Origin of the sequence: Parabacteroides sp. AM17-47 (genome assembly GCF_003434625.1) — a bacterium.
GTDB lineage: Bacteria > Bacteroidota > Bacteroidia > Bacteroidales > Tannerellaceae > Parabacteroides > Parabacteroides distasonis.
On sequence record NZ_QTLI01000001.1, the window covers coordinates 173015 to 229686 of the forward strand.

At 44.7% G+C, this 56672-nt stretch carries 67 protein-coding genes (2 of these 67 running past the window's edge); 45 read left to right on the forward strand and 22 right to left on the reverse strand.

Annotation, left to right across the window (positions count from 1 at the left end; all coding sequences use genetic code 11):
• From DW205_RS00795 to DW205_RS00860, 13 genes are all read left to right on the forward strand, one after another.
• Positions 1-490, forward strand: the 3' portion of a protein-coding gene (locus DW205_RS00795; protein ID WP_121963003.1) for a phage portal protein. It extends 980 nt beyond the left edge of the window; only the last 490 of its 1470 coding nucleotides appear in the window; the start codon falls outside the window, past its left edge; its stop codon occupies positions 488-490.
• Entirely contained in the window at positions 487-1377 is an 891-nt protein-coding gene (locus DW205_RS00800; protein ID WP_233523134.1) for a hypothetical protein, read from the forward strand. The genes DW205_RS00795 and DW205_RS00800 overlap by 4 nt, the downstream gene beginning before the upstream one ends.
• Positions 1378-2053: 676 nt before the next feature.
• A complete protein-coding gene (locus DW205_RS00810; protein ID WP_008780357.1) occupies positions 2054-2245 on the forward strand; it encodes a DUF6722 family protein in 192 nt (63 codons plus the stop codon).
• A gap of 222 nt (positions 2246-2467) precedes the next feature.
• Entirely contained in the window at positions 2468-3154 is a 687-nt protein-coding gene (locus DW205_RS00815) for a hypothetical protein (protein WP_008780358.1), read from the forward strand.
• A gap of 20 nt (positions 3155-3174) precedes the next feature.
• Complete coding sequence (locus tag DW205_RS00820; protein ID WP_121963005.1) at positions 3175-3783, forward strand: hypothetical protein; 609 nt, start codon at positions 3175-3177, stop codon at positions 3781-3783.
• 18 nt (positions 3784-3801) lie between these two features.
• A complete protein-coding gene (locus DW205_RS00825) occupies positions 3802-4986 on the forward strand; it encodes a major capsid protein (RefSeq protein ID WP_121963006.1) in 1185 nt (394 codons plus the stop codon).
• 5 nt (positions 4987-4991) lie between these two features.
• A complete protein-coding gene (locus DW205_RS00830) occupies positions 4992-5330 on the forward strand; it encodes a hypothetical protein (RefSeq protein WP_121963007.1) in 339 nt (112 codons plus the stop codon).
• On the forward strand, positions 5324-5623 hold the full coding sequence (locus DW205_RS00835; protein ID WP_121963008.1) for a hypothetical protein: 300 nt from the start codon (positions 5324-5326) through the stop codon (positions 5621-5623). The genes DW205_RS00830 and DW205_RS00835 overlap by 7 nt, the downstream gene beginning before the upstream one ends.
• Before the next feature lie 3 nt (positions 5624-5626).
• On the forward strand, positions 5627-6106 hold the full coding sequence (locus tag DW205_RS00840) for an HK97 gp10 family phage protein (RefSeq protein ID WP_121963009.1): 480 nt from the start codon (positions 5627-5629) through the stop codon (positions 6104-6106).
• A gap of 2 nt (positions 6107-6108) precedes the next feature.
• Complete coding sequence (locus DW205_RS00845) at positions 6109-6495, forward strand: hypothetical protein (protein WP_121963010.1); 387 nt, start codon at positions 6109-6111, stop codon at positions 6493-6495.
• 4 nt (positions 6496-6499) lie between these two features.
• Complete coding sequence (locus DW205_RS00850) at positions 6500-7027, forward strand: hypothetical protein (protein ID WP_057316558.1); 528 nt, start codon at positions 6500-6502, stop codon at positions 7025-7027.
• 66 nt (positions 7028-7093) lie between these two features.
• On the forward strand, positions 7094-7612 hold the full coding sequence (locus tag DW205_RS00855) for a hypothetical protein (protein WP_057316556.1): 519 nt from the start codon (positions 7094-7096) through the stop codon (positions 7610-7612).
• Positions 7591-7860: a hypothetical protein gene (locus DW205_RS00860; protein WP_121963011.1), complete on the forward strand. Its 270-nt coding sequence runs from the start codon at positions 7591-7593 to the stop codon at positions 7858-7860. Before DW205_RS00855 ends, DW205_RS00860 begins: the two co-directional genes overlap by 22 nt.
• Positions 7861-8004: 144 nt before the next feature.
• On the opposite strand, the gene DW205_RS00865 is transcribed toward DW205_RS00860, so the two are convergent.
• The 3 genes from DW205_RS00865 to DW205_RS00875 are packed head-to-tail and all read right to left on the reverse strand — an operon-like array spanning position 8005 to position 9042.
• Positions 8005-8247, reverse strand: coding sequence for a DUF2442 domain-containing protein (locus DW205_RS00865; protein ID WP_121963012.1), 243 nt, complete (start codon positions 8245-8247; stop codon positions 8005-8007).
• 7 nt (positions 8248-8254) lie between these two features.
• Complete coding sequence (locus DW205_RS00870) at positions 8255-8551, reverse strand: helix-turn-helix transcriptional regulator (RefSeq protein WP_121963013.1); 297 nt, start codon at positions 8549-8551, stop codon at positions 8255-8257.
• Positions 8552-8553: 2 nt separating this feature from the next.
• Complete coding sequence (locus DW205_RS00875) at positions 8554-9042, reverse strand: hypothetical protein (RefSeq protein WP_121963014.1); 489 nt, start codon at positions 9040-9042, stop codon at positions 8554-8556.
• Positions 9043-9185: 143 nt separating this feature from the next.
• On the opposite strand from DW205_RS00875, the gene DW205_RS00880 reads away from it, so the two are divergent.
• The 13 genes from DW205_RS00880 to DW205_RS00935 all read left to right on the forward strand — a co-directional run bounded on the left by DW205_RS00880 (position 9186) and on the right by DW205_RS00935 (position 24890).
• Entirely contained in the window at positions 9186-13121 is a 3936-nt protein-coding gene (locus tag DW205_RS00880; protein ID WP_121963044.1) for a phage tail tape measure protein, read from the forward strand.
• On the forward strand, positions 13121-13543 hold the full coding sequence (locus tag DW205_RS00885; protein ID WP_022192583.1) for a hypothetical protein: 423 nt from the start codon (positions 13121-13123) through the stop codon (positions 13541-13543). Before DW205_RS00880 ends, DW205_RS00885 begins: the two co-directional genes overlap by 1 nt.
• Complete coding sequence (locus tag DW205_RS00890; RefSeq protein WP_121963015.1) at positions 13540-14469, forward strand: hypothetical protein; 930 nt, start codon at positions 13540-13542, stop codon at positions 14467-14469. The genes DW205_RS00885 and DW205_RS00890 overlap by 4 nt, the downstream gene beginning before the upstream one ends.
• A complete protein-coding gene (locus DW205_RS00895; RefSeq protein ID WP_057316546.1) occupies positions 14459-15196 on the forward strand; it encodes a hypothetical protein in 738 nt (245 codons plus the stop codon). The genes DW205_RS00890 and DW205_RS00895 overlap by 11 nt, the downstream gene beginning before the upstream one ends.
• 25 nt (positions 15197-15221) lie before the next feature.
• Positions 15222-15983, forward strand: a complete 762-nt coding sequence (locus tag DW205_RS00900) for a hypothetical protein (RefSeq protein ID WP_121963016.1) — start codon at positions 15222-15224, stop codon at positions 15981-15983.
• Between the two features lie 27 nt (positions 15984-16010).
• Positions 16011-17483, forward strand: coding sequence for a hypothetical protein (locus tag DW205_RS00905; protein ID WP_121963017.1), 1473 nt, complete (start codon positions 16011-16013; stop codon positions 17481-17483).
• A 187-nt stretch (positions 17484-17670) separates the two neighbouring features.
• Complete coding sequence (locus DW205_RS22025; protein WP_128617008.1) at positions 17671-17907, forward strand: hypothetical protein; 237 nt, start codon at positions 17671-17673, stop codon at positions 17905-17907.
• Between the two features lie 66 nt (positions 17908-17973).
• Positions 17974-19488, forward strand: coding sequence for a hypothetical protein (locus tag DW205_RS00910; protein WP_121963018.1), 1515 nt, complete (start codon positions 17974-17976; stop codon positions 19486-19488).
• Positions 19489-19545: 57 nt separating this feature from the next.
• Positions 19546-19959 (forward strand): hypothetical protein, encoded by a 414-nt coding sequence (locus tag DW205_RS00915; RefSeq protein ID WP_121963019.1) that lies wholly within the window; start codon positions 19546-19548, stop codon positions 19957-19959.
• 12 nt (positions 19960-19971) lie between these two features.
• Positions 19972-23643: a hypothetical protein gene (locus DW205_RS22200; protein ID WP_199565857.1), complete on the forward strand. Its 3672-nt coding sequence runs from the start codon at positions 19972-19974 to the stop codon at positions 23641-23643.
• Positions 23644-23661: 18 nt separating this feature from the next.
• Positions 23662-24051, forward strand: a complete 390-nt coding sequence (locus DW205_RS00925) for a hypothetical protein (RefSeq protein WP_011966234.1) — start codon at positions 23662-23664, stop codon at positions 24049-24051.
• Positions 24052-24118: 67 nt separating this feature from the next.
• Positions 24119-24466 (forward strand): hypothetical protein, encoded by a 348-nt coding sequence (locus DW205_RS00930; protein ID WP_011966235.1) that lies wholly within the window; start codon positions 24119-24121, stop codon positions 24464-24466.
• Positions 24467-24482: 16 nt separating this feature from the next.
• Positions 24483-24890 (forward strand): structural protein P5, encoded by a 408-nt coding sequence (locus tag DW205_RS00935; protein ID WP_121963020.1) that lies wholly within the window; start codon positions 24483-24485, stop codon positions 24888-24890.
• Positions 24891-25319: 429 nt separating this feature from the next.
• On the opposite strand, the gene DW205_RS00945 is transcribed toward DW205_RS00935, so the two are convergent.
• On the reverse strand, positions 25320-25562 hold the full coding sequence (locus DW205_RS00945) for a hypothetical protein (protein ID WP_121963022.1): 243 nt from the start codon (positions 25560-25562) through the stop codon (positions 25320-25322).
• Between the two features lie 292 nt (positions 25563-25854).
• Between DW205_RS00945 and DW205_RS00950 the strand changes: the two genes are divergently transcribed.
• Genes DW205_RS00950 through DW205_RS00960 form a run of 3 tightly spaced genes read left to right on the forward strand, consistent with a single transcriptional unit; the run spans position 25855 to position 27933 of the window.
• A complete protein-coding gene (locus tag DW205_RS00950; RefSeq protein ID WP_121963023.1) occupies positions 25855-26448 on the forward strand; it encodes a hypothetical protein in 594 nt (197 codons plus the stop codon).
• Positions 26449-26452: 4 nt separating this feature from the next.
• Positions 26453-27424: a DNA-processing protein DprA gene (locus tag DW205_RS00955; protein ID WP_121963024.1), complete on the forward strand. Its 972-nt coding sequence runs from the start codon at positions 26453-26455 to the stop codon at positions 27422-27424.
• 11 nt (positions 27425-27435) lie between these two features.
• Positions 27436-27933: an HAD family hydrolase gene (locus DW205_RS00960; RefSeq protein WP_121963025.1), complete on the forward strand. Its 498-nt coding sequence runs from the start codon at positions 27436-27438 to the stop codon at positions 27931-27933.
• 193 nt (positions 27934-28126) lie between these two features.
• On the opposite strand, the gene DW205_RS22205 is transcribed toward DW205_RS00960, so the two are convergent.
• The 15 genes from DW205_RS22205 to DW205_RS01025 form a co-directional block, all read right to left on the reverse strand.
• The gene (locus tag DW205_RS22205) at positions 28127-28690 is read right to left on the reverse strand and encodes a hypothetical protein (RefSeq protein ID WP_199565858.1); all 564 of its coding nucleotides are present in this window, start codon (positions 28688-28690) and stop codon (positions 28127-28129) included.
• Between the two features lie 115 nt (positions 28691-28805).
• The gene (locus DW205_RS00970; RefSeq protein ID WP_224202493.1) at positions 28806-29051 is read right to left on the reverse strand and encodes a hypothetical protein; all 246 of its coding nucleotides are present in this window, start codon (positions 29049-29051) and stop codon (positions 28806-28808) included.
• 22 nt (positions 29052-29073) lie between these two features.
• Positions 29074-29298, reverse strand: coding sequence for a hypothetical protein (locus DW205_RS00975; RefSeq protein WP_057316523.1), 225 nt, complete (start codon positions 29296-29298; stop codon positions 29074-29076).
• A 2-nt stretch (positions 29299-29300) separates the two neighbouring features.
• Positions 29301-30992 carry a DEAD/DEAH box helicase gene (locus tag DW205_RS00980; protein ID WP_121963026.1) on the reverse strand — a complete coding sequence of 564 codons (1692 nt, stop codon included), beginning with the start codon at positions 30990-30992 and terminating at the stop codon, positions 29301-29303.
• Between the two features lie 21 nt (positions 30993-31013).
• Positions 31014-31661, reverse strand: a complete 648-nt coding sequence (locus DW205_RS00985) for a hypothetical protein (protein ID WP_121963027.1) — start codon at positions 31659-31661, stop codon at positions 31014-31016.
• 6 nt (positions 31662-31667) lie between these two features.
• The gene (locus DW205_RS00990; RefSeq protein ID WP_121963028.1) at positions 31668-32087 is read right to left on the reverse strand and encodes a hypothetical protein; all 420 of its coding nucleotides are present in this window, start codon (positions 32085-32087) and stop codon (positions 31668-31670) included.
• Positions 32088-32092: 5 nt separating this feature from the next.
• On the reverse strand, positions 32093-32260 hold the full coding sequence (locus DW205_RS22075) for a hypothetical protein (protein WP_154398138.1): 168 nt from the start codon (positions 32258-32260) through the stop codon (positions 32093-32095).
• Between the two features lie 4 nt (positions 32261-32264).
• Complete coding sequence (locus DW205_RS00995; RefSeq protein ID WP_121963029.1) at positions 32265-32915, reverse strand: PD-(D/E)XK nuclease-like domain-containing protein; 651 nt, start codon at positions 32913-32915, stop codon at positions 32265-32267.
• Positions 32887-33096 (reverse strand): hypothetical protein, encoded by a 210-nt coding sequence (locus DW205_RS01000; RefSeq protein ID WP_057328718.1) that lies wholly within the window; start codon positions 33094-33096, stop codon positions 32887-32889. Before DW205_RS01000 ends, DW205_RS00995 begins: the two co-directional genes overlap by 29 nt.
• A gap of 1 nt (position 33097) precedes the next feature.
• Positions 33098-34315, reverse strand: coding sequence for a hypothetical protein (locus tag DW205_RS01005; protein WP_121963030.1), 1218 nt, complete (start codon positions 34313-34315; stop codon positions 33098-33100).
• Positions 34316-34348: 33 nt separating this feature from the next.
• A complete protein-coding gene (locus tag DW205_RS01010) occupies positions 34349-35350 on the reverse strand; it encodes a recombinase RecT (protein ID WP_121963031.1) in 1002 nt (333 codons plus the stop codon).
• A gap of 23 nt (positions 35351-35373) precedes the next feature.
• Complete coding sequence (locus tag DW205_RS22080) at positions 35374-35544, reverse strand: hypothetical protein (RefSeq protein ID WP_008780394.1); 171 nt, start codon at positions 35542-35544, stop codon at positions 35374-35376.
• 117 nt (positions 35545-35661) lie between these two features.
• Entirely contained in the window at positions 35662-35919 is a 258-nt protein-coding gene (locus DW205_RS01015) for a hypothetical protein (protein WP_121963032.1), read from the reverse strand.
• Between the two features lie 2 nt (positions 35920-35921).
• Positions 35922-36479: a helix-turn-helix transcriptional regulator gene (locus DW205_RS01020; RefSeq protein WP_057316516.1), complete on the reverse strand. Its 558-nt coding sequence runs from the start codon at positions 36477-36479 to the stop codon at positions 35922-35924.
• Positions 36467-36727 (reverse strand): hypothetical protein, encoded by a 261-nt coding sequence (locus tag DW205_RS01025; RefSeq protein ID WP_008780397.1) that lies wholly within the window; start codon positions 36725-36727, stop codon positions 36467-36469. The genes DW205_RS01020 and DW205_RS01025 overlap by 13 nt, the downstream gene beginning before the upstream one ends.
• Before the next feature lie 140 nt (positions 36728-36867).
• Here DW205_RS01025 and DW205_RS01030 point away from each other — a divergent pair, with 140 nt between their 5' ends.
• From DW205_RS01030 to DW205_RS01050, 5 genes are all read left to right on the forward strand, one after another.
• Entirely contained in the window at positions 36868-37524 is a 657-nt protein-coding gene (locus tag DW205_RS01030; RefSeq protein WP_121963033.1) for a S24 family peptidase, read from the forward strand.
• A gap of 37 nt (positions 37525-37561) precedes the next feature.
• Positions 37562-38557: a DnaB-like helicase C-terminal domain-containing protein gene (locus tag DW205_RS01035; RefSeq protein WP_121963034.1), complete on the forward strand. Its 996-nt coding sequence runs from the start codon at positions 37562-37564 to the stop codon at positions 38555-38557.
• Positions 38558-38743: 186 nt separating this feature from the next.
• Positions 38744-39325 carry a hypothetical protein gene (locus tag DW205_RS01040; RefSeq protein ID WP_121963035.1) on the forward strand — a complete coding sequence of 194 codons (582 nt, stop codon included), beginning with the start codon at positions 38744-38746 and terminating at the stop codon, positions 39323-39325.
• Positions 39326-39341: 16 nt separating this feature from the next.
• Positions 39342-40151, forward strand: a complete 810-nt coding sequence (locus tag DW205_RS01045; RefSeq protein WP_121963036.1) for a hypothetical protein — start codon at positions 39342-39344, stop codon at positions 40149-40151.
• Positions 40152-40196: 45 nt separating this feature from the next.
• Positions 40197-40472, forward strand: a complete 276-nt coding sequence (locus DW205_RS01050; RefSeq protein WP_121963037.1) for a hypothetical protein — start codon at positions 40197-40199, stop codon at positions 40470-40472.
• Positions 40473-40603: 131 nt separating this feature from the next.
• Here the strand turns inward: DW205_RS01050 and DW205_RS01055 are convergent, their stop codons facing one another.
• Entirely contained in the window at positions 40604-41125 is a 522-nt protein-coding gene (locus DW205_RS01055) for a GNAT family N-acetyltransferase (protein WP_005868101.1), read from the reverse strand.
• A 41-nt stretch (positions 41126-41166) separates the two neighbouring features.
• Positions 41167-43365, reverse strand: a complete 2199-nt coding sequence (locus DW205_RS01060) for a tetratricopeptide repeat protein (RefSeq protein ID WP_005868103.1) — start codon at positions 43363-43365, stop codon at positions 41167-41169.
• Between the two features lie 86 nt (positions 43366-43451).
• On the opposite strand from DW205_RS01060, the gene lepA reads away from it, so the two are divergent.
• The gene (gene lepA / locus DW205_RS01065) at positions 43452-45239 is read left to right on the forward strand and encodes a translation elongation factor 4 (RefSeq protein WP_005868105.1); all 1788 of its coding nucleotides are present in this window, start codon (positions 43452-43454) and stop codon (positions 45237-45239) included.
• 96 nt (positions 45240-45335) lie between these two features.
• On the opposite strand, the gene DW205_RS01070 is transcribed toward lepA, so the two are convergent.
• Positions 45336-46175 (reverse strand): S1 RNA-binding domain-containing protein, encoded by an 840-nt coding sequence (locus DW205_RS01070; RefSeq protein WP_005856099.1) that lies wholly within the window; start codon positions 46173-46175, stop codon positions 45336-45338.
• Positions 46176-46370: 195 nt separating this feature from the next.
• Between DW205_RS01070 and DW205_RS01075 the strand changes: the two genes are divergently transcribed.
• The 10 genes in view from DW205_RS01075 to DW205_RS01120 are tightly spaced (at most 22 nt apart) and all read left to right on the forward strand, a layout consistent with a single transcriptional unit that may run on beyond the window.
• On the forward strand, positions 46371-47183 hold the full coding sequence (locus tag DW205_RS01075; RefSeq protein WP_008778266.1) for a polysaccharide biosynthesis/export family protein: 813 nt from the start codon (positions 46371-46373) through the stop codon (positions 47181-47183).
• Positions 47184-47193: 10 nt separating this feature from the next.
• Positions 47194-48816: a GNVR domain-containing protein gene (locus DW205_RS01080; RefSeq protein ID WP_005868107.1), complete on the forward strand. Its 1623-nt coding sequence runs from the start codon at positions 47194-47196 to the stop codon at positions 48814-48816.
• Positions 48816-49745 carry a hypothetical protein gene (locus DW205_RS01085; protein ID WP_005868109.1) on the forward strand — a complete coding sequence of 310 codons (930 nt, stop codon included), beginning with the start codon at positions 48816-48818 and terminating at the stop codon, positions 49743-49745. The genes DW205_RS01080 and DW205_RS01085 overlap by 1 nt, the downstream gene beginning before the upstream one ends.
• Before the next feature lie 22 nt (positions 49746-49767).
• Entirely contained in the window at positions 49768-50790 is a 1023-nt protein-coding gene (gene pseB, locus DW205_RS01090) for a UDP-N-acetylglucosamine 4,6-dehydratase (inverting) (protein ID WP_005868112.1), read from the forward strand.
• Positions 50787-51947 (forward strand): UDP-4-amino-4,6-dideoxy-N-acetyl-beta-L-altrosamine transaminase, encoded by a 1161-nt coding sequence (gene pseC / locus DW205_RS01095; RefSeq protein WP_005868114.1) that lies wholly within the window; start codon positions 50787-50789, stop codon positions 51945-51947. Before pseB ends, pseC begins: the two co-directional genes overlap by 4 nt.
• Before the next feature lie 14 nt (positions 51948-51961).
• On the forward strand, positions 51962-52969 hold the full coding sequence (locus DW205_RS01100) for a glycosyltransferase family 2 protein (protein ID WP_005868116.1): 1008 nt from the start codon (positions 51962-51964) through the stop codon (positions 52967-52969).
• A 13-nt stretch (positions 52970-52982) separates the two neighbouring features.
• Positions 52983-53675, forward strand: a complete 693-nt coding sequence (pseF, locus tag DW205_RS01105) for a pseudaminic acid cytidylyltransferase (protein WP_005868117.1) — start codon at positions 52983-52985, stop codon at positions 53673-53675.
• A 1-nt stretch (position 53676) separates the two neighbouring features.
• On the forward strand, positions 53677-55137 hold the full coding sequence (locus DW205_RS01110; protein WP_005868118.1) for a bifunctional UDP-2,4-diacetamido-2,4,6-trideoxy-beta-L-altropyranose hydrolase/GNAT family N-acetyltransferase: 1461 nt from the start codon (positions 53677-53679) through the stop codon (positions 55135-55137).
• Positions 55127-56188, forward strand: coding sequence for a pseudaminic acid synthase (gene pseI / locus DW205_RS01115; protein WP_008778267.1), 1062 nt, complete (start codon positions 55127-55129; stop codon positions 56186-56188). Before DW205_RS01110 ends, pseI begins: the two co-directional genes overlap by 11 nt.
• Positions 56189-56210: 22 nt before the next feature.
• Positions 56211-56672, forward strand: the 5' end (the start) of a protein-coding gene (locus tag DW205_RS01120) for a sialidase family protein (protein ID WP_005868120.1). 594 nt of this gene lie beyond the right edge of the window; only the first 462 of its 1056 coding nucleotides appear in the window; its start codon is at positions 56211-56213; its stop codon lies beyond the right edge, outside the window.

Genomic DNA, 56672 nt, shown 5'->3' on the forward strand with positions numbered 1-56672 from the left:
GCCATCTGTAGATAAAGAATTGGAAGAAACGAAAAACGAACAATTTGCTGGTACATCTACGCCGGATCTTTCTTTTGATAACTTGAAAGGCATTGGCAACCTGTCCGGTGTCGCTCGTAAATTCATGCTGATGGATGCAACTATCAAGGCGAGTGAGAACATGGAAACATTCGGTCCGGTGGTTCAGCGTTGCGTGTCGGTCGTGTTGGCTGGGATATGCAATATTACCAACATCAAGTACCGTCCTCAATTGGTGAACAACCTGATCGATGTGGAATTTGGTTCCATTTTGCCGGAAGATTTGGCTGAAACCTTGCAAACACTCTCTGTTGCCAATGGAGGCAAACCGATTAACGCTCAGCGCACGGTTACGGCTCATTCTCCGCTAACAGAAGACTTGGACGAAGAAATGAAGCTGATGGAGGAAGAGGAAGATACAGCAGCGCAACGCAATAATATGATCGGCTTAACAATGGGATATGGAGAATGAAAGAACTATCATTTCATGAGCGACAATTCCTGCAATGTCTGTTCCGGCAACAAGGTAGCATAAAGTATTCGTTTGACGAGTTTGTCCGTAGGGTAGGACCTCTTCTGGCTAAATGGTCGGATCATGGCGGTGACCGTGTATGGATAGGCAACGCTACCATAGAGAAGCAAATCGAACGTCTGTTGGATGACCTGCATACGCAGCTCGTAAGCAATATATCCAATACAGTTACCGATGTATGGAATTTAGGCAATAGGAAAGCGGATGAACTGGTAACAGGTTATATCAAGGATATGGCCATATCCAGTACGTTGAAGGATAAGATGTTTTCCAGAAGTGCAGATGCGCTGAATACCCTGTTGAAACGTAAGGATGAATTTGGTAAAACCATATCCTCCCGTGTCTGGGATATAACGGACGGAGCTATGGATAATCTGGAGTATTATCTTTCTTCGGGTTTGTCTTCCGGCCGTCCGGCTGCGTTGATCAGCCAAGATATACGGCAATTACTAAACGAACCCAACCGTCGTTTCCGCCGTGTAAGGGACGCGAATGGCAAATTGGTCCCATCCCAGCCGATGAAAGATTATCATCCGGGGCAGGGTATTTATCGTTCATCTTATAAAAACGCCCTTCGACTAGCAGCAACGAAAACAAACGAGGCTTTTCGAACTGCCGATTATGAACGTTGGCAGAATATGGACTTCGTGACCGGTATAGAAGTGGAACGTTCGCCGACGAATCACGGTCCGTGTCCCGTGTGTGACGCCAAGGCTGGCCAATATCCGAAGGATTTCAAGTTTACAGGATGGCACCCGTTTTGTATTTGTATAGCTACGCCGATTATGATGGAGCATGAGGAGTTCGCTGAATGGTTGCTTCATTAAAGAAAATGAGGGCAACGGGGATTCTGTAGTAAAGTGGCAGTTTACAGAATACACCCGATGCCCTCTAAATTTCCTACTGACGTAACTGCCACGTAACGTCTTTCTGAGATAATATATAAATCAGAAAAACTTTTTCCTGTGGCAGTTGATGACACCTTCTATACTTTCGCTCTTTGCATTTGTAATTTTGCACTTAGCTTCTCAGCTTCCTTTTGCATATTTTCGGAAGCGTGCTTGATGTAGTATAGCATTCCTTCGGTTCTTCCAATTTCTCGACCAGTATTGAATGCGGCTTGTAGTTCTGGAGTGGAGTATTTACCCATTTCGGAGGGTTGGGCCGTTGGTTGTTGGGTACTATTATTTCCCGACAAACAATTCTTCGATGGATTACGCATATCTTTTTTAGAATGTTTGTTTTGATAGAAAATAAAAACGGTTTCACCTTTCCCGTTGCGTTACACCATCGAGGCAGTGGGGTCATTAAACCTTCACACGGGGGTATGAAACCGTTATATATGCTAAACCTACGAATATAAAATATCCGTAGTAATTAAATTTGGTAGCATATCTACCTCGATGTATGTAACGCACCACAAAGATGAGCACTAATTCTGAATCCCACAAGAAAAAATAGAAATACCTTTGCTTTTTCATCTTGTTGTGCTATTTTTGCGTTATGTGGAAAGAGAAATTAGGAAACTATTTGATTGATGTCTCGAAATATATCTTTACAGGTGTAGTGGTAGCGTCTTTATTCAAGGATATGGAAGATAATAAGTGGCTGATTTATGGCCTAGGCTTTACGTCTTCTATTTTAGCCTTAATAGCAGGATTGGTATTAACGAATAAGAAAAAGGAGGATAAGTAATGGGAGCTATAATTGGATTCGCCGTGATAGGCATACCTTGTGCCGCATTTTTGATCTATTGCCTTACGCCTTCTGGCAAACAATGGCTTAGATCCAATCACATGATTTGACAAGATAGATTCTTATAGGAATAATTGAAATGAAGCCTGCCGGTTGTCCGGTGGGCTTTTTTTATACCCGGAATTTTCTTTCTCTCCCTTATATTTTAAACAGAAAACTCTTATGACAATTTTAGATTTAATCAAAGCGGCATGTAAGACAAAAGGCGTGCCGGAGAAGTATGCGGAACGTATTCAAAAGACGTTCAAGATTGAGAAAGCCGAGGGGATGGAGGCTTTCGTGGACCTGTTCAAGGATAATATTCTTCCGGCAATCCAAGAAGCGGAGAATGAAGCTAAGACTACGGCTGAAACGGCCGCTGTCGCCGCTTATGAAGCCAAGCATGGGTTGAAGGATGGTAAACCGGTAGAAGATCCGGATAAGAACAAGAAAACGGAAGAAGAGCTGTTGAAGGATCTTAGCCCGGAACTGAAAGCTTATCTGGAAAGTATGAGGAAGAGCGTCGATGATATGGCTAAGAAGGTGGGCGATTCCATTACCAACTCGGCAAACGAGGCTAAGAAAGAAACAGTCCGTAAGCAGTTGAAAGATGCTGGTCTTCCGGATAACTGGCTGGGACGTGTGGACTTGGCTTCGGAAACCTCTATCGAGGATCAAATCAAGGCGCTTTCCGAAGAGTTTACCGGAATCCAGCAAAAGGCGATCGATGATGCCGTGGCCCGTGGTGATTACGCTCCCGGTTCCGTGAATCTTCCGGAGCGTTCCGAGGCGGATTGGGCGAAGCTGATGGATCAGGATGCCGACAAGAGCGCAAATAATCCCGGTGTGGTGAACCTGGGTATTGAATAATCCAAGAAAAGTGTAACGTTATGTACAGAAAAAGAGAAAGAGAATTCCAGTATCCTCCCGGAATTGAAAAGATTATTGAGGATGTGATCGGCGGTGGGACGATTGACCGCCGGAATTTGCGGAACGCTTTGTTCAATGGCAAGTCGTTGGACGAACTGCCTCCGATCGTGATCGTGGTGAAAGATCCGGAAACGGGATTGTATCATGTGTTGAAAACAGCGTTGGTTTCAGAAGCGGCCGCTGCCGATGCGATAGCGTATAAGGTAACCAAGAATCATCTGTTTGGTGTGGGTGACTTCGTGACGATTGGTGGAGCTTTGACAGGCGCGTCCGATAAGATCACGGCTATTGATAAGAGTAATGCGGAGTTTGATACGATCACGTTGGAAGCGACTATCGGTGCTGCCGCAAAAGGTCAGGTATTGGTTCAGGCTAAAGACAAACAGGCTGCGAAAGCCGCCAAGTTGCCTTATGATGGCGAATTGGTTGTCACGATGAATAAAGTCGACTTGACTGTAGCCAACCAGCAGTCCGGGTTATTGGTAAGAGGTACGGTAAACGAATCCTGTATGCCGTTCCCGGTAGATAAGGACTTGAAGGTATTAATGTCGTTTATCCGTTTTGTGTAATCCATTAAAATCAGATATATGGAAAGAAGTTTAATTAAGCAAGTGAATAAAAAGAACATGGCGGCCCGTTTGAATACCCGTCATGTGAAACCGGTTGTCTTCCCGAACTTCTTCGGGGTGAAAAGAAAGACCTCGTTGAAGTGGGAGACTCTGACCGGTGAGAAAGGCGCTCCGGTAATGGCAGACGTGATCTCTTTCGACGCTTCCGCACCGCAGAAGACCCGTGAGGTGATCAGCAAGCTGTCCGGCGATATCCCGAAGACAGCCGTCAAGCGTGGCATGAACGAGAGCGATTACAACGAGTATAAGCAATTGGAACGTGATGCGCAAGGTGACGCGGACCAGTTGGCATTGTTGAATCTGGCTTTCAAGGATCAGGATTTCGTGTATAACTCCGTTCGTGCCCGTTTCGAATGGTGGTGTATGCAGCTCATGAGCCGTGCGGGTTTCCATTTGTCGGCAAAGAACAATGGCGGTGTCGTTACGGCTGAGTTTGTCGGTTGCGGTATGCCGAAGAAGAACCAGCATAAATCTACTACGGACTGGAGTAACGCTACAACGGCCAATGGATTGCAGGATATTGAGGATACGGTTGTGGCCGCTTCTGCCGAAGGGGTGACGATCCGTTACGTTGTAATGCATGTGGCTGATTTCTCTTTGCTAAAGAAACAGAAATCCACGTTCGACACGTTAAAGGCATGGGTTAATTCGTCCTCCAAGATATTGGTGACAAAGAATCTCATCAACGAGTATCTGGCCGAGCAGGAGATCCCGGTGAAGATCATTACCGTGAACCCGGCTGTCCGTATCGAGGATAGTGCCCATCGTCGTAAGACGATCAATCCTTGGGAGCGTAAGCGTGTATGCTTCTTGGAGGATTTGAAGGTGGGTGACATTCAGCATGGGCCGATCGCCGCCGAGTCTTCCGCTACCTTGCAGAAAATCGCTCTCATGGTTAAGCAGGATTGGATCTTGGTAACCAAATGGTCTGAGCTGGAACCGTTCAAGGAATGGACGAAAGCGGAAGCGAACGCTATTCCTGTCGTGAATGATCCGGATGCCATGTTCATCATGAAAGTGGATGGGAAGGATTGGAACGCTTCCGAGGATACCGAGGGTACGGATGATATCCCGGCGACATTCTTGGGTGAAACCGTCGAACCGGAGGATCAAACGATTCAGGATACTGAAAACGGAGAATAACAATTATGGCTAAGACGATTCGAGATACGATACTCGCTTATCCCGGTCTGGCTGACTGTGAAGATTTTTTGGATAACGTCGTTTTGCCGGGACGCGGTTTTGAAGGTACAGAAGATAGTAAGACGATCGATATCCGAAAACAAAAGCTGGTGGCCGCCGACCTTTATTCCATGGTCGGCGGTCTGCCGGACTTCACGGAAAACAAGCTCTCTATCACGTATCCCCGTGCATGGTATGACGCTACGGCGAAACGACTATACCGGGAGGGAGGAGAACCTGAGAAAGCGGAATTGATAGGCAATAAGATCGAGGTACCCAAAGGAAGGGCGAGAAACAGATGGTAAAGCGATATTCACATACTGCGATAGTGACGATTCAATCCTGTCAATTGGTCAAAGGGGAATGGGTTGCCGGTAAACTGACGGAAATAGAGGTCACTGGGCAATACTACCCGTCCAATAGTGGACAGCAGTTGAAGTGGAACGTCGATGGAAGAGAGTTCATCGTGCATGGTGAGTTTTCGACCAAAGCCCGTCCTGTGGAAAACGCGAAGCATATCCGGATTGACAGTATCGCTCTCGATGTGGATATCATTAGCTGGGAACCGTTTCAGACTCACTCTGTAATCTATGTGTAGTTTATGGCAAGGAAAGGTGTTTTGATTCCAATGTGGAGTGATAGGGAAGTAGGGCGTTGGTTCGATTACTATGTGGATCGGGCGGAAGAGCGGATATACAAGTTATTGCAACGTGCCGGGGAAGAGTTCGTGAAGATCGCTCGAAAAAAAGGGAACTATCAGGATCATACCGGTAACCTCCGTAGCTCAATCGGTTATGTGATCGTTAAGGATGGCGATATATTGACCGAGAACTATGAGCAATCCACGGAAGGAACGGATAAACAGACCGGTATCAGGGAAGCGAAACGTTTGGTTTCCGAGCTGATCCCTCTTTATAAAAGGGGCTGGGTATTGATTGGTGTAGCCGCTATGCCTTATGCCAAGTATGTGGAAGCAATCGAAAATCTGGATGTTATCTCTGTCGCCACGGAACATGCCGAGGATTGGATCAAGAAACAGAGTCGAACGTTATTTGATAAACTCGCTGAGAAAGGATATTGAACATGGCAGATCAGTTTGATATAGTGGATATCGTATATAATGCGGTTGAGCCGGCGAGTACGAGCTTTATCCTGTATAAGGATCAATCCGGCGATGGCGAGAAAAGAAATCATATCACGATCCGCTCTCTGGCCTTGAATGGGAAAGATTATGTCAACAAGGGATCGATAAATATCAATATCTTCGTCAAGAGACCCTCGAAAGGCGTATCGGATCGACAGTTGATGATAGAGACCGTACGAGGCGTGAGGTTCGTGTTGCGGGATATCAAGCCGCCGTTGGGGATGTATTGGAAATCTCGGATCGTCTGGTCTGAGCCTATGGGCGAGGCCAAGGATGGCTTCGATTGTACGAATATTAGATTAGAGGTTATAACAGAATTAGATTAGTGATATGGAAAGAAGTTTAGCGCTGGATGTGGCGTATTTAGGAGTTGCGGAACCCGGGGATGGCGTGGCCGGTACCGAGTTCACCCAATGCGTTGACGTGGATACGGTGACGTTCAATTTCTCGGACGCCAAGGAGCTTAGTTTTACGTCCATGGGACATGAGGATCCTTGGGCGGTGGTGAGTCGGAAAGGAGATCCTTCCAGTATAGAGTTCACTATCCCTTCTCCCACGAGCGACGAGATGAAAATGTTTTGCGGGGGAACCGTTTCCGGTGATAAATGGGAGGCTCCCTTGTCTACGCCCTCGATATTGAAGACGATCAGGCTACAGAGCCTACCGTACCAAGGTAAGTTCACGGAATATGTCTTTGTCAAGTGCTCTGTGTTCGGGAAGATCAGCCAAGCCCCGGATAAGGAGAATTGCGATCTCTTATTGGTAAAGGCCACGATCATGACACCGGTATCTGCGGCTGGCAAACAAGCGTCCCCGTATAGCAGGGCGGTGAAGGCCGTATCGGAAGACACGGAATGATGTTTTTTGTTTAGGTTGTCTAGAGCCTCGGTTTTTGCCGGGGCTCTTATATTTTAGAGGAAAATCATGAGCGTAAAGCGAGCACTACAGATTGAGAGCGACGTGGTGACAAGTCGGTCAGTCGTGATTCCTTTCGAGTTCAAGCCGGAGACGATCCCGGCGGGTAAGAACGTTGGTGATAGTATCGTTATCACCCCGATCACGGTAAGGACCGGGTTTAGGATACGGCCGTTACTCTTGCGGATTGACAAGGCGGACAAGGATGCTATCGTGGCTCATAAGGATGTTACGTTTGATAGTGTACTGTCGGAGTTGATGGCGAAATATGACGAGTTGATCTTTGAGATCGTATGTTTGGGTATCCATAACAAGAAAGGGGACATGCCCGCTTGGTTCCGGGAGGTACTGAAGGATAATTGTACATGGGAAGACCTGTATATCCTTTTGAACGCTATTCTCTTTCGTCTGGGTTGTAACCCTTTTTCTCGTACTATCATAGCTTTGGAAGCTGTGAGCCCGTTAAGCGAAGAGGAGATAATAGCCCTTCAAGAAAACAACGAGACTTGGGTAGGTCGGAGCCGGTGACGCAAAGTAGCTTCATGTTCCTTGTACTATGTAACGAGGCGTTCGGGTATACGCATGAGCGGACATTGGACAGCGATCTGGCGCTTGTCATGTCCATGCTACGGGAACATGGTTACTTGGTGAACGACCGGAACAAATCACTGCTCATGGACGATGATGAATCCGGGGATAATCATGGCGAGTGGGTCGAGGTAATCGATTTCGATACGGGAAAAAAGAAAAGGGTTCGAAGAATGAGCCCGGTATGATATATATTACTTTGCGTAGAGAACGTTTGTCATAGTGATTTTGGTTGTAAAAAAACCGACGAACCGTGAGGCTGGTCGGTTTTTGTTCTCTGTAAATGTGTCAAGATCTTCAGAGTGTCTGCTCGATAACCAGAGCGGTGTCTTCTAGCGAAAAGTAATTGGGTAACGCTCCGGATGGATTATGCTGTCAATCTCAAGATCCACATCAATTGCGTCCCAACGCAACGAATCCTCGTCCGGCATGGTCACGTCCAATACATCCGATACTTTTGCATTTCTGAACCAAGGGTATCTGTCATACGATAGATAATATTCCTTCCCTCCTACGAAAAGGAGGATACCGCGTGCATTAATCATTGTTACTCCCACAGGGGGTGTTCCATTCATTTTTTTATTATATCGAGGCCGGACAAGCTGCATGAGAATATTCGTTGATATCTATAAGATGGATATTCAAAACATCTTCAATATCAAAAAGAGTGCTGGTTGTAAAGTTGTGGTCTCCTCTTAACCATTTGGATATCTCAGAGGGACGTTTACACATTTTCTCGGCAAATTCCTTTTGGGATAGACCTTTCCTTTTGATACCTTCTGCAATTTTTACAGCAAGCATCATACGTCTTTCCATGTTCTTGGCTCTTTTCTTATCTATATTGCTAAGTACAGTGTCTAAAATAGATGTGTTATTCATATTTATTCCTCCTTCAATTTTAAATTACCTAAGAAAAATCCATTATCGTTGAGATGTATATCTTTGTTTTTAATAGCTTTTGATATGATTTTGGATATTTGAATCACCATTTCAGCTTCTTTTTTTAAGGCGGGACTTTCTTGATAAGCTCTAATGTTTTTGGGCTTATATCCTCCACCTCCAACAATGATAGCAACGTTAGCAAATCGAATACAATAGATTCTTAATTTTTTATCAGGACTATCAAATAGGGCGCAGACACCATCACCGGGTTTCCCTTCGTTTAGCTTGAAAAAATGTTCGGCTGCCCCAGTTTTTGTAGCCATAATTTTCAATTTAGATACGATATCTTCTATTTCGGTTGGGTATTCAGAATAGTTGTTCTGAAGAAATTGTTCAAAAACGCTCTGATCCTCTTGATTGAGAATGACAGAATATATTTGAGTCTTCTTTCCTGACAGTTGCTTTATTTTGACAATCTCAAGTTCCACGATGAATTTTTTTCTTTTTACAAAAGAACGAAGAAAAAGCGACAAGGCAAAAGAAAATGTCGAAAAAGATAACTTATAAGTGAATTTTTAACGGTTGACAGTCTCACATGAAAGGCTATCCTATATTTTACCATAAACGCATTATGGGAATCAGAAATAGAGAGGGCAGTCTGTACATGGCTACCGGGATCGACAACTCCGGCTTGTACGAAGGAAAACGCGAGGCTATGGGAATTATCAAGACTCTGGCAAGCGATATCACCTCTTTTGATATATTTGGCGGTATCGGTATCAGTGCGGCGACGGCGTTTGCGCAAGCGGCCAAGAGCTCGTATGAGTTTGAGAAGGAATTTCGCAAGAACATGCTGGAAGTGGCGACCATTTCCACTCAAGTAACGGATGATATGACCGGTTTCATGAATCAGGTCATGTCCATAACCCAAGAGATACCGATCAAGGCTCCGGAGGCCGCCAAGGCGTTATATAGCATTGTTTCCGCCGGACATGACGGGGCGGATGGCATGAAGATCCTAGAAGTTTCGGCTAAAGCTGCCGTGGGAGGGCTTACGGAAACCGAGACGGCAGCTGATGCTATTACAACGATCCTGAATGCTTATAAGATGTCTGCGGAGGAAGCCGGTACGGTCTCGGACCAGCTTTTTACAACCGTCCGGTTGGGTAAGACTACATTTGGCGAATTGGGAGCCTCCATAGCCCAAGTTGCTCCTATTGCGGCTGCGTATGGGATTAGTATCGACCAAGTGTTGGGTGCTGTCGCTTCATTGACCAAGCAAGGAACGCCGACGGCGCAGGCTATGACACAGATCCGTGCCGCTATCCAAGGAACCGCCGGAGAACTTGGAGACGCCGCTTTCCAAGGTCGTACTTTCCAAGAGGCATTACAATTGATTTATGAGAAGGCTGGTGGTTCCGCTTCCAAGATGAAGGAAATGCTTGGCACGGATGAAGGCCTGGCCGCTACACTGGCTTTGACTGGAAAGAATGCAAAGGCGGCAGCAAATGATTTGGGAGAGTTGCAGGGCTCCTTGGGTGCGACAGAGGCTGCGTTTGAGAAGATGGCTGACGCCGCCGATAATCAGCTCACGTTGTTGGCGAATAATGTACAGGCTTATTTGCGCCCAATGGGAGAGAGGATATTGAAAGAGGTGTCAGATATCGCCAAGGCGTTTAATGAGGCTTTTGAGAACAATGATATCGAGGGGACGATATCGAGGGTTGAGGCATTGGTGAAAAATGCGGCGGGAGCGTTTCTTTCTTATAAAACAGCTATTTTGTTGGTTCAAGTGGCGCAACGATCTTATATCAAGACATCAGCTTTGAGCAGACTGGCGACGATTCAGCATACGACCGCAACCGCGCTGCTTACAGGTGCTTTGAAAAAACAGGCTGTCGCAATGTTGGCCGCCGGAAAAGCTGCCCTTGCGAATCCGTATGTCTTGGCCGTGGCGGGTGTTACGGCCCTTGGGTATGCGATCTTCAAGCTCGCGACACAGGCGACGGCATCAGAGAAGGCGTTGGATTCCCATAACAAGAGGGTCGCAGAGATGAAGGACTGGATAGAAGGCATGAGATCTCAAACGGATGAACTATTGAATGCTTTGCGCGACGATAACAAGTCCATGTTACAGAAAGTGGAGGCATACGAGAAATTACAAGCCCTCTATCCGGATGAACTGAAAAATCTATCCTTGCAAAAGTTCATGTTGATGGATATGACGGAGGCTAATAAGATGCTTTCTAAATCGATAGATGAGCGAACCATGGCCCAACAGCGTGCTACCGTAAACTCCATAGAGGATGAAATTGCAAAAAATAACCATCGAATCTCCCAGCTAGACAAGAAAAGTTGGATTGATACCAGCTTTTCGGAGGCATTTGAGTTACGTCGTTTACGAAAACGGAACGAGCAGTTGAAGATTGAGCATGATAAAGCGGTTGAGATAGTCGTACAAGGATTGAAGGCTCGTACGAAGGCGGAGGCGTTAGCTAGTAGCCAACAAGAGGAGGAAAAGGCGAAAATAGCTACACCTATTGATAAAAAGGAACTAGAAAAGCGAAAAAAGCTTCAAGACGAACTCCTATCCCTCCGCCGGCAGAACCAGCAATCCGAGATCGATCTGATGAAAGAAGGCTCCGCAAAGAAGATCGCCCAGATAAACCTAGACTATGACAATGAGATCGCCGCCATACTTACCAAGGAAAAAGAGTGGAAAGACGCTCAAGGCGGCAAACTGACTAAGGAACAGACCGTGGAGATTCGTACAGCCTTGGTGAACTCATACGTCAAACGGGAGCGATCGACCTCTAATGTGAATAAGGAACAACTGGAGGAAGAGAAACGTGCCATGAACGAGTATCTGAAAGAATACGGTTCTTATCTTGATAAGAGAGATGCTATCACGGCTCTTTATAACGAGAAGATAGCCAAGGCTACGACGGAAGGCGAGCGTAAGTCCCTTTCCGAGGCCATGAAAAGGGAACTGTCTGATCTCGACATAGAGGCGAGCAAGACGACTTCCGCTATCAGTTGGTTGTTCGGTGACATGAAAGACAAGACCCTCTCCGAGTTGGAGGCCATCAACCGGAAGGGGCGTGAAGCCTTGGAGTTCTTGAAAAGCGGTGTCTGGGATGAGAGCAAGGGCAAGGATTTCGGTATCACGAAAGAGACGTTTGAACTGTGGAGTAAATCACCCGATAAACTAAAAGATATCTCGGACGCGCTCAAGGAGAACAAGGAAGCCGCGGACAAGTTGCGCCCGGCATACGAGAAGGTCGCCAAAGGTCTGAAAGGCGTATTTGAGGCTGGTAACGATACGAAAAAGCTGCGACAGGCAATTGACGATATAGAGGAAGGGCTTGGCGAAATCATGCGGTCCGGGCAATTCCTCTCTGATACTTTCTCGAAACTCGGGGATTCGTTCGGTGGTGCGTTCGGTGAGATAGCCGAAGGCTTGAATGTGGCCATGGACGCGGTCAATTCCGCCATGGACGGGGCGAAAGCCGGTGCGATGTTCGGGCCGATCGGTGCGTCTGCCGGTGCCGCTATCGGGGTGGTCACATCCCTTGCCTCCTCTATCGCCAAGATCCATGACAAGAAGAACGAGAGTCGTATCCAGCGTTTGCAGGATCAGATCGACACGTTGGACAAGTCGTACGATAAGCTGGGCAGGTCCATCGAGAAAGCCTATTCCAAGGATGCCTCCAAGCTTATCGACCAGCAGAATAAGCTATTGGAACAGCAAAAAGTGCTTATCCAAAACCAAATCAAGGAGGAGGAGGACAAGAAGAAAACCGACAATGACCGCATCAAGGAGTGGCGGGACCAGATAGACGAGATCAATAACACCATAGCGGATAATAAGGAGGCCGGCAAGGACGCCATTTTCGGTAGTGACATAAAATCGGCGATCGACGATTTCGCCAACGCTTACGCCGACGCGTGGGCCGCCGGGGAGGACAAGGCGCGATCGGCCAAGGATCTCGTGAGGAAGATGATAAGGAACATGGTCACGGAGTCGATCAAGGCCGCCGCATCCGATCCCATGAAAGAGATCCGGGAGAAGCTGCTCGAGTTCTGGTCCGACGATTATATCAGCGACTGGGAACAGGATTATCTGGATCGGAAGGCGCAGGAGCTGGCCGACGACCTCGACCGTAAGTTTGGTTGGGCCGACAAATATTTCAATACCGGTAACGCGGTAGAGGAGGACGACGGGCGTACGGCCTCGTCCAAAGGTGTTGGTTCCATCTCCCAGGACTCCGCGGATGTTATAGACGGTAAGATGTCGACCCAACTTATATTTTTAGATAGGACGTTGGTGCAAGTGACGGGTATAGCCGACCAGATGCGCTTCATCTACGACCTCCAGACAAGGGGCTGGAAGAACGTGGAGGCGATCAAGGACCTGTCCGGGAAGGTGTCGGAGAACACGGCCAAGGTAGCGGAGATCTCCGGACGTATAGAGGCCCTATCCGAGAAGATAGAGGCGAATACCAAGTCGGCGGCCTCCGGTATAAAGACTATTAACGACAAGGGTATATTAATGAGATCAAGATAATGATGGAGACGGTTAACGACATAATCAAATCGGCCCTCTCGCTCGGGGCATGCAGTGGTTCTAACGGGGTGACGGACTGGAGAAGCCTCGTGTGGCTGTTCTTCAGCCCGCAGGGGCGTGAGTTTTGTGCGGAGAATGATTTCCCGTCGTTAGACATGTTCCGTGGCATGGCCGGTCACGTGATGCCCTACGGGGTGTACGTTGACTCCGGCCACGTGTACGTAACCAATCCCGGCAATATTGCCGTGATAGGTGATACGGATGCGGTGATAACGATAGACGATAACGAGCGTGTTCACAAGGTGATCCTCATGCACGGCGGCAAGGCTAGGGTTGTGGCGAGCGATTACGCCGTGATCCTGCTGGTGAATATCGGGGGAGAGGTTGAGATAAACAAGGATAATACCGTGGTGATCTTATGAGGGGTGAGTTATACATAGACGGCAAGGACGCCTACACCGATTTCGGCGTATGGATCACGGAGGGAGGTTACGACGGCCTTCTCCCGTTCCCCGAGCTGGTGGAACCGGCTAGGAACGACTGGCCGGACGAGGACGGCATAGAGCCGGACTTGGAAAAGCCCACCTTGAAACCACGGGAGCTCAACATCACGTTCGTCCGCAGCGTGGACGGAAGATCCGCCGGTGCTCTCGTCGAGCACCTATCGAAGTCCGGGTATCACCTCTTCCGTATCCCCTCGCTGGGCAGGGAGTGGAGCTTGCGACTCATCCAGAGCCCGGCGTATGAGGATTGGGACACGTTGGAGGCCTTCACGTTACGGTTCGCCGAGGATCAGCCCGTAAGACCCTTGTCCGTGGTGATCCCGGAGGGTAGAGCGTATGTTCCTCCATCCGAGTACGAGCTGGACGGCGTACCCTTGGATCGATACGGCGTGATGGTGACGGAGGGCCGGGACGAGATCATGAGATCCCCGACCGTGAAGACTAACCTGTCCCGTACGGTACTGGACGTTGACGGTAGGATCTACGATGCCGGCAAGGTGGTGTATAATAGCAAGGAGGTCACTCTTGAATGCTGTCTCATCGCCGGCTCAATGACGACATTCTGGAGTTGTTACGACGCTCTGTTGGATGCCTTGATCCAGCCGGGCGAGCGTTCGCTGTACGTGGATTACAACGTGGAGGAATACCCCTGCTACTACAAGAGGACGTCCGGCTGGAAGCTTGAGAGCCTCCGGGGGCGTGTGGTGGTGACATTCAACCTCACGCTGGAGTTCACGGTGTTCCGGATGGATGGTATCGATTACCTGCTGGCTACCGAGGCCGGGGAACTGGTGGTCACGGAGGACGGGGAGTATTACATAGACTTGAACATATATGCCGATTAAGAAAAAGAAAATATCAGAACTCACGCTGGCTGACAGCCTTACCGGTCTGTACACGATCGGTTGTAAGATCATAGACGGCATACAAACCAGCGTGAAGGTGAGCCTCGGAACCATCCAGACGGCTTACGAGAACATGCTCACGGAGATCTCCAACGCCCGTGCCGCTACCAAGGCGGCTAATACGGCGGCCTCCAACGCCAACACCGCTAAGCTGAACGCCGAGGCGGCCACGTCAAAGGCTAATACGGCCACGGCGAACGCCATCACTGCGACAGGGAACGCCAATACCGCAACCGGTAAGGCTAATACCGCGGCTGATCTAGCCAATAAAGCTGCGGCTAACGCTAATACCGCCCACGATGGGCTAGAGAAGATCAAGGAAGATACCGAGATCGCAACTAAAAACGCAAATGATGCGGCGAAATTGGCGAATGAGAAAGCTTCTTACGCCAACACGCAGGGTAACTTCGCCAAGACACAGGGTGACCGTGCGCAAGAGCTGGCCGACCACCCGTGGAAGGTTGGCGATAACGGCAACTGGTGGAAATGGGATCTGGATGGGGACAGGTATGTCGATACGGGCATCCTCGCTAAGGGAGGCGTCTTGTACCCGACCTTCACGATCAACCCCGCCGACATGACGCTGGTGATGTCCTACGAGGACGAGGTGTCACCAAACCTTGTCAAGCTCAACCAAGAGACCGGTGAGCTGTATTTGAACGTATGACCAAAAAAAGGAAGGAGGAATTATAATGAGTCAGATAGTATTGGGGAAGGTGGCGTTCGTCGATAAGGGCGTTTATGCCACGGCGAGTACGTACAACACCTTCGATTTCGTCGTCACGGATGATAGCTGCTACCTCTGTGTCAAGGACGGAAACAAGAACCACCCCTTGACCGATACGGCTTGGTGGAAATGTATCGCCCGTGGTACGCAGGCAACGGAAGCGGCCAAGACCGCCCTTGCGGAGGCGAATAAGGCTATCGAGGCCACGAGGAACGCTATCTCTGCTGCGGGTTTGGCTAACGCTAAAGCGTTGGAGGCTGGGAAACAGGCTGATTTGGCCGGTCGAGCATCTGATGAGGCTTTGGCTGCCGCTGTCGAGGCTGAGGCGATGATTTCCGAGGGCAATGCGCAGATCGCTTCCATGAAAGCGGCCGAGCAATCGTTGATGAGTCAAGCGCTTCTTGCCCCTACCCGTATGGAGCTGAAATATGTCAAGAGGATAACGTTAGGGAATACGGTTGCCCAGAGGATAGCCGTGAGTTTATTTCCGGCCTATGTCCTTCCGAACGTGATCTTTCAGCAAGCGTTTTATTCCGGGGATGCCCTGTATGTGGACCAACATGGGAACTTGACCGTGCGTAAGACCGGCACGGCCACGATCCACGTTATCCCGGCGCAGAATACCTCGCTCGCCCAAACGATAGAGATCGAGGTCACGGCCCCGGTTATCCGCAAGGCCGGTAGCGTGATGAGATTTTTATCCGGTAGCCGGATACGAAAGGTATAATTGTCTAACATTTTAATATACAGAATCATGTCATTAACAACAGCAGAGGAGGAGAAGGTACGCGCTATCATCACGGCCTTCGATAACGGCAAAACAATCGACCAGCTGCCCTTGGCCGACACGAACCAGCCCTCCAAGTATTTGATCGAGGGAGTGTCCAAGGAAACGGGCGAGTCAGTGAGGATCCCTTTCGCCGACGCGGTATCGATCGTGAACAAGCACGTCGCTATCCGTCGCTGGAAACGTGGTCAGGGCACGCCAGTCGGCGAGTCCTACGGTAATATCGATTTCCTGCGGGATCTTCCCTCCGTGATCGGTCTGGGCTGCTACCTCGTGTCCGTTGACCGTAGCCGGCGTAAGCTTGACCCGACGAACCACCATCGTTTCGCCGACGGCAGTCCCGCCGCCTTGGACGGCACGATGGGCGATTACCTGTGGTGCTGGAACGCCCACTACTACTCTTGGTGGGTAGACTCCACCTATTATTACGAGGCCGTGAGCCCGACCCCGATCGAGGGTCATTTGAACTATTATATCCCGGCCGGGGGTACGTCGGCCTTGGGAGCCGGCGTCATGGATCGTACGAGCGGCACGTTGGTCTCCGTCGTCAGCGACGATCCCCGTTATCGTGGCGGGAACAACGACGCGACGAGGGATGGGAAGCACAACACGCAGCTAGGCATGGTTGCCACGAACATGAACGCCGCGGCTTTCGGCACGGCCGCCCGCAAGAAGGGTGAGGGCTGGGAATCCGGCTGGTTCGTCGCGAACAGCGTCGTCGGTTATCTTTACCGCCTTATCATGGGTACCCGTGATTGTCAGTCTGCGTTGAACCCGGTAAAGGACTCCAATGGCCTATATCAGGGCGGTACCGGTAAGGGGGTTACGGAATGGTCTTGGGATCCTTGGTCAAGCCATAACGGTGGTTATCCGATTATTCCGACGAGCGTAGGGATCGAGTTGGGGGACTCGGTCGGCGTGAGCGACTACGCCGTGAAGGGCTCGGACGGTGGTACCGTCCACCAAGCGCACGTCCCTTGTTTCCTCGGCTTGAAGAACTTCTACGGCCATATCGGTCTGATCGAGCGTGGCTCCTTGATAAACAAGCTGTCCGACGGTAGCGGAGATTATTATGTCGCCCCGTCCCTTTACTCGGCTTTCAACATAAACTCGATCGAGGGTCTGATAAAGGCTGCGAAGGTTCCTAAGAACGATCCCAGTGGCTGGAAATATATCACTGAGCTCAGTATGCAGAATCTATGCTCCGCCCCGACTGTCGCCTCCGGCAGCTCCAGCACCTATTATTGCGACGGTTGGTATAACGACAACGCTATTTCCGGCCTTCGCTGTCCGTTCCGTCGTGGTCGTGCGAGCAGCGGTGCTTATGCTGGCTTAGCGTGCCTCAGTGGTGACATTGCGGTCTCGTACGCTAACGTGTACTGGTCGTCGCCCCTCTGCTATTTTGCAGAGGACGTAAGCCCCGTGCCCGTGCAGTACTAGCGTTCATTGTGTTCGGGTGTCCATCGTGTCCATTAGGGTGCGAAGCGCCCGAGCACCCAAGGCACGTAAGTGCCGCATCTTAGTTCTTTGACATGTTGTTTCCGTTCCTGTTTTATTTTTCCCGCCGTAAGGCGGTCGCACTTGAAAAATTAAATATTACATTTGTGCCGCCTATTGATTGGGCGGGTTGTCTTCTCTGACGTCCTGTTCCGGCCTTCGCTGTCCGTTCCGTCGTGGTCATGCGAACAACGGTGCTAATGCTGGCTTAGCGTACCTCAATGGTAACAATGCGGTCTCGAACGCTAACGTGAACTGGTCGTCGCCCCTAGGATACGCCGCTGATTTATTCAGTAAGAAGAAGTGGAGGAGAGACCCTGTCACTGGACAAAAAATCAAGGCTAAGGGTATAGTCCCGGTAGGTTGATAAACCGACGGCTCATGACCTGATGGCGATTGCAGACACTGGACACTAAAAGACACTTGGGACACCATGAGGAGAAAAGGTGACTTTTCCGGGGATATAGCCCGGAAAGAAAACTATTACAAGGCTTTTGATCATGCCAGCAAGAACAAGCATGGCAAAAAGGCCATAACAAAGTTCGAGGCGGACTTGGAAAAGAACCTTTCCGATCTCCTATACTCTTTTGAAAACGGGACGTTCGTAACCTCCCCGTATCGTTTCATGACCGTCCATGAGCCGAAAAAACGTCTTATCGGGATGCTCCCTTTCCCGGATCATGTCCAGCATTGGGCGATGCTCAATGAGGTGGAGGATTATTTTACGAGATCCTTCTCCGCGTATACCTACGGAGGGGTGAAAGGACGCGGTCCCCACGCCTACATGAGGATGATCCGGAAGGTCCTGAGAAAATATCCGGAACGTACCACCGACTATCTCCTGTGCGATATCCACCACTTCTATCCGACCGTCAATCACCCGGTACTGAAAAGCCAGCTCAGGACACGCATCAAGGATAATCATTTATTGCGAAGGCTTGATGAGATCATTGACAGCGTCGAGGGGGATACCGGTATGTTTCCCGGCACGAAGCTGGCGCAGTTCTTCTCGCTTGTCTATCTTTATCTTTTCGATCACGATTTGAAGCGGTGCTTCCATGTCGGGGAATGCCCTGCTTTGGTTGAGTACTACACGAAAAGGTATATCGAGGAAAGTATCGCAACGGCCAAAACAGAACATGATTATGAGGAGTTATCCAAAGGGATCCAATATCTCTCGGACAGGTTCAAGGGATATCTGAACCGTCTGGATTTCTGCTACCGTCTCGCCGATGATGTCCTGATACTGCATGAGGACACCGTATTCTTGCACCTTGTCATCGAGTGGATCGGTCTTTATTACGCTAACGAGCTTAGGATCGGTCTTAACCCGAGATGGAAGATCGGGCACGTGACGGACGGTGTCGATACGGGGGGATACGTGCATTTCCCGGATCACGTCCGTGTCCGGAAACGTAACAAGGTGGCTCTCTGCCGCCAGATAGCTAGATTGAGAAAGAAGGGTTTGCCGGACGAGGAGATAAGGAAGAGGGCCTCTTCCCGTATAGGCTTCATCCAACACGCTGATACGAGTAATCTATTAAATAAATTAGGAATGGAAACACCAAGGAAAAGACTGGGACAGGTGATAAGGAATAAAAAAAGTCCGTGGGAGGATCTCCCGGCCGACCGGAAAATGAGATTCGAGGATATACTTTATGATACCCGGATACCGGAGGACCGGAGAGGCCCCGAGGAGGACAGGCTGATCGAGTTGATCGATTATAAGATTGAGGATAGCAAGATCGAGAGAAACGAGGACGGCACGCCAAAGAAGTGCCTCGCCATACGTTTCCGATGGAAAGGCGAGGAGCGTTACGCTTTCACCGGTTCCGCCGTCTTGATTGATCAGGCGCTCACGGACTTCTCTCACGAGGACTTGCCGGTGGATACCGTGATAAAGGTGCTCACCAACAAGTTCGGTAAGAAATTTTTCAGGTTCACTTGACCCGTAGGGATCGCTCTTGGCCGATCCTTCCGGGTCGGCTAAAAAACATTTAAATATATGGAGACAAGAGCGATTTACACGGAGAGAAAGACATTCGTAAAATACGATGACAACCATTACCTGCTATACCTGAACGAGGAGGTCTTGGAGAACCACGTTCCGGAGGGCCACGGGGGCGAACCGGAACCGGAGCCCCGCGTGGCTTACGCCTATACCGGCACGTGCGAGGATGGCGGCACGCTGATAGAGGCCGCGGATGCCACGTACGAGCGGTTCGTGTCCGGGCTCGTACGTGCGAGATATTCCGCTGACAGGGTGGAGGCGATCACCCTCAATAAATTAGGTTCGGATACGGCAAGGATGGCCGAGTTCGAGGCGGAGTTCGCGGAGCTGGAGCGTTACAGAAGCGATTGTAAGACGAGGGTACGTGCCTTGCTGGGTATGCCCGAAAGCGTCTCGAACACCCTTTAAATACCGTTCGAGATGCGTATCTACGACAAGACGGGCGAGGTATTGCTTGACATCCCGGTGGACGATGACAGCTATCGTTACCGGGCGATAGCGCAAGCGAAGAAGGTGGAGCTGCGTTACTCCCTAGTGGATCACGTGGAGCTGCCCACCGGGGCGTATATCGAGTACCAGGGGGAAAGGTACACGCTGTGGTACCCTTCGGATTTCAAGAAGGAGGGCACGAGGGTATTCGACTATACCGTCACCTTCGGCGGTAACGAGGAGATCCTGAAAAAATATAAGTACAAGCTGTTGTCCGACAAGCCGTACAAGCTCAAGTTCGTCATGACGGCCACGCCGAGGATGTTCGTGGAGCTACTGGTGGACAACTTGAATCTTTATGATTCCGGCTGGACGGTCGGCACGGTGATCGAGGCCCCGGAGAAACTGTTGTCGTTCAACCATGAGAAATGCTGGGCTGTATTGGGGCGTTTGGCCGAGGAGTTCGACACGGAGTTCGAGATCGTGGGCAAAACTATCAACCTCCGCAAGGTGGAGTATTACAGGGACGCTCCTCTAAAGCTATCCTACGGAAAAGGTAACGGATTCCTTCCCGGTGTAGGTCGTGCGAACCAAGGCAACAACCTCCCCGTGGAGATCCTTTACGTGCAAGGCGGCGAGCGGAATATCGATTACTCGGTCTACGGTAGCCAGACATTGTTGCTTCCCAAGTCACAGGAGCTGGAGTACCAAGGCCGACGGTACAAGACCGACAAGGACGGGATGTATGTCACTCGCGCGGACAGGCCCCTTTCCTCTTATAATGAGGACAGCTACGACGCCAGCGATATATATCCATCCCGGGTCGGCACGGTGAGCGAGACCGACACGGAGCCGGGCGAGGACACGGACGGGAACGATGTCACGTTCTACAACTTCTATGACTCATCGGTTCCCGCCAACCTCAATTTCGAGGATTGCCTGATCGCCGGCCAGACCATGACGGTTATCTTCCAGACAGGCCGTCTGGCGGGCCGTGAGTTCGATGTAAAGTATGTACATGACGGCCGTAAGTTCGAGATCGTCTCGTCCGAGCAGGATGGCATGACGCTGCCGAACGCTTCCCTGTATCCGGAGGTCGGCGACAAGTACGCCGTTTTTAACATATCCCTTCCCGCCGCCTACGTGTGCGACAACGCCACCAAGACCGGGGCGAGCTGGGACATGTTCCGGGAGGCGGTACGCTACCTTTACGAGCGTGAGGAGCGGCAATTCACGTTCATCGGAGAGCTGGACGGCATATGGGCCAAGAAGAATTGGTTGGCGATCGGCGCCAAGCTGGTACCCGGCGGTTATGTTGATTTCAGCGATCCCCAGTTCCAGCCGGACGGTATCCTGATCCGGATCACCGGGGTGAGGGATCACATTAATAGGCCCCACAGTCCGGAGCTTGAGCTATCCAACACGCCGGTAGGCGGTTTCCTGTCCGATGAGTTGGGCAAGCTGGAGAGCGAGGAGGTCGTTAATGACAAGAGGTATAAGGAAGCGTTACAGTTTACCAAGCGCCGTTACCGTGACGCTATCGAGGCGCAAGAGATGCTGGAAGTGGCCTTCGATAATTACTCCAAGGGCATAGACCCGATATGGGTACGTACCATGTCGCTCTTGGTGGGTGATGAGTCCCTGCAATTCCGTTTCGTCAACAGCAAGACCGCTCCTGTGACCGTCATGCCCGATTTCAGGTATGATGACAACACCGGGGTGTTTACCGCCCCAGCTTTGATCTTGCAGCACATGACGCTGGGCATCAGTGATATCAAGGAGTCCCATAAGCCTTCCGAATACCAGTATTGGGATATGGGGGCGTATACGAGTCCCTACTTGGGGGATTACGGGAAACTCTATCTCTATGCGAAGTGCGGCAAGAGCGGTGGGAAGGGGACGTTCGAGATGTCCGGGAGCCCTCATAAGTTCGAGGAGGATGGGTACTATTATTTCTTGACCGGTTTATTGGGGAGCCAGTTTGACGGGGCCCGTTCCTTCGTTACCGTGTACGGTTTCACGGAGATACTCCCCGGCCGGGTGACGGTGGATAGGATTGTCTCGACGGATGGTAATACCTATTTCATACTGAATAAGGGGGATGGCTCTGGCGAGTTTCATGGGCGTATGGTCTTTACCGCCGGTTCGGGGCTGAAAAACCTTGATGAGTGGCCGGAATTGGATCAGTCTATCAAGGAGGCCAAGAAATCCGTGGAGGACCTGAACTATTACGTGGACGGGGCGTTCAAGGATGGTATAGTCACGGAGACGGAGGCCGTAGCGATCGAGAAATACCTGAATACGGTCAATGTTTCCAAGGCCCAGGTCGAGGCCACTTATAAAAAATTATATGAGAATACCTATCTCTCCGGCCCGGCCAAGACCGGGCTTTTGAACGCGAAGGTGACATTGTTCGGGGCGATTGACAACCTATTGTCCTCCATCAATACCGCTATCGTTGACGGCAAGGCGACAGAGGCCGAGAAAAAAGACGTTGACGCCAAGTTCACGGCCTTCAATACCGCCATGTCCTCTTTTAACACAGCCGTAGAGGCCGCAAACAAGGCTATTCAAGATACGCTGAAAGGGTATTCAGATACAGCCATGAAAAAGGCGCAGGACGCTCTTAGCGAGGCGGAAAATGCCAGTAACGCTGCCAATAACGCCCAAGGATCGGCTAACGATGCCCAGAGCATGGCCAATGACAAGGCGAAGGTGTTCTACCAATCCACGGCCCCGAGATCGGGAATGCGGAAGAACGATCTTTGGGTAGACGGCGTGAATATCTATCGCTATAATGGTGAAGGGTGGGTTTTCGCCTCCGAGTACGACTGCACGATTACCGAGATCAATGGCGGCCTCGTGTCCACGGGGGCGATAGCGTTCGGTAATACCGGGGGCATGGCCGCTAGCGGTACCGTAAGGATATGGTCCGGCGGGAACTCCGGGGCGAACGGGGAGCCTCCCGCTTCCCCGACATTCAAGGTGCTCAGTGACGGCAAGGTATATGGCAGCAACTCCATCATGTGCATGAACCGTAATTACGAGGTCTCATGCGGTTTCGCCAGTGACGGTAATAGCGGTGGCGATATCTCGAACCTTGATCCGGGATCTGTCCGTATATGGGTCGGCAGCACTTACGAGCGAAGGGATGAAGCCCCTTTCCGGGTCGGGCTAAGCGGTTTGGTGGCCGCTAGCGGATTGATGCTCTCCAAGCGACATTATATGTATAACGGGGCGTTGGCCATCCACAACGACGGACAAGTCACGCTAAGATCGGTAGATACCGATAATGGTGGTAACCACCTGCGTAATGTCATAATGCAGACGTATCCGAATTACGTGAACTCGGTACTTGATCTGACCGATATATTAGACTCCGCTACGGCGATGAGTGTCCCGCCTATCTTGACATTGAGGTGTGGGCGTTCCGCTTATACCAATTATCCGAGGATATGGATTAACTGCGTGCATAAGGCTGGTTGGGGTTCCGCTTTCCGGGTCGAGTCCCGGTATTTTAATGACGATGGTGCCATGGAGAGAACTGTCATTAATGTCGGCTCCATGATGACACACGCGCAATTGGGGGCGTTAAGCTCTTCGCCCGAGCTATATCCTGTTTATTATGATAACAAAACAGGTTATTTATGTATGAAATACTAATTTAAAAAAATAATAGATATGAAATTGACATTGAAAGACAGGGTATTAATACTCAATAACGTGCTGCCGATGTACGACAATCGCAAAAATATCGGCTTGAAAATATCTATCTCCGGCAAGGTCCAGCTATTGGATTCGGAGCGGAAGGAAGTGGTTATGACCCCTGTTGGTAACGGGGAATACGAGATCTCATTCAAGACCGTGGACGCCATGACAGGGGTCAAGTCCTTTGATTTCACGGACGATGAGTTATGGTACCTGAAACAGCGGGTGGATTACCTTGATCGGCAGGGGATGTTCTCCGCCGAGACGATCGACTCTTATTCCAAGATACTCGACCAGCCTTTTTCCGGGGAGGAATACCAAGATAGATGGAATGAGCTAAAGGGAATAGATCCTATCGCTTAACGGGATATAAGCCTTTATCGGGGGCGGGCAAATAAAAGTCCCCGTATATATTAAAAGAAAACGAGTTATGGGAGTTGATTTGAATACGATATTGGCGATAATCGGTGCGATGGGCGGGATCGAGGGGATAAAATGGGGCATCCGTGCGTGGGCGAACCGTAAGACTAACGCCCGTATAGCGGACGCTCAAGCTGACGTGGAGGAGTTCAAGGCCCTGCGTGAGTATAATGAGTTCTTGCAAAAGCAGTTGTCTGAGAAGGAGGAACGGTTCGTTGAGCAGACCGGACGGCTCCGGCAGGTGCAGGACGAGCTTTTCACCTTAAAAGAGAGCTACTCGGACGTGAAGATAGAACTGGCTTTAAAAAGGTGCGAGAAAAAGAAATGCGGCGATCGTGAGCCGCAGAACGGTTATTAATGAGGGAGGATAAGGAATGAGAAATAGTAGTCTGCCCAGAGGGTTGAGAAACAACAACCCCGGGAACATCAGAAAGAATAGCGATGTCTTCCAAGGAGAGAAGACAAGCTCAGACAAAGAGTTCAAGCAATTTAAATCGATGGCATACGGATATAGGGCGATCTTCAAGATCCTGTCTAACTATTACCGGAACTATAAGCTGGATACGATCCGCAAGATGATAGGAAGATGGGCACCACCGAAAGAGAACCATACGGAAAAGTATATTCAATTTGTATCTGACTACGCTGGAATCCCGGCTGACGATCCGATAAACATCAACGACCGAGAACAGATGATCCGGATCGTGGCAGGGATGAGCCGTTTTGAGAATGGGAGAGAAGCGGATATGTCGAACGTGATAGCGGGATGGGGGTTACTATGAGAGTTCTATTATATATATGTATAGTATTTTGGCTGGTAGGCTGTACTAAGACAGTCTATGTCCCGGTTGAATCCGTCCGTGTCGAGTATCAGGATCGCTATTTACGTGATTCAATCTATCGGTATGACTCGGTTTATTTTGTGGTTAAAGGTGATACAGTGTATCTCGAGAAGTACAAGACACTTTATAAAGATCGCTTCATCCATGACTCGATCTTTATAAAGGACACGATCAGGATTCCCTACCCAGTAGATAAGATCGTCGAGGTGAATCGGTCGAGATGGTATCAAGAGACATTAATGTGGATAGGGGTAGGAGCGCATTTTGTATTAGCGATCTGGCTTATTAGACGAAAAAAGCTCATAGTTTAAAATTACCCAGATATATAAAAGATCTGGGTAATTCTAAATCCGTAATTTACGTGCTATTTTAATCACGCATGACTACAATGGCGTTTTCTGCTCCATTGTAACCAACGCCATAAGCATGTACTTCATTCTCTCCACTCACATATTGGCGAGCCTCAATACCATTTTGTTTGGCCCAATCCAAAAATAAATTAACTTCTGTCTGATTACTAAATTTGATTCGAACTTTTCTCCTCTGGTCATCACTTTTTACATCTGAATAAACTGCGCCATTTGGCATTGGATACTTTTTTTGTCTTCCCATATTATTTTTTTTGAAAATGAAAGTCAAAGATAGTAGTTTTATTTTGATCAAACGACTATAAAGAAAAAAATCAGAAATAATTCATACTTGTTGGTGAGACTGGGTATCGCACTATGTCGGAGCAGGAGTATACTATAGAATTTGGTGAGTTTGTTTGATATTAATACTTGTGTGGCGGTCTTGCTCGTGAGGGTAGGGCGTTTTTTATGTGTAAAGTTAATAATGCTTAATGATATTTTGATTTGTTTTTATATGTTTATATTTGTAATTAATAGACATAAATTTAAATACTATGGAGCTGAAAACGTTATCAAATAAGCATTTGCAGTATAAGGCTGCTGGTTTGGAAGAGGCATATCATTTGGTTTATTATATACCTCAAGGAGATACTACAACATGGACGGCTCGAGTTGCTAGATTCAAAAATAGAGCAGATGAAGAAGATTTTCAACTAATAAAAAGTATGACTATCGAGGCTTTTGTTAATAGCCGTTTAACTTTTGATTATGTTATTAGAGTTTTAGGACATAATGAAACAGTTCCTCTGAAGAGTGCGAAGATTAGAGAATATGTGTACGATATTGCATCTGCAATTGGCGCCAAGTATTTGCCTCAATTGTTAAATAAGACGAGGTCTACGGCGGCTTTACATACCCTTCCCACTTTACTTGATCGACAAAAGGAAATGAAAAATGTTTTTTTTATTAAAAATAGGGATGAAAATTTGAATAATAAAAATATTTTGATTATTGACGATATAACAACATCTTGTACAACTGTAGCTGAAATGGTAAGAACGATAAAGGCTGAATGGCCTGATGCAAAATGTTATTTATTTTGTCTTGCAAGGACAAATCATGAGATGAATGCTAATGTAAATTTATAGAATTATGTATATATCAAAAGAAACTGAGTTGATTGTTAGATTATTACAGTTGCCTGGGTTTGGAAGTCGTAGTTCTGAAATTGTGGCTAATTGTATGGTAAAAAATAAAGCATTTGACGAAGCTGATATTTATACTTATATAATGAATTGTATAAATAACAAACTTATTAGAGTAAAAAAGGAGCTAAGCCGTTTAGATATTCAATACGCTGTCGATAAGTCAAATAAAATTATAGGTGAGTCGTTAAAAAATAATGTTTTTATTATTTCTAAGTTTGATGAAGACTATCCTTTTATGCTTAGAAATTTAATTGGAAATAGAGGCGAAGATACTTCTCCTCTTATATTGAATTACAAAGGAAATTTATCTTCTATAAAAGATAGGCAATCTATTGCAATTATTGGTACGAGACATCCAACTAAAGAAGGAGAAGAAGCAGGAATGTATTATGCAAAATACTTTGCAGAAAAGGGATTCAATATTGTAAGTGGTTTAGCTTTAGGGTGTGATACTATAGCACATAAGGGAGCTCTTTCTGTAAATGGAACTACTACCGCTATTTTGGCTCATGGATTACAAATGATATCGCCAAAAAGAAATGAATTTATTGCAAAAGAAATATTGGAAAAAGGAGGTTTGTTATTATCTGAATATCTTTTTGGTGTACCTGCATATAATACATCTTTCGTGGAAAGAGATAGATTACAAGCTGGTTTGGCAATTGCAACAATCGTTATTCAAACAGGAATAAAAGGTGGAACAATGCATGCTGTTCGAACGACTATAAATAACAATAAAATATTAGCTGTGGTAAATTATAAAGAACAGTCGGTTAAGTGTAATGAAAATGTAGCAGGAAATGAGTTGCTTATCTCTCGTGGTTCTTTCTCTCTTCGTAAGGCAGAGGTTTTGTTCGAATTCCTTCAACAGGGGGGAGTTTTGAACTACCAAAATGATGAGTTGAGAATCTTTTAAATAATGCTGAAATGAAAAAAGGAATTATATTTGATTTGGATCAAACTTTGGTGGATTCAAGTATTGCAGAGCCCTATCGGGGTAAAAACTGGGGAAAAGTTAATGAGCTAATACCTTCTTTTATTCTTTATGACGGTTTTGAGGCTGTATTTGATTTTATAAGAATTAATGAAATAAAGGTTGCTGTGGTAAGTACAGCTGTATCTAATTATGTAAATAACGTTTTGAACCATTTTTCTATTCCTCATGATGTTATCATTGCTTATCATGATGTTCGTCATAGAAAACCTAATCCAGAGGCTTTTGTTAAAGCACTTGATTACTTGGAACTAAATACTCAAGAGGCAATTTCTTTTGGGGATAGAGGTATAGATATACAGGCTTCTCTGTCTGCAGGAGTGGATAGTGTTGCGTGTTTATGGGGAACAAAAGAAAAAGATATATTATTAAGTTTGAAACCTACTTTTGTTGTTAATAGACCTATTGAAATAATACATCTTTTAGAATGACCATAATTATTTTTTATGAAAAAGGTTGAAGAGGAAACTGGAAGAAATGCAGGAAACAGAGTAGTCCTGCTGAATAATATACAATTTAGCGGATAACGTATCTAATTAAGTTGTATGTTTACAAACAAAAAAACATAAATTATTTCATAGTTAAGGTTGGGCGTTTGGGTGAGCGATTATCTGGACGCTCTTTTTATAATAGTAGTTTCCCATCCTTCTTATCCATCACCGCATTGAAAACACTTTTGTAGGTTTCGTACAACTCTTTCCTGTTTTCCGGTCCCGGCCAATCGGCAAAAGATTCTCCGGCGAAGAATTTCCAAGCAAAAATGCGTTTGGCTTTTTCGGATAAGCCTAATTGATCGACCATATCCCGGATATCCTGCATACGTTCCCGGATATACTCGGTACGGTCAATACTATCATCGGGCTCATCAATAATGTTCAGTCTTCGCCAATCCACATTCTCATCTACCGGGATAGGCTTGTATTTATGCCGGTAGGGAGACGTGTCCGAGGTAACGTTCAGCTTTATCATTTGCAGGATATACCAGTCAAGTTCGGTATATTTACCTTGCTTGGCTTCCATAAGCCGGGAGAGGTGTTCCAGAGGCTTTTGAAGTAGCATACACATTACCTCGTTCAATACGTCAATAGCTTCACTACTCATTCCGGCAAGTGAGCAGTGATACTTAGCGTAATCCAGCCACCTGTCGTAACGTTTCTCAATATATTTATTCAATGCCTCACTTGCCATAGTTGTCTTTATTTGATATATTTGTCGCAGGTTGTAATGGGGTGGCGCTGTGAGGCGCTGCCTTTTTATTTATTCTCTTTGTTAGTCTTTATCTCTCGCTATAAAAATGTTATCTTTAGCCTTCTTTTTTATTCTTAGCCCAATCGATAATGTATTCAATACCTGCGTTGAATCCTTTGCTGTAACCATCTTTATATTCATGATTTGATATTCCATGATAGTAAGCCGAGCCGAAGCACAAGGCGAAACCAATGGCTATCAATACCATCCCTGTTCCAAAGTATGGATAAGCTAGGGATATATGGAATGGCTTGAACTGGATCGATATTCCAGACGTGAGAATGAATATTAGCGAGATCATTCCGATTATTAACAATGATATTTTAAGCATCTGAACCTCCTTTGTTTACATTGTGCGACATATTCTTTAATCTTGTTTGACTTTTATAATCCTTACATCCATAAGCGGCGAGATTAATGGCGTGCGTACCTATTCCTTGTCCGGAGAAGCATGGATAACGGATACATCTTACGCATTTCCTTCGTGGATATTTATTAGCGTCCTCCCGTTCTTTCAAGCGGTTGATCCCTATGTGTTCCTCTGCCATGGTTATTCCTCCTCCTCGGTCTCGTCGAATATCCGGGCCATCATATCGACGATGTTTGTTTGTATATTGTCCTCCGCGCCAAGCACGGCGTTGCTTATATGTTTTTTCTCCTCGATGATCCTGTAGAGCTTCTGGTCGATGGTCTTGCGGCCAAGCAGGTAATAGCAATTCACGGAGTCCTTTTGGCCGATACGATGTGCCCGGCTCTCGGCTTGGTCGCAATCTGCGTATGTCCACGGTAGCTCGATAAAAGCGACATTGCTTGACGCTGTCAACGTGATACCCGCCGCTGCGGCCTTGATGGAGCAGATGATGACGTCCGTCTTGGGATTCCGTTGGAAAGCGTCTATGGCCGCTTGCTTTTGTTGCATATCTTGCCGTCCGGTGACACACACCGCCGAGGGAAACGCCTGTAGGAGCCGGTCTACGATCTCATGCAGGTTACAGAAGAGGATGATCTTCTTTCCGTTCTCCCGAAAATCCTTCACGAAATCGATCACCTCTCTCAACTTACCCCGGGCCGTTATGTCCTTCAATATGCCTATTCGTACCATGACCTCGCCTTTCAGCGATTTTTGTACCTTCTCATCGTCGGCCTCCTTGTATCGTCTCAGATAATCCACCAAGTCACGCTCGGCGTCTTGGTATTCCTTGCGGTTGGTGATCTCGCAGGTCACGATCTGCCGTACCTTGTCGGGTAATTGAGTCAGCACCTTGGATTTTTCCCTCCGGAAGAAACAATGCTTCCAGAGCATGAAATTGAGCTCTTTCAAGTTCGAGGCCCCGTGCGGCCCAGAGCAATAGCGGCTCGTGAAATATTTCCAGCCTCCGAGATCGTTCATCCGGTCCATGATAGCGAGTTGGCATATAAGGTCGTTGGGCTTGTTTACGACAGGGGTACCGGTCAACAGGATGATCCACTCTTTCCCGGCGGTGATACCTTTGCAAAACTTGCTTTGTTGGGTAGCCGTTGATTTTACCTTATGGGATTCGTCAATGATCACGCTCTTGAACAACTTGATCGTATTATGGAACTCTACGTCTTTCAGCGTCCATTTCTCCGATTTGTTGATTCGGCGTACGAAATACTTCCGTAGGCTCTCGTAGTTCACGATGAACACATGGTTCATGCCCGTTTGCCAGAAGAATGGCCATGAGGTTCGTACCGAATCGGTCAATACCATGGCTTTCTTGTCCGTGAACTTGTGCCATTCACGTTGCCAGTTGATCTTGACCGTATTGGGGCAGATTACGAGACAGGGGAAAGCATCAGCTTTGTTGATGGTAGCGATGCTCTCTAATGTCTTGCCGAGGCCCATGTCGTCCCCATTGATAAACCGTTTTAGTTGTAAGCCTCGTGCGATTCCTTGCAGTTGATAGGGGTAAGGTTGTATCTTTAGGCCATGATCCTCGTCCAACTCGGGCATGTCCGGTATTTGATAGGCTATGTCCTCGTCGGTCTTAGACTCGTACCCTCCCCAGTTGACGGGTTCGAAGTGCCTCACGTAATAGGTGAGCTGGTCTAGCTCCGCCTTGCACTTATTGTTGGCCGGGATCATCCACGCTCCGGTAGACTTGTCCCACCAGCGGACGCTGACGGCTGTCTTTAGCTTGTCAACGACCTGCTGGCGGTACCTGTCAAACCTTACCGCATAGCATTGTCCCTTTTCCGTGTTTTGTAAAGTGATTTGCATAACGGTTGTTTTTATTATTAGTTAGGCGAACTCGTCGAAGGCTTTCACCTCCTCGGCGATCTCCTTGATCTGCTCTTTTTTCTTCCGTCCCCGTTTCTTAGGCTTCTCTTCCTTCTCGCCCGTGATATCCGATTCCTCCGGGGTATCGAAATCGAAGGATTCTTGCTTGATGCCATATTTACCTTCGAACAGATAAGCGTCCACCTCGTAGCTACATCTACCGATGGCCTCTTTCAACTCGGCTCCGTAAAGGTACCCGTCGCCGGACTCGTCCTCATATTTGGTGAACGGGACGGAGAGGTTAAGGATCTGCCCGCTTTTCAGGAGCTTTTGCGCTTGGATTGATACGCCGGCTGATTCATCATTACCGCCTTTACTGTATCCGGTGACGATGATATTCTTTAGCTTCTCGTTCAAGTCATCGTCGGAAGGATTGGCGACATTGACCAATGTAGCCTCGTACATCTCACAGATTTTCACTACGTGTGGCTTAAGCCGGTTCAACGCGTACAGTAGATCGGGGTGGATAAACTGCTCCGATTCCTTTAGGATGTTGTTCTTGTAGTTCGCTTCCACGAACTTTTCCGTATACTCCGCCGTGAGCTGGTTGTTCTTGATCTTCACTTTCTGGATCTCGTACACGGGTTGCTCTTTTACTAATTCTTCCATGCTCTTTTAAAATTTAGGATTGTTATAACTCTGAGGCGCTAAGGCCATTTCAGCTTTCGCCTTGCTAATTATCGTGCGACACCATTCCAATTGGTGGGTCGCGGTCCGGTTCAATCTATCACACCAGTCGACTAGGTATTGCTCATCCTTGCACAGGCTGTCGATGATAGCGTTTACGGCCTTTGAGGTTGCTCCGGCCCGTGAAGCGGTTTCCCGTAATGTGTCGAATACTTCCGATTTCTTTTTCACGTTCAGATGGTATTTGGCATCTGCTAACAGTTTCCCGGTCCGGGCGATATAGACGGCAAGGTCGTTTCCACGTAGGACAGCTTCTTGTACGTCTTCGCTCATTGTGATATTCAGGAAGGCATCTATGGCGGCCAGTTCCTCGGATATCTTGTCTGTCGGTGTGATATTGAGATTCATGATTTTTATTTTAAGATATAATCGTTGCCACAGTTGCCGCAATGATATACGTTGAATGTATCTCCCGTATGCGTCTGTAATTTCTTTACGAGTACGGGAGCTCCGCATATAGGGCATTTCTTTACCAGCCTGTACTTTAGCCAGCCGATTAGGATTAAAATTAGACTCTTCATACTATTAGCTTATTAGCATCCACCACCGGAAGGCTAGCTCTTCGTACTTTTCTTTGCCACGTTTATATAAAGTGCCATCTTTTTTTATAGTGGCTTTGAAAATTTGTTGATTCTTTTTGCTTATTGCAACAATAAAATCTTGTTTACTTCCAGCAATATCCATATACCAAGCTCTTGAGCGATCCCAGTCGAAAAAATCTATGGCTTCATTAAATTGTTTTTGAGAAGAAGCAAAAGTTGTTTTTAAATCTCCTCCAAACCCCATTGCTGAAAACCAGAAATCCCATTTGCAACGAGTGTCAAGTGTGTATTCAAAATTGCCGTATTGAAATTTTTGATTTTTATTTACCATAAATTTCTGTTTATCGGATTGTTCCAATGCATACTTAATGAGCGGATCGTGTCGGGCTTCCATACGGAGTGACTTGATCATGGCTTGTGCCAGTTCCCAATCCTCGCCGGAATACAATACATCGTCTACCATGCGCTTATCATATCTGACCCTTTCCGGTTCGGTAATCATCGCGTCGATCAGGCTACCGAACTTGAAAGCCTTCTCCTTATCCCCGTATTGCGTACGGGGATAGAGGAGGTTCTTTAGTTCTGTCAGGTCTGAGTTGCTGACCTCAGACCGTTGGTAATACGTATCTTGCATCTTCTTCCTTGAGTTTTAAGTATTCAATGACCGCAAAGTCAAATTCAAAATCGTAAGTGTTATCCATCAGCCACCGGAACCATTTGCGGCCCTCTTCCGTATCGAGGATCTTTTTTAGGTTACTCGGTGTACGCCTGTATTTCCCGAAGTTTATCCATGAGGACAGATATAGCTTTCTCATATCATTTGGCTATTACGTCATCGACATATCTCACGAAAGCGGACTGGATTCGCTCACCGTCCTTATTCACGACCTTCTCGCAGTAGGAGATCATCTTCTTGTGGATCTTCTCAAGATCCTCCATGCTCATGTTGATACCCTCACGCATGAACCACATCTGGTATACCTGCATGAATCCTTGTGGATTGGTGACTTGGATCTTTTTCTTGATCTTCGCCTTGGTAGGGGTAGGAGACATACTGGCGGCGCTGAAATCGAATGCTGCCTGTACTTCCGCGGTGGCTTTCTCTGCCTCCGCCTTGGCTCTCGCTTCCTCTTCCTTGCGCTTGCGTTCCAGTTCGGCCTTTTGACGTTCCTCCGCCTCTTTCCGTTTGCGCTCCTCCTCCAGCCGTGCCGCCTCGATTGCGTTGGTCTTGCGAATTTCCTCTTGCTCCTCCAGTTGTTTCCGGAGGGATGGGAGGCGGTCGACCAAGGATTGTTTCAGTCCCTCGATCTCGAAAGCGTATCGATCGGAATATTCTTTTTTCTTTAGGATGGCTATCTCGTTCTTGATCGCTTTGCGGGTCTCACCGTCCATATAGAATGTCTGTTTATTATCAACGACGTTTTTCACGAAATCCGTCCATGAGAAACCGGTGCTTGTTTGCGTGATCTGCCGGCATACGTCCCCATACGTGGCTAGGGAGGCACGATTGAAAATCCCGTTCAAGGCGTTGATATGCTTCTCGACGTAGGCGGCGTACGTGGTATCAAGCAAGACCGTTATGTCGGCCCGGTATTGGGCTTTCTCGTTCTCCGCCAACTGTTTTTGCCGGGCCTCTTCCTCACGGCGTTTTTGCTCTTCCAGCTTCTTGGCGGCGTATTTGTTACGCTCCATCTGTAGCAGATAAGGGATGGTTCCCTTGGATTTGGCGTCTATGGAACCCTCTAGTGTCGTGAAACGTTTGGATATAGCCGTTAGCATTTGGGTTAACGGCTTCCGGCGGTTGTTCATGTTCTCTACGGTCTTCTTTGACTTCGCAAGGTATTCTTGTACCGCAGTGTCGATCTCGTCCGTGCCGATACCTCCATTTCCCTCAATCGTGTCCAAGAGGGTTTTCCCTGCGTTCGTGCAAGCTGAGACCGACGCCTCATTGCGGGCGAGAATATCCGGGGCTGTCTGTAAGATGCTAATGACCTCGTTAGCCTTGAAAGGTAAATTGTTATTCTGTGTATCCATGTCGATAAAATTTTGAATGTTGATATTGAACTCTTAAAATCCGGCTTCTTCATCTTCTTGTGATATTTGGGCTGTTATACCAGATACGGGTACCGGTTCCGCTTGCGGTTGCTCTCCGAATCCTTGTAAAGGATTTTCCGATTGGGGCTGGAGGGCTTGCGGTTGCTGTCCGGCTTGATTGGGCTGGATAACGGTTGTTTCTTCCAGTCCGTAGTCGATCTCTTGCGGTTCCTCCTGTGTCTCGAATGAGGAGAACTGTCCCGTGCGTACCTTGGGATATCCGTCGAAAGCGTGCTTGATAAGCTTGCTTTCCAAGAATCCCGGATCAATACCTCCTTCGCTAGAGGTATAAAGGGCATTGGCCTTCCCTTCTTTCTGCCGGGTTTGCGGGTTCCATTTCTGGTTGTTCTTAAAGCTGTACGCTTCCAATCGCTTGATATCGCCTTCCATCATCCAGTGCCAGTCCACGGTACCGTCGGAGCGTACGATACGTAAGAAACCACCTATCACCTTGTTGGACTTTCGGGGGCATGCCGCTTGGTAGGTCACGGTCTTTACGCCGTCGATCAACCCGGGGGAGAAGGTATCGCCCTCATAGCAAACCACGGGATTATCCACGTAACGGACTTGTCCGGCACGTTGCCGCATGACTAACTCGCCATATCCGGTGATGGAGAGATAAGCACGTAGTTCGTAGATATCGCTACTGTTGTTATCCTTATAGCCGGTCTTCGTGCTACGGGGAAGAATATAACAGTGCGGTCGTCCTGTCGGGTCAAGTGACAGGCCGTTGACCGCTATATCCAAAAAGCATCCATAGAGGGATAATGGTGTGCATTTTTGCAGTTCCGGCTTGTCTTGTAAGATCTTCCGGAAGTTGAATTTCTCTTTCTCGTAGATTTGCGCTCCTTGGGCGGTACCCCAGATCGCGTTATACATTTGGATGAACTTTTGTTCTACCCTGTTATCTTCCGCTATCATGAGCGGGTTTAGCTGATTCAACTCAGCTACTTTGATCTGAATTAGATTCGACATGATGTTATGTTTTTAAATGTTAGTTACCAATGTTTAGCTATCATGTAAGCCATTGCCGCACATCCGGACGTCGTGATGATATGCAGGAAATGTCCTAGGCAAATAGCCACGATTCCAAGTATGGCGAGCGTTCCGAAAAGGATGTAAAATCCCCACCTCACCGCTTGGGCGAGTTTCCAGTAATCTGTTTTCATACGTCAATGATTTATTAGCAATGCGGTTTACCGTCCGTGAAATAGCGAGTTGGATGGGTATCGTAAACTTCCTTTTGCAACGCCTTGCCAAGGTGCCTTGCTATGTTAATGATTCATTTAATAGTCGTATGGATCCAGTGCGCACTTATACAGGTTTTCCAGCCTGTACTCGATTTTGCCCGGTCGCTTATAACGTTGTAGCCTACCTTCCGAGACCCATCTTTCCACGTTCTTCCTCCCGAAACGGAGGTGCGCTTCCTTTTGCCCGATAAATTCCCGGATACCCGCTTGCATCCTTGTGATTTGCCAAGCAAGGTATTCGATCTCGATCTTTCGTAAAGAAGGTATGCTTTGATAGGTGTTTTCGGTTGGCATGATTATTCGCCCTTAAATAGATTCTTTTCGTTCGCGTATCGCATGAACTCCGCCATGGAGTGTATCGAGAGTTTCCGGAAAACGTTCTTCCGGTGGTTCTTTACGGTGTGGGACGAGATGAAAAGCGTTTCCGCGATCTCTTCGTCTTTCTTGCCATAGTAGCAAAGCTCCATCACCCGAAGCTGGCTGTCTGATAATGTACTGTTGAACTTCGGTTCACAGATTTTCTTGAACCCGTCACATTCTCCTCGTAGAGGGCAGCCGACAAACTCGAATTTGAAATTCCAGTTCTCATCCACGTCTATCATGTTATCGTACAGCCCGAAGTTGCATTTGATAAACCTGCGTACAGCCAAGAAATCCCGGTAGCATTTATTCCCGTCGTAGCGGGCGTAATACTTGCGGAGTGCCGCATAAGCCTCCGGATAGAACTCTTCCAAAATCTCAAGGAAACTTTGAATGAAATCCGTATCGGACTCTTTCAGTTGGCGTTCCGGCTGTCCCTGCTCTTTGATAGTTACTTCGCCGGAGGGGGTGGTATAGAATTCTATTGCGCGCATACCTTATCCTCCTTTGGGAATAATTCACTGGCAGGAATGCCAAGTTCTCTTTCTATCACTTCTTGGGCTAACGCATCCGGTTGGTAGACTCCCGCTACCCAACATCTGACAGCCGATTCAGATCGTTTGGTAATGGTGGCTATCTTTTGGATGAAAGCCTTCTTAGGCGGCGTGTTGTCCATGGAGAAGTAGATCTCTCTGAACGAACGAGCGCCAGTCTCATGACCTTGTAGGTTTAATTTTTCCATTTTTGCCTCCTTACATTATTATATATGTTCTAATTTCTTTACCTTTGATGTTGTATTAATTATTACAAGTGCAAATATAGATATATTTATCTACAAACAAAACTATATGTAGATAATTTTATCTATTTAACAAATTATCTATGGCAAAGCAAGAAGTAAGTCAATTAAGAGATAGAGTCAAGGCTTTTATTTTATCAAAAGGACTTAGTGTTAGAGCTTTTGAGGCGTCTGTAGGGCTTCCAAATGGTTCTGTAGCTCAATATTCCGATTCAACAAGCAAGGAAACATTAAAAAAAATCTCAGAAGTATATACTGATTTTGACATAGACTATATTATTTCTGGTCGGAATAAAGATGTAGATACTAATATCTACAATGACCGACAACCAATTCTTGATATTCGTGTTTGTGCGGGGAACGGTATAGGTTTAGAGGGGGACGAGAACAAAATAACTGAATGGGTTTCCATCCCAGCATTTAAAGGATGCCGAGGGATTATGGTATTTGGTGATAGTATGTATGATAAATATAAATCTGGCGATATCATATTTGTTCGTAGGATCGAAAGTCGGGATGATATAGACTATGGCCAGTGTTACGTTGTCATAACCCAAGAAGATCGATATATAAAGAATCTTTATGAGAGCTCTAAAGGTGATGGCTATATTACAATGGTTTCATACAATATGGAACTGAACCCTGATGGCCGTCGTAAGTTCCCAGACCGGGATATTGCTAAGAGTGAAATCTTATTCCTTTATAAGGTTGCAGGAAAGTTAAGAAGAAATCAACTTTAAATCTAAATAAAAACTTTTGTTTTATAAATTCGATATTATGGAAAATCAAGGTAAAAGTGTGAGCTATAGCCGAGAACCTCAAAAGATAAATGAGATTCTAAAAGAAACTATTGATAAGATTCAATGTGCTGCAAATGTAAAGGGTTTTATCTTTGGGATAAATACTGGTTTTGATGAACTGAATAATTTGATTGGTGGGTGGCAAAATGGTCAGCTTATTGTAATTGGAGGACGTCCTGCGATGGGAAAAACAGAATTAATACTATCCATGATAAAAAATATTGCCCTAAGAGAAAGTCCAATACCGGTTGCTTTGTTCTCGCAAGAAATGAATCAGATTCAAATAACGAATGCTTTGATTGCAAATATTTGTGAGATTCCTTATCAAAAATTATCAAGTGGTTATTTGGAATCTTTTGAATGGGAACGATTAGACAAGAACATAGAGGAATTGAAATATGCTCCAATAATGATTGATGATACACCTCGTTTAAGTATTTGTGATTTGTGTAATAAGGCAGAACGATTAGTTTATGAACAAGGTGTGAAAATTATTTTTGTTGATTATTTACAATTGCTTTTTGTTGATAATAAATCTTTTGATACAAGATATGCTGAAATAAATTACATAACAAGAGAGCTGAAAGTTTTAGCAAGAGAGCTAAATATTCCTATTGTAGTAACTTCACAATTAAATAGAAATTTAGAAGATCGAAATGGAATATATGGTAAAAGGCCACAATTGACTGATTATCGTGATAGTGGTACAATATGCGATGATGTAGATGTTGCATGTTTCATTCATCGACCTGAATATTATCATATAACAGAGGATGAACGAGGAAACTCCTTAATAGGTTTGGCAGAGTTTATTGTTGCAAAAAATCGTATGGGTTCTATTGGAGATGTTCGATTGAAGTTTAAAAGAGAATTTTTCAAATTTGATGAATATGAAGAATTCAATCAGAAGGATAATTTCGCTATTAAAAATCTTGTTGATCAGATCTTTAAAGATAACGATGTGCCTTTTTAACCATGTAAAATAATACTTATAATGATAACTTTAGCAATAAAGGATAAGTTTCTTGGTTAATGTTGGCTTATGCTTTCACAAGGAAATAATGATTGAAAATTTTTAATTATGGAACTAAAGGATTTTGTGAAAGAGACATTAATGCAGATAACAGAAATAGGGTAATAGTGATAAATACGATAATATATGGCAAAGGTAAAGATAAATAACAACATAAAATCCAATTATGACACATATAAAGTGCTCGTAGAAGGAGGCAAAACCATTCTTGTCTCACCTATTGTAGTAGACCAGACAAAGAGCAATCACAAAACAATCAAGGAAAAGGTCGTACAGGCAAAACATGAGTCACTGGAAAAGGATCTTGAATTTGTTGTACAAATAAAGGCGGACGACCCGACTGACTTTAAGTTCAAACTCAAATGTCCGGCATTCGACAACAGCTACTTTTTCAGATATGACTCAGCGGGCGCATGTCATCGCAATTCAGGCCTTGATGTCCCCATTGACCAGCAGCGAGTGCCTACACCGCATTTTCACAAATTTATGCAGACGGGCGAAGAAATTGCATACAAAACGGAAGTTTTGAAAGACCAAAAGCAAGCGGAAGTGCTGGAAGATGTATCTTTGTGCATCGCTCATTTTTGCACGGAGTCAAACACGAAGGGCAATAGCGCAGATACACCCGAAATAGAAGTGCAGTCACCTGGAACTCTGCCTTTTGTTTACGAAAGCGATATCGATCCTTTGAGTGGTATAAACTTTTAATTGACATGAAATTGAAATGGATACAAGTATTTTAAATAATATCGTGGAAGTACACAGTCGGCTCTGGAATTTCAAGCAAAGAGGGGAAACAGTCGAAATTATCACACCTTGCTTCACGACAAGCGACAGCTTCGTTTCCGTCTTTCTTACACAGAGAGGCGATGAGTTTGTCGTAACAGACGGAGGGTGGATTTCCGAAAAGTATTACAACGACTTGATTGATTTGGAAGACAACCATTTCAACAGATTGTACGAATATTATCTGACGCAATACAACATATCTACCATCGAGGCAAAGGAAAGACTATTCTATTATAAAAAGACAACTAACTGGGCGATGATACCCAATTTGGTTTATGAGGTCGCTAATTTCATATCTGCAATCGTAAGTTCCTCTTTCATCCAGTTTGAATCAAAGAAAGAGGCTGACGCAATCAGAAGATTCCGAAAACATGCGGACAGCTTTATTGCCTCTTTTAAAAGCAAGGAGCAGGTCGATTTTGGCAAGTCCATTCATGAAAGGTACAGCAGGGTCAAGTTTAATGCCGTAATCAAGAATAACAATAGGCTGTCTTTGGTCAATTACATAACCGGTTCAACTGATTACAATTTTATCAACAGTATCGGTAAAACCAATATGAACTTTGAAATCATCGAGAAATCAGGAATGACGGATTTTATTGACAAAAAGATAGCCCTGGTAAACGACATGGCATCCGGTTATAAAATGGACAAAATAGCCCCTTATCTGGAGTTCATGAGTGGGAAATCCCAACTGGAAATCGTCCTATGGAGCGACAAGAACAGGATAATGAAGCTTGTATAGTATGCCTCAAATAGTAGCTTTGATGGGAAAATAAGAAAATGCAACATGTCCGGAATCACATTAAAAATCGACAAGGGCAAGTCTTCCGCTTTCTCCGAGATTATGGGATTGCTCCAGTCTTTTCCGGGATTAAAGGAATGCAAGAAGCATTATTCGGTAAAGCTGACGGAAGAGGATATTTTCCGGTTCCGGAATGAGTTGGAGCGGATCATGCAACTCTTGCCTCATTTGAGCGAAAAGGAGTGGTTCGATATTCCTGCTTACGGGACGGATGAATGGGCTAACTGGATGATAGACCTGCATCAAAAAAGACGACTATAAATGTCGTTTTTACTATGTATTTACAGTATCTGTTGTAACAAATTGATAATCAAATTGTATTATCCGCACTCGAAATGCGGTGAGCGGGTAACCGCTCCCTGGGTTCGAATCCCAGTCTTTCCGCTTGATAACTATAACTTATTCACGCAGAATACTAAATGAAGCATATCGATATTGCGATAATGTTTTATGAAATTTGCGATTTCCCTCATATCGTTTCTTAGTGCTACTTTTTGAGAGGGGATATTTGTGTCCCGTATGATGGAGTATACTTTGTCGAAGTTAAGGATATTGAAGGCGTATTCCTTACAAGCTATGGCGGCTTCGGTAGCATAACCTTTATGCCAGTATTCCGCCCTAAGCAAATAACCGATCTCCGGAACCTGTTGACCATTGAATTCTTGATAGGTGAGACCACATTGACCGATAAGCTCTCCGCTGTCTTTCTCTATCATCCCCCATAAACCAAAACCATCGTTTTGATACCTCCTTAATTGCTTATCAAGCCATTCTTGTACCTCTTTTTTACTGAACGCTCCCTCGTAAGCGTACATTACAATCGGATCTTGTAAAAGCTTACAGATATTATTAAAATCATCTTGTTTTAATTCCCTTAATAGGAGTCGCTTTGTCTCTAATATCATCTCTTTCATACGATATTTCTTTTTGTCTTCTCAAATTGTTGGATGACTAGTTAGAATATATCGCTCAAGGAATACCGGAGTTGATCCATCATCAACGGCACTTCCGCCTCCTCGATTCCCGCTACAAGAAGATCGGGAATATCTTGATTGAACTGCTCTTGGAACTTCGAGAAATCACCGGACTCTTTCTCCACGGCTTTTTTATAAAAAGCAAGCGCTCCCTTGATATTCTGTAATGCCCATTCCGTATGTCCCGCATTCAAGAAATCTTGGGTGTTGGGTTGATTATCCATGATCTTTTTGTAATAATTACGGGCCTGATCGTATTTACCGGTCAAGAAAGAACACCAAGCTATTGGACGCCAAGCCTTCGTACTTTTATTGTCCAGATAATCTACCTTGAAATAATATTTCAGCGCCTCATTATAATTCTTGAGTTCAAGATGGCAGTGGCCGATACATATTTGGATCGATAAATCATCCGGATTGAAAGCCTCGTAACGATGATAGTATTTCAACGCTTCTTCCGGTTGCTTTAAGGTACGGTAACAACCGGCGATCCGGCGAATAACCCATTTACTGTCTGGATTGATAAGATCCGCATGTAAATAAGCCTCCAAGGCGCCTTGTATATCGCCATTCATTTGTTTGCAGTAACCGATTTTCTGGAATAAGATATCACTTTCTTGATTTGCGTCGGATAAGCGATTGTAGATCGTGAGCGCGTCGAGGAAGTAATTCTTCCGGAGATAATACTCCGCTATAGTTGTCAAACTTTCCTCATCACTGACGTAAGGCTGCAAAATTGGCAGGTTATGAAAGTCTAGCGCAGATGTAAATATGTCATCAAAATCCAGATGTCCCGGATAAAGTTTGAAGAAACGATACAAGTCCTGTATGTACTGTCCGGATATGATTTCCAGTTTTCCCCGTTTACTGATCAATTCCTCCTTCGTTTGCTGAATCATCTCGGAGGCTTGGCTACCAAATTGTCCCATCATCATTTGACGGGCTTGATCCGGCAATTGCATCATACTGAAATATAAGGAATATTTATCGGAATTACACATGAATGCCGCAAGAGTCATGGAATCTAGCATATCCTTTTCCGTTTGATTCTTGCTCAACTGATTGCCAAAAGCGGAATGCTCGGTCGTGAATGGTATGAACCAGTTACCCAATTCCCGGAAAAAGGGGAAATGCTTTAGGTGCACGAAAGTAGAGTGCATTACGTCCGCACCTTCTTGTTGCAGCTCGCTGAACTCCTCCATTTTCTTCCCTAAGGAACTGTTCGATAACATATTCTGCCACTCCGGATTCATCTCGTTTCCGAGAAGTTCCGGATTGATATCCTTTAAGTTTATCTTTTGACTGATTTTAGGGCCTAGCTTGATCATCTCCGGAATGATCTCGTCTTGTAGCTTACGGGTGATCTTCTCTGTCTCACGGGCTAGGATAAAACGAAGGGTAATCGTTCGGATCGCTTTCGTGAAATTAGGAAATCCCTCGGATAAAGCCGCTAGTCGATCCGCTATCTGCGGATATAACGCCGTACGTTTTCTATAGGTATAGAGTGTCAGGAGAATCCCGATCAACGCGCGGTAACGAATCTCATCTTCTTGGAGATTGGCCGCATCGAATAATAATAGCAGTTTCTCCTTATCGAAAGCGGCTTGCAACCCCAGCATTAATGCTGATACGATTTGGCTACCGATGATAAAAGGCAACTCTTGGTCATTCAATAGGTTCCTGATGGAGGCTATTTCTTCCTTATTGAGAGGATTCGAGGTCCAGATCTTATTGAATAATAGGATCGTGGCGGATTCGATTTGCTGCTGCTCCGTAATGGTTCCGGTCGGAGTCTCTATCTTCACCAAAGAGGCGTTTCTCAAAACCTTATGGAGCTGGTCATAGTTGGTAAGCTCCTTTTGCATCATTCGCCTACGGCTATAATAGGAGAGAGGCGAATCTACCGATAAGGCCTTGTGCTTCACTATATCCGCGAACTCATAGCTGGATGCGATCAAGTTGTTGTATATTTGGTCTTGCATCGGATCTTTAGCCCCCTCGATCCGGTATCGCAACATATATTTATAAGTATCTTGTAGCTCGTTCAACCTGTCTTGGAATGAGTACTCACGTATTCCCGCTATTAAACCTTGGAGAAAATCGAACGCATTCTTTAGCTCCTTTTCGTCTAATGAACCGATAATTCGGTTGTATGCTTTATTTATTTCTTGTATTGTCATATACTATTAACAACAAATGGTATGCCAAAAGTATAGTATTTAGGCTAAATTTCCTATCTTCGCGTACCTAAAAATAAATTTAGCAGATGAAGAATATCCGCAATTTCTGTATTATTGCTCATATTGACCATGGGAAAAGTACCTTGGCAGACCGTTTGCTTGAGTATACCAAGACAGTAGAAGGTAAAGACATGCAAGCTCAAGTCCTTGACGACATGGATTTAGAGCGTGAGCGTGGTATTACGATCAAGAGCCATGCGATCCAGATGAAGTATAATTATAAGGGTGAAGAATATATACTGAACCTGATCGATACTCCGGGACACGTGGACTTCTCGTATGAGGTTTCCCGTTCTATCGCCGCCTGCGAGGGTGCGTTGCTGATCGTGGATGCGGCCCAAGGTATTCAGGCGCAAACCATCTCTAACCTGTATATGGCGATAGAGAATGACTTAGAGATTATTCCGGTGATGAACAAGATCGACCTGCCTAGCGCCATGCCGGAGGAGGTAGAGGACCAGATCGTGGAACTGTTGGGCTGCCCTCGTGAGGATATCTTACGGGCGAGCGGAAAGACAGGCGAGGGAGTGACTGAGATCTTGAATACGATCGTGGAGAAGGTCCCGGCTCCGAAAGGTGACCCGGAGGCTCCGTTGCAGTGTCTGATTTTTGACTCCGTTTTTAATCCGTTCCGTGGTATTATCGCTTACTTCAAGGTGGTAAACGGCGTGATCCGTAAAGGTGACCATGTGAAGTTTATCGCTACAGGAAAAGAGTATGACGCCGACGAGGTAGGTATATTGAAATTAGATATGTGCCCCCGTGAGGAGATCCGGACGGGAGACGTAGGATATATCATTTCCGGTATCAAGACGTCCCGGGAGGTGCGTGTCGGTGATACGATCACTCATGTGTCTCGCCCGGCTAAAGACGCGATCGCCGGTTTTGAGGAGGTGAAGCCGATGGTCTTCGCCGGTGTCTATCCAATCGATAGCGAGGATTTCGAGAACCTTCGTGCGTCATTGGAGAAATTGCAGTTGAACGACGCTTCCTTGACTTTCCAGCCGGAGAGTTCCGCCGCGTTGGGTTTTGGGTTCCGTTGCGGTTTCTTGGGCTTGTTGCATATGGAGATTGTTCAGGAGCGTTTGGATCGTGAGTTCAATATGGATGTGATAACTACTGTACCGAACGTTTCTTATATCGTGCATACAAAGAAAGGGGAGGAGATCGAGGTACATAATCCGGGAGGCTTGCCGGACCCGACTTTGATTGATCATATCGACGAGCCGTTTATCCGTGCTTCCGTGATCACGAACACTACCTATATCGGCCCGATCATGACACTCTGTCTGGGTAAACGTGGCATCCTGCTTAAGCAAGAATATATTTCAGGTGATCGTGTCGAGATTCATTATGACTTGCCGTTGGGCGAGATCGTAATCGACTTTTATGATAAGTTGAAGAGTATTTCAAAAGGGTATGCTTCTTTCGATTACCATTTACATGATTTCCGTCCCAGTAAGTTGGCTAAATTAGATATCCTGTTGAACGGTGAGCCGGTAGACGCTTTGTCTACATTGACGCACGTGGATAATAGCGTTACTTTCGGACGTCGTATGTGCGAGAAACTGAAAGAGTTGATCCCCCGCCAGCAATTCGATATCGCTATCCAAGCGGCGATAGGCGCTAAGATTATCGCTCGTGAGACAATTAAGGCTGTCCGTAAAGACGTGACGGCGAAATGTTATGGAGGCGATATCTCCCGTAAGCGTAAATTGCTGGAAAAACAGAAAGAGGGAAAGAAACGAATGAAGCAGATCGGTACGGTAGAAGTTCCGCAAAAAGCGTTCTTGGCCGTATTGAAGCTGGATTAGAAAGTCAATGGAATCCGTTCGCTAACTCAATGGATTTATAAAGAAAAGTCAATGGATTCTGTAACGGATTCCATTGACTTTTTTTATATAAATGGGTCACTTCTCGTTCACGAGCCGTATCCCGCCATCTTCCAGCGTGATAAGATGTTGCTTATAGAGTGCCCCGATCGCTTGTTTGAAAGCTTTCTTGCTACAGCGGAATAAGGAATAGATCACGTCCGGATCGCTCTTGTCGTGTACCGGGATGTATCCCCCTTGTGTTTTCATCGCTTCCAGAATGACGCCGGCGATCCCCTCTACCTTTTGGTAGCCTTGCGGCGTTAGGCTTACGTCTATCTTATCATCCTCACGTACCTCTTTTATATAGCCTTTCAGATGCTCACCTTTCTCAAGACGCTGGAATACCTCATTATAATAGATCAATCCCCAATGCTGGTTATTGATGATCACCTTATAGCCAAGATCCGTCTCATCGGCTACCAATAACTGAACCTCTTGATTCTGCTCGTAATCGATAGGGGTATTGTTCAAGAACTTCTCGATACGTGCGGATGCCATGATACGTCCTGTCACATGATCCAACCGGACGTAGACTAAGTACCATTTTCCCTCTCTCATCGGCATTTTCTGCTCCTTGAAAGGAACGAGCAAATCTTTCATGATACCCCATTCCAGAAATGCGCCGGCATTATTCACGTCTTTTACTTCCATGAACTGGAACTCCCCGACCGTTGCCAGAGGACGTGCGGTAGTAGCGATCAACCTCCCTTCATTATCATGATAAATAAACACCTCGACCTCATCCCCGGGTTTCACGTTTTTAGGTACGTAACGAGTCGGCAACAAGATCTCCACCCCGTTACCTCCATCCAGATAAACCCCAAAGTCAAGGTCTTTCACTATTTTCAGCGTGTTGTATTTTCCTATCTCAACCATATGTTTTTGTTTTGTCACAAACTTACGCAATAATCATGAAAAAGCGGTAAAAACAACTATAATTTTGATTTAGCATGCAGCAATATCTAGACAATTGCATCGTTATAGAAGTATCTTTGGACTTACGGGTGCTTTATGCCTTTGAGTTCAACTAAAAATTGTATATTTGCATCTTATTTGAAGAAAACAAAGATTATGAGAATTAAATTAATATCAGTAGTGATATTGTTTGTCTTGTTGCTAGGGGCTTGTTCCGCACCTAAAGACGTAGTGTATTTGCAAGGAGTAGATACTTTGACTCCAGAACAGATTAGTCAAATGAATCAAACTTATACGTCTCGTATCAGTAAAGATGATTTACTGGCGATATCTGTTACAGCTCCGGATCCGTCCGTGACGACGCCATTTAATCCCCCTGTTTTCGCGTATGCGCAGCAAGGTGACCAACCTATCGCTGCCTCTCAATCAATGTATACTTATCTTGTTGATTCGGATGGTAACATAAATTTCCCAGTATTAGGGAAGATTCATGTCGCAGGTTTATCAAAACAAGAACTGTGTGATGAGCTACAAAGTAAATTGTCAAAATACATAGAAAACCCATTGGTTAACGTGCAGATTACAAATTATAGAATTACGGTAATGGGAGAGGTAAATCGTCCCGGTACTTTTACTATAAAGAATGATCGAATCTCTATTTTAGATGCGTTTGGGTATGTTGGAGATTTGGCGATTACAGCCAATAGGAAGAATATTTTGCTGATAAGAGATAATGATGGGCAAAAAGAATTTGTTCGTATGGATATAACTGATCCTTCGCTATTTACATCTCCCTATTTTTATTTAAGGCAAAATGACGTTATTTATGTTGAGCCCAATTTGGCAAAGCAGCGTAATTCTCGATTTAGTCAAAGCAAACAGTATAATATAACTGTGTTCTCCTCGATAATTAGTGCGATTTCTGTTATTTCTTCGATGGTAATCACGATTATTAATATTAAGAAGTAATTGTTTAGCTATGGATTCAACAAATATAGGAAATGAGACTATAAGTTTAAAGTCTATTCTAATAGGGTATCTGAGGCACTGGAGATTATTTCTAGGCACTTTTGTTATATCTCTAATACCAGCTGTATTATATTTGATTTATTATCCGACAACTTACGAAATAATGGCTCGTTTTAAAGTTCAAGATGATACTTCCATGTCCTCAGGAAATATGTCTTTGGGAGATGCGGCAGGTTTGATGAAATCTTTTGGTTTGAGTGGAGGAGGTAGTGCGGGTATTGTTATTGATGATGAATTAGCGGTGTTAAAATCTCATACTTTATGGTATGAGGTTGTTTCAAAATTAGGCTTAAATGCAGAGTATGTTGAACCGTTAACTTGGAAATATAAACAGTATGTAAATACCCCTTTTCTGATGGTTGCAGATTCTAGTACATTGAAATCTCAAGAGGAAACAATAGAGTTTTATGTCCGGGAAGATCGTGAGGGAAAAATAAAGATCGAAGGGAAGACAAAAAGTCAGAAGCGGTCTTATGAGTTTTCTTCATTACCTGCGATCGTTGAATTCGGTGATAATCGGTTTGTCCTAAGTTATGGAACTAACCATAAATTGGGAGAAAGCATGAAACTTTATATAACCATGAGGCCGGCTGGTTTTGTTGGAGATGATTTTGCGCAGGATATAGAAATTGAGACTTACTCAGATAATTCAAATGTTATAGAATGTACTTTGAGGGAATATGAGAAAAAACGAGGCATTGACGTTTTAAACGCATTAATGTTTGAATATAATAATCGTGCCGATTCAATAAATAATAAAGAAGCTCGTGCTACAATACAGTTTTTGGATGAGCGAATCAATAAGGTAATATCGGATTTAGCTAATGCTGAACGATCTATAGAGATCTATAAGAAAAATAACCAAATGACTGACTTGACAGCCGATGTGCAATTTTATGTGGATCAAATGAAAGAGATCCAAACGAAAATTGTTGAGATGGAGGCTCAAGGGCATGCTATTAGATTTATGGAAGACTTCGTGCAAAATCCTGCTAATAAGTATAATTTGGTACCCGTATTGATGAATGTCCAAGAAGGAGAGAAAGGCGGTTCCATAACTACTTATAATGAGTTGTTGGTAAATCGTCAGCGAATGTTGCAAAACTCGAAAGAGGACAACCCTTTATTTACTGTGATGGATAAGCAATTAGATCAAATGCGTAAGAGTGTTGCCCTTACGATCAAGAATGCGCAAGAAAGCCTGAATTTGACATTGAAAGATCTCAAGTCTAAGGAGAAGGCTATTTTGGATAAAATGGGTAACGTTCCAACTCAAGAACGAGAATTCATGAATTATAAGCGTGATCAAGAGATTGCTCAAGGTGTTTATTTGATATTATTACAAAAACGAGAAGAGGCATTATTGAAATTAAATAAAAGTATGAATAGGGCATTGATTGTTGATGAGGCATTTGTGAAGAGTACACCCGTGGCCCCTCGTAAACTATATGCTGCTCTCGCCGTGTTTTTATTGACAATTGTGGTTCCTGTCGTATATTTATTCTGTAAAGAGCAACTTATAGAACTAAAAAGAGAATACGATAAAACAAGGAAACAAGCTGGCGTGATATAATGGATACTGATATATATATATGTTCTAAGCCATTGCAATATTTTAATGTAAGAAATATTGGATATGGAAATGCATCTTCAAAAAAGGTTCTAATTATTTTAGGACATTTTAGGGATGCGGAATTGTTCTTTCATCAAGTTAAGACATTTGATGATACATGGAATGATATATTATATTTCAAAGATTTGTTTCATTTGGATTTATATTTGTTTTTTCACCCAGTAAATACGTTGTTCGTAGAGGTAGATGCTTCTTTTGTTTATGGAATATTTTTTAAGCTATCCCGATTTAAACGAATGTATATGTTTGAAGAAGGATTCGGAAGCTACAGAAGAGATCGTTTTGATAATTCAAAAGGCTTGAAGAATATAATAAATAAGCTTACGGGTGTTGGTGACCATATTGGTTTTTCAAAGTTTCTTACGGGGCAGTTTCTTTATTTGCCGGATTTGTATAGGTCTCAGTTCCCAGGATATTCAAAATCTTTGAAATCATTCCAGAAGCCCTTTGTTAAGAGGTTAAGGGAAGAATTACCATTGTTTTTGAATTTTTCTACGGGATATGAAGAATTTTTATCTGTGAAAAATAAATCGGTTGGAATTTATTTAACTAATCATCAAATTAATGTAAACATATTGAAAACTCTGGATAAAGAGAAAAATGATTTTGATTATGTTTATGTGAAATTGCATCCTCATATAAAAAAAACAGAGGATTTGTATCAATATGGATTAAAAATAGTACAATCAAACATAATGGTTGAGTTTTTAATTCTAATCTTGTTGGATAATGGAAATAAACTTTCTGTTTTTCATGAAAATAGTACATCAGTGATTTGGTTTCAGGATCGTATTATTAATAAAAATATGGGACAACCATTTGAAGAGTATGATATTGTAGCTTCTTATATACAATCGAAGGAGTTATAGAATAGATATAAATAGAAGTAATATGTTAAATGAAAAGTCTGTTTTAATTACTGGAGGAACAGGTTCTTTTGGTAAAAAATTCGTGGAGACAATCCTTCGTGATTATCCTCAAGTGAAAAGAATTGTTATTTATTCACGTGACGAGTTGAAACAGTTTGAGCTGAAGCAAAAATACCCTGCGTCAAAGTATCCTCAATTACGTTTCTTTATTGGAGACGTCCGGGATGGAGAACGTTTGGAACGTGCTTGCGAAGGCATAGATGTAATTATTCATGCTGCGGCTATTAAGCAAGTGGATACGGCCGAATATAATCCGGATGAATGCATAAAGACAAATGTACATGGAGCTCAAAATGTGATTAATGCAGCCTTGCGTACAAAAGTAAAGCATGTTGTGGCTTTATCTACGGATAAGGCTTGTGCTCCGATTAATTTATATGGGGCTACAAAGCTGACTTCTGATAAGTTGTTTGTTGCCGCAAATAATATTAGTGGTCCGCGGGATATCAAGTTTTCAGTGGTCCGTTATGGCAATGTTATGGGATCAAGGGGCTCTGTTATTCCTTTTTTCATTAACAAGAGAGATTCAGGTGCGGTAGAGTTACCTATTACGAATATGAAGATGACTCGTTTCAATATTTCGTTAGAAGCGGGAGTTGCTTTGGTCATGTTCGCTATCGGTCATCATTTAGGAGGTGAGATTTTTATTCCTAAGATTCCATCTTATCGAATAGTGGATGTTGCGAAGGCTATTGCGCCTAACCTTCCATTGGTGGAGGTCGGTATACGCCCCGGGGAAAAATTGCATGAGGAAATGATTACGGTCACGGATGCCATGAATACTATAGATCTAGGTCCTTATTATGCGATCTTGCCCTCTGTTGCGTTTAATCATAAATATGAAGACTATGTAAATCATCATAATGCGGTTAAGGTTCCAGAGGGATTCCATTATAGTTCTGATACGAATACGGAATGGGAGACTGTAGAGTCTATGCGGGAAAAAATAAAGAAATATGTAGATCCTAATTTTGAGATAAAATGATTACTAAACCTATTCCTTATGGACGTCAGCATATTACGGATGAGGATATTCAATGTGTAATAGATGCCTTAAAGTCGGATTATTTAACTCAAGGACCAAAAATAAAAGAATTTGAGGAGGCTTTTGCCTCTTATGTCGGCTGTAAATATGCTATAGCAGTTAATAATGCTACGGCGGCTCTTCATTTAGCGGCTACGGCACTTGATGTGAATCCGGGTGATAAAGTGATTGTAACTCCTTTGACTTTTGCGGCTAGTGCTAATTGTATTCGCTATCGGGGAGGCGAGGTTGTCTTCTGTGATGTAGAAGAAGATACCTATTTGATGGATATAAAGAAATTAAGCCGTTTATTGTCGCAATCTCCTAAAGGCACTTATAAAGGAATTGTTTTGGTAGATTTTGCGGGTTATCCAGCCAATTTGGAGGCCTTTCGTCAATTGGCGGATGAGTACGGCTTATGGATTATAGAAGATGCTTGTCATGCGCCAGGTGGATATTTTATTGATAGTAAAGGTGAGAAGCAGCTATGTGGCAATGGGAACTTTGCGGATGTTAGTGTTTTTTCGTTTCATCCGGTAAAACATATTGCGACTGGCGAGGGGGGGATGGCTACGACAAATTGTAAGGAATTATATGAAAAACTTTGTCTATACCGTACACACGGCATTACCAAGAACCCGGCACTTTTACACGAGAACCATGGTGGCTGGTATTATGAGATGCAGGAGCTTGGATATAATTATCGAATTACTGATTTTCAGGCAGCTTTAGGGATATCTCAATTGAAAAGAGCCGATATGGGATTAGCACGGCGGCAAGAGATTGCCCGGCGATATAGGGAAGGTCTTTCCGATCTGAAGGGGGTTAAGCTTCCTTTTGTATCGGATCAGGTCTTTCATGCCTATCATTTATTTATAATCCAAGTGGAGGACAGATTAGGATTATATGATTATTTGCATAAAAGTAATATTTATGCGCAAGTTCATTATGTTCCTTTGCATCTGACCCCTTATTATAAGCAATTAGGAAATAAAGAAGGCGATCAACCTGTAATGGAGGAATACTATAAGCATTGTTTGAGTCTGCCGATGTATCCGACATTGACGGATGAAGAACAGGAATATGTAATTGTGAAGATCAAAGAATTCCTTTCTTAAAAAGAAATTGTAAGATGAACCAAAAAAATCCTGCGGTAAGTATTGTTATCCCAGTATTTAACGTGGAAAAATACATTGGGAAATGTTTGGATTCATTGATATCCCAAACATTGCATAACATTGAGATTATCTGTGTGAATGATTGTTCTACTGATAAATCATTAGATATACTTCGGGATTATGAGGCAAAGGATAATCGTATTGTTGTTATTGATTTACCTCGGAATATAAAACAAGGGGGAGCCCGTAATGCCGGGATAAAAAAAGCGAGGGCTCCTTTCCTTGGTTTTGTTGATAGTGACGATTGGGTTTCTCTTGATATGTATGAAAATCTCTATACATTAGCGGTTACGCATGATGCGGAAATGGTTTGTGGTGACTATTTTCAGTATTATAGTGAACAAGATATTCGTTTACGGATTAACTGTAAGCCTGAATGGTTTTCATTGCCTGAACATGAGAGAAATAAGCATTTTATTGAAGGTGAATGTCGGATTTGGACTAATATAATCAAAAAAGAAGTCTTTATCAGAAATAAAATAGAATTTCCTGAGGAGTTATTCTATGAAGATAATGCGATTGTAACTGCTCTATATTTGAGCGCGAGAAAGATCGTGAAGGATACCCATCCTTATTATTATTATCGTTGTAATAATATTTCTACGACTCGGAGTATTAATAACTATCGCTTTTTTGACCGTTTGAAGACTTCTAAAATGTTTTTGGATAATATGCGTAGATTAGGTATCTATGAGATATATCCGGAAGAAGTAGAGTTTCGATTTACTGAGCTTTTTTATGTAAACTCAATTCTAGGCGCCATATCACAGTTTGATCCTCCTGAGAAAAAGTATGTGAATCAAATCAAGCGGGAGATGGAAGAGATATTTCCTTGTTTCATGAAGAATAGTTATTACAAGACAAAAGTTCCATTGAAACTTCGTATATTGCTTCGTGCTATTTATTTTCAGACTGATTTGGGCATAAGCTTGTATCAGATTTTGGTTAAATTAAGATCATAAAAATAACGAAAAAATGAAATGTTTGGCAATAATACCAGCACGAGGAGGTAGTAAACGGATTCCTCATAAAAATATAAAACCTTTTTTGGGCAGACCGATAATAGCATATTCAATAGAGGCCGCTCTTGGTACCGGACTGTTTGAGGAGGTGATGGTTTCGACGGATGATGTGGAAATCGCCGAGATAGCCCGTCAAGAAGGGGCTTCTGTCCCTTTTCTGCGTTCTATGGAAAATGCTAATGACTATGCTACATTGGCGGATGTATTGGTCGAGGTTATCAATGCCTATAAAGGGAGAGGGTATGAGTTTGACTTGATCTGTTGTTTGCTTCCAACAGCCCCATTGATTTCTTCCGAGGATGTTCGTTCTGCTTATGATCAGTTAGTTATGTCTACCTTTGATTCTATCTGTCCGGTGGTCGCTTTCTCATATCCGATACTGCGTTCTTTATCGATAGATGAAAAAGGAAATTTAAACATGAATTGGCCAGAGTATAGATTTAGCCGGAGTCAAGATTTGCGCCCCGCCTATCATGATAGTGGTACGTTTTATTGGATAAAGACCTCTTCTCTATTAAAAGATAAAAAATTGCTAAGTGAGAATGGCACGGCGATTGTTCTGGATGAGTTTCGTGTACAAGATATTGATACGGATACAGATTGGGCTTTAGCGGAGATGAAATATAAACTACTTCATATGAGTTGATATGAGAGTTCTGATTTTAACTGAGGGATATTCGCACACAGGCTATGGGCATATTTCCCGTTGTACGGCTATTGCCCAAGTATTTCGGGAGAGAAACGCAAATGTAACCTTTATTGTAAATGGGGATGAGAGTGTAAAAAACTTAGTACAATCTTATCCTCTGTTTGTCTTTAATTGGTTGGAGAACACGGAACGTTTGCTTGAGTATCTATCTCAAGATGACATAATAGTTATTGATTCCTATTTGGCAGGAAAAGGACTTTATACCGAAATAAGACAGCGGGTAAAGGTCGCTGCCTATTTAGATGATTTTAATCGTTTGGAATATCCGGAGGGAATCATCATAAATGGGACGGTCGGTGCGGAATTGATACCCTATAAACGGAATTTTGGACAACATTATTTGTTAGGAAAAGATTTTGTGATTTTACGTGAGGCATTTAAAGACTTATGTGGTCATAGAGAAATCCGGGAGAAAGTAAAGACCGTCCTAATAACTTTCGGAGGAAGTGATCCTTTAAATCTAACGCCAAAAATTTTGGAGAAGTTGACGAACTGCTATGCTAATTTGAGGAAAATCGTTATCTTAGGGCCAGCATTTTCTCATAAGGCAGAAATAGAGAGGATGGCGGATGATAATACGGTTATATACCGTAATGTGGAGGCTGAAGTGATGAGAGATTTGATGTTAGCTGCGGATTTTGCGATCTCTGCGGCTGGACAGACGATAAACGAATTGGCGATAACAGGTCTGCCATCCGTTATCTTTAAGGTGGCTGAAAACCAAGGTAACAATATTGCGGGGTGGAAGAATATTGGCTTTGTCGATGAATTTATTGATGCCACAAAAGATTGGCATATAGATGATCTGGATAAGATTATATTAAAATTTGAGAACTCCGAATATCGGCGGGAGATTTTTTGTCGGGGGATAAGTCAAATCGATGGAAAAGGGGCTCATCGGATTATGAAAGCTGTAATCCGGATGTTTTATGAGATGAATATGGATATGAGATTGGCTAAAGAAGAAGACTTACTACCTCTGTTCGAGCTTACGAATGATCGGATGGTACGGCAAAATTCTTTTTCGACCCATGCTATATCATTGGATGAACATAGAAATTGGTTTTATGCGACCTTAAAGAATAGAGCGAGAAGACTATTTGTCTTTTACGAGAAAGAGAAATTAATTGGACAAGTCCGTTTCGATATTGAGGAAAATAACAGTGCGGTGATTAGTATAAGTATTGGAGCTAACTACAGAGGATTTGGACTTGCTCCTTGCTTATTGGAAAAGGCTTTGAGACATTTCCATGACCGTGAAAGGCAAATAAGTAAGATTTACGCATATGTGAAAACCGAGAATATGGCTTCAAGATATGCGTTTATTCGTGCTGGTTTTAAGGATTGTGTTAGTGATAATAAACATGCGTTGAAGTATTGTTATGTGTATGGAAACTAATTTATTCGAATATTTTGGTCTTGATCGGGAAGATTCCGATCGGGTATTTATTATAGCGGAAATGTCTGCGAATCATAATCATGATTTCAACATCGCCGTAGAGACCGTGAAAGCAGCCAAGGCTGCTGGTGCGGATGCCATCAAATTTCAAACCTATACGGCGGATACTCTTACATTAGATTGTGATAATGCTTATTTTCAAATAAAGCAAGATACTTTATGGGATGGAACTACATTGTATAAATTATATCAGAACGCCTTTACCCCTTGGGAATGGCAACCTGAATTAAAACATATTGCGGAAGAGGAAGGTCTGATTTGTTTCTCATCTCCGTTTGACAAAACATCTGTGGATTTCTTGGAGGCTATGGATGTTCCGGCATATAAGATCGCTAGCTTTGAGATTACGGATATTCCTTTGATCGAGTATGTGGCCTCAAAGATGAAACCAGTCATAATATCAACGGGAATAGCTACTTATGAGGATATTGAGGGGGCGATAGCCGCTTGCAAAAGAGTCGGTAATGATCAGATTGCCTTATTGAAATGTACATCTTCTTATCCGGCTCCTGTGGCGCTTGCGAACTTAAGGACGATTCCCGATATGAGAGAGCGTTTCAAACTTCCTGTAGGACTTTCAGATCATACGATGTCTAGTTCGGTGGCGATAGCCTCGGTTGCGTTGGGTGCTCGAATTCTCGAGAAGCATTTTATTTTGGATCGGGGTATTGGAGGACCGGATGCGGCTTTTTCTATGAATAAGGAGGAGTTCTCCGAAATGGTTCGATGTGTAAGAGAAGTCGAGATGGCATTGGGAAAGCCAACCTATGAGTTGACTGAAAAGGTGAGGAATAACAGGAAGTTTGCCCGTTCCTTATTTGTCGCTCAAGATATGTATGCTGGTGATACAGTAACAGAAGAAAATGTTCGTTCTGTTAGACCCTCTGATGGTCTATCGCCTAAGTATTTACCGGATATATTGGGCAAAAAGGTGAAATGTGATATAAAAAAAGGAGAACCTTTCAAGCGGGAGTATTTATCAGATGATTAACTAAAGTTAAAATATATGCTTTATGAAACACCATCTACTTTTATTTATTATGGTATTTTTATTTCCTTTTATGGCTTGTGGTGATGATGAGCTAAAGGAAATATATAACCCGAATTTGCTTCGCAGTACGTCTATTGACGATAGTAGCCTACATTTGGCTTTTCCTGCCATTGCGGGGAATAAGGATCGAAGTAAGATTATCGTGGTTTATAGAGAAGGTTCGAGCCACGTTAGTTTTGATAGTAAGTTAATACAGATGGAGAGTTTCGATAAAGGAAAAACATGGGTTAACAGGAAGGTTATATTTGCTCCAGTTAAAGGGCATGACGTGAGGGATCCTCAGCTTTTAGTATTACCTAATAACGGTATACTTTGCCGTTTCTTTGAAAGAGAATCGGAGACGGAATCCATTGTGAAAAGCATTTGTTCGGAGAATTGGGGTATTTTCTATGGATCGCCTGTTTTATTTCCTTTTCCAAAAGAC

Bases quoted from the DNA above. Each gene is read 5' to 3' on its own strand.
- DW205_RS01025 (WP_008780397.1), bottom strand. From the start codon at position 36,727: ATGGAAAAATTAAACCTACAAGGTCATGAGACTGGCGCTCGTTCGTTC.
- DW205_RS01075 (WP_008778266.1), top strand. From the start codon at position 46,371: ATGAGAATTAAATTAATATCAGTAGTGATATTGTTTGTCTTGTTGCTA.
- DW205_RS00955 (WP_121963024.1), top strand. From the start codon at position 26,453: ATGTATATATCAAAAGAAACTGAGTTGATTGTTAGATTATTACAGTTG.
- DW205_RS00925 (WP_011966234.1), top strand. From the start codon at position 23,662: ATGAAATTGACATTGAAAGACAGGGTATTAATACTCAATAACGTGCTG.
- DW205_RS00970 (WP_224202493.1), bottom strand. From the start codon at position 29,051: ATGATCTCGCTAATATTCATTCTCACGTCTGGAATATCGATCCAGTTC.
- DW205_RS00890 (WP_121963015.1), top strand. From the start codon at position 13,540: ATGAGGGGTGAGTTATACATAGACGGCAAGGACGCCTACACCGATTTC.
- DW205_RS22080 (WP_008780394.1), bottom strand. From the start codon at position 35,544: ATGAAAACAGATTACTGGAAACTCGCCCAAGCGGTGAGGTGGGGATTT.
- DW205_RS01060 (WP_005868103.1), bottom strand. From the start codon at position 43,365: ATGACAATACAAGAAATAAATAAAGCATACAACCGAATTATCGGTTCA.
- DW205_RS00995 (WP_121963029.1), bottom strand. From the start codon at position 32,915: ATGCAAGATACGTATTACCAACGGTCTGAGGTCAGCAACTCAGACCTG.
- DW205_RS00980 (WP_121963026.1), bottom strand. From the start codon at position 30,992: ATGCAAATCACTTTACAAAACACGGAAAAGGGACAATGCTATGCGGTA.
- DW205_RS01005 (WP_121963030.1), bottom strand. From the start codon at position 34,315: ATGGATACACAGAATAACAATTTACCTTTCAAGGCTAACGAGGTCATT.
- DW205_RS01085 (WP_005868109.1), top strand. From the start codon at position 48,816: ATGGATACTGATATATATATATGTTCTAAGCCATTGCAATATTTTAAT.
- DW205_RS00800 (WP_233523134.1), top strand. From the start codon at position 487: ATGAAAGAACTATCATTTCATGAGCGACAATTCCTGCAATGTCTGTTC.
- DW205_RS00840 (WP_121963009.1), top strand. From the start codon at position 5,627: ATGGCAAGGAAAGGTGTTTTGATTCCAATGTGGAGTGATAGGGAAGTA.
- DW205_RS00910 (WP_121963018.1), top strand. From the start codon at position 17,974: ATGAGGAGAAAAGGTGACTTTTCCGGGGATATAGCCCGGAAAGAAAAC.
- DW205_RS01110 (WP_005868118.1), top strand. From the start codon at position 53,677: ATGAGAGTTCTGATTTTAACTGAGGGATATTCGCACACAGGCTATGGG.
- DW205_RS01080 (WP_005868107.1), top strand. From the start codon at position 47,194: ATGGATTCAACAAATATAGGAAATGAGACTATAAGTTTAAAGTCTATT.
- DW205_RS00880 (WP_121963044.1), top strand. From the start codon at position 9,186: ATGGGAATCAGAAATAGAGAGGGCAGTCTGTACATGGCTACCGGGATC.
- DW205_RS22205 (WP_199565858.1), bottom strand. From the start codon at position 28,690: ATGGCAAGTGAGGCATTGAATAAATATATTGAGAAACGTTACGACAGG.
- DW205_RS00810 (WP_008780357.1), top strand. From the start codon at position 2,054: ATGTGGAAAGAGAAATTAGGAAACTATTTGATTGATGTCTCGAAATAT.
- lepA (WP_005868105.1), top strand. From the start codon at position 43,452: ATGAAGAATATCCGCAATTTCTGTATTATTGCTCATATTGACCATGGG.
- DW205_RS00960 (WP_121963025.1), top strand. From the start codon at position 27,436: ATGAAAAAAGGAATTATATTTGATTTGGATCAAACTTTGGTGGATTCA.
- DW205_RS00945 (WP_121963022.1), bottom strand. From the start codon at position 25,562: ATGGGAAGACAAAAAAAGTATCCAATGCCAAATGGCGCAGTTTATTCA.
- DW205_RS00930 (WP_011966235.1), top strand. From the start codon at position 24,119: ATGGGAGTTGATTTGAATACGATATTGGCGATAATCGGTGCGATGGGC.
- DW205_RS01010 (WP_121963031.1), bottom strand. From the start codon at position 35,350: ATGTCGAATCTAATTCAGATCAAAGTAGCTGAGTTGAATCAGCTAAAC.
- DW205_RS00950 (WP_121963023.1), top strand. From the start codon at position 25,855: ATGGAGCTGAAAACGTTATCAAATAAGCATTTGCAGTATAAGGCTGCT.
- DW205_RS01070 (WP_005856099.1), bottom strand. From the start codon at position 46,175: ATGGTTGAGATAGGAAAATACAACACGCTGAAAATAGTGAAAGACCTT.
- DW205_RS00830 (WP_121963007.1), top strand. From the start codon at position 4,992: ATGGCTAAGACGATTCGAGATACGATACTCGCTTATCCCGGTCTGGCT.
- DW205_RS01030 (WP_121963033.1), top strand. From the start codon at position 36,868: ATGGCAAAGCAAGAAGTAAGTCAATTAAGAGATAGAGTCAAGGCTTTT.
- DW205_RS00865 (WP_121963012.1), bottom strand. From the start codon at position 8,247: ATGAATGGAACACCCCCTGTGGGAGTAACAATGATTAATGCACGCGGT.
- pseB (WP_005868112.1), top strand. From the start codon at position 49,768: ATGTTAAATGAAAAGTCTGTTTTAATTACTGGAGGAACAGGTTCTTTT.
- DW205_RS22075 (WP_154398138.1), bottom strand. From the start codon at position 32,260: ATGAAGAGTCTAATTTTAATCCTAATCGGCTGGCTAAAGTACAGGCTG.
- DW205_RS00845 (WP_121963010.1), top strand. From the start codon at position 6,109: ATGGCAGATCAGTTTGATATAGTGGATATCGTATATAATGCGGTTGAG.
- DW205_RS01050 (WP_121963037.1), top strand. From the start codon at position 40,197: ATGTCCGGAATCACATTAAAAATCGACAAGGGCAAGTCTTCCGCTTTC.
- DW205_RS01015 (WP_121963032.1), bottom strand. From the start codon at position 35,919: ATGCCAACCGAAAACACCTATCAAAGCATACCTTCTTTACGAAAGATC.
- DW205_RS00835 (WP_121963008.1), top strand. From the start codon at position 5,324: ATGGTAAAGCGATATTCACATACTGCGATAGTGACGATTCAATCCTGT.
- DW205_RS01040 (WP_121963035.1), top strand. From the start codon at position 38,744: ATGGCAAAGGTAAAGATAAATAACAACATAAAATCCAATTATGACACA.
- DW205_RS00985 (WP_121963027.1), bottom strand. From the start codon at position 31,661: ATGGAAGAATTAGTAAAAGAGCAACCCGTGTACGAGATCCAGAAAGTG.
- DW205_RS01100 (WP_005868116.1), top strand. From the start codon at position 51,962: ATGAACCAAAAAAATCCTGCGGTAAGTATTGTTATCCCAGTATTTAAC.
- pseI (WP_008778267.1), top strand. From the start codon at position 55,127: ATGGAAACTAATTTATTCGAATATTTTGGTCTTGATCGGGAAGATTCC.
- DW205_RS00820 (WP_121963005.1), top strand. From the start codon at position 3,175: ATGTACAGAAAAAGAGAAAGAGAATTCCAGTATCCTCCCGGAATTGAA.
- DW205_RS00900 (WP_121963016.1), top strand. From the start codon at position 15,222: ATGAGTCAGATAGTATTGGGGAAGGTGGCGTTCGTCGATAAGGGCGTT.
- DW205_RS00885 (WP_022192583.1), top strand. From the start codon at position 13,121: ATGATGGAGACGGTTAACGACATAATCAAATCGGCCCTCTCGCTCGGG.
- DW205_RS00990 (WP_121963028.1), bottom strand. From the start codon at position 32,087: ATGAATCTCAATATCACACCGACAGACAAGATATCCGAGGAACTGGCC.
- DW205_RS01000 (WP_057328718.1), bottom strand. From the start codon at position 33,096: ATGAGAAAGCTATATCTGTCCTCATGGATAAACTTCGGGAAATACAGG.
- DW205_RS01035 (WP_121963034.1), top strand. From the start codon at position 37,562: ATGGAAAATCAAGGTAAAAGTGTGAGCTATAGCCGAGAACCTCAAAAG.
- DW205_RS01055 (WP_005868101.1), bottom strand. From the start codon at position 41,125: ATGAAAGAGATGATATTAGAGACAAAGCGACTCCTATTAAGGGAATTA.
- DW205_RS00870 (WP_121963013.1), bottom strand. From the start codon at position 8,551: ATGAATAACACATCTATTTTAGACACTGTACTTAGCAATATAGATAAG.
- DW205_RS00855 (WP_057316556.1), top strand. From the start codon at position 7,094: ATGAGCGTAAAGCGAGCACTACAGATTGAGAGCGACGTGGTGACAAGT.
- DW205_RS00915 (WP_121963019.1), top strand. From the start codon at position 19,546: ATGGAGACAAGAGCGATTTACACGGAGAGAAAGACATTCGTAAAATAC.
- DW205_RS00935 (WP_121963020.1), top strand. From the start codon at position 24,483: ATGAGAAATAGTAGTCTGCCCAGAGGGTTGAGAAACAACAACCCCGGG.
- pseF (WP_005868117.1), top strand. From the start codon at position 52,983: ATGAAATGTTTGGCAATAATACCAGCACGAGGAGGTAGTAAACGGATT.
- DW205_RS22200 (WP_199565857.1), top strand. From the start codon at position 19,972: ATGCGTATCTACGACAAGACGGGCGAGGTATTGCTTGACATCCCGGTG.
- DW205_RS00850 (WP_057316558.1), top strand. From the start codon at position 6,500: ATGGAAAGAAGTTTAGCGCTGGATGTGGCGTATTTAGGAGTTGCGGAA.
- DW205_RS00815 (WP_008780358.1), top strand. From the start codon at position 2,468: ATGACAATTTTAGATTTAATCAAAGCGGCATGTAAGACAAAAGGCGTG.
- DW205_RS00905 (WP_121963017.1), top strand. From the start codon at position 16,011: ATGTCATTAACAACAGCAGAGGAGGAGAAGGTACGCGCTATCATCACG.
- DW205_RS01020 (WP_057316516.1), bottom strand. From the start codon at position 36,479: ATGCGCGCAATAGAATTCTATACCACCCCCTCCGGCGAAGTAACTATC.
- DW205_RS00825 (WP_121963006.1), top strand. From the start codon at position 3,802: ATGGAAAGAAGTTTAATTAAGCAAGTGAATAAAAAGAACATGGCGGCC.
- DW205_RS00975 (WP_057316523.1), bottom strand. From the start codon at position 29,298: ATGGCAGAGGAACACATAGGGATCAACCGCTTGAAAGAACGGGAGGAC.
- pseC (WP_005868114.1), top strand. From the start codon at position 50,787: ATGATTACTAAACCTATTCCTTATGGACGTCAGCATATTACGGATGAG.
- DW205_RS01045 (WP_121963036.1), top strand. From the start codon at position 39,342: ATGGATACAAGTATTTTAAATAATATCGTGGAAGTACACAGTCGGCTC.
- DW205_RS00895 (WP_057316546.1), top strand. From the start codon at position 14,459: ATGCCGATTAAGAAAAAGAAAATATCAGAACTCACGCTGGCTGACAGC.